The sequence below is a fragment of the Curtobacterium sp. NPDC088465 genome (assembly GCF_044753165.1).
Lineage (GTDB): Bacteria > Actinomycetota > Actinomycetes > Actinomycetales > Microbacteriaceae > Curtobacterium.
This window is the reverse complement of record NZ_JBIVMR010000003.1, coordinates 57,221-113,355: the sequence shown is the minus strand read 5'-3', so window position 1 is coordinate 113,355 and position 56,135 is coordinate 57,221. Positions and strand designations below refer to the sequence as shown.

Below are 56,135 nucleotides of genomic sequence, written 5' to 3'. Positions count from 1 at the left end.
GTGAGGGCGCGCGTGGTGGTGGGTTCGACCACCGGGGGCAGGGTGCTGGTCATCGTCGACTCGCTTCCGGTTGCTTCGGTGGCCGTCAGTCCAGGTCGCTCTCGCCGGAGCGCGAGAGTCGGTACTGGACGATCGTGATGATGCTCAGGACGACGAGGAGTGCCACCGAGACGGCGGACGCGTACCCGAACTGGAACCGGCCGAAGGCCAGGTTGTAGATGTAGTTCTGCACGACGTTCGTGGCGTTGGCGGGGCCGCCCTGGGTGGTGATCGCGACCGTGTCGAACACCTGGAACGAGCCGATGATCGTGATGATGAGCACCAGTGACAGGATCGGGCGCAGCAGCGGGACCGTGATCCGCCAGAACATCTTCCACTCGCTCGCACCGTCGATGCGGCCGGCCTCGTAGACGCTCTCCGGCAGCGCCTGCAGGCCCGCGAAGATGAGCAGTGCGGTGTAACCGACGTTCCGCCAGACGTTGATGAAGGCGATCGTGGGGATGCCCCAGACGTCGCTCTGCAGGAACGGGATGCGTCCGACACCGATCGCCGACAGGACCTCGTTGCCGATGCCGAGCTGCGTGTCGAGGATCCAGAGCCAGATGAGTGCCGCGACGACGTTCGACACCAGGTAGGGCGCGAGCACGATGCCCCGGACGAAGGTCGACTGCGTGAGCCGGTGCATCATGACGGCGATGAAGAGCGCCAGGACCGTCTGGAAGCCGATGTTCAGCACGACGTACTCGACGGTGACGAGCATCGAGTTCCAGAAGATCGAGTCCTGCACCAGGCGCTCGTAGTTCTGCAGGCCCGTGAACACCGGCGGGGTGAGCAGGTTGTACGTGGTGAAGCTGAGCCAGATGCCCCGGATCGTCGGCCAGAGCAGGAACACCGCGAACCCGACCGACGCGGGGGCGATGAACACGAGCGCGAGCCACAGGTCGTTCCGTCGTCGGCGGCGTGGTGTGGTGGTCCGGGCACGTGCCGTGTCGGCACTCCGCGCGGTCCGTGGTGGTGCCGTCACCAGGGGTGACGACAAGGGGCTCTCGGTTGCCATCGCGACTCCTTCGTCTGCGGTGGACTGACGTCGGCAGTCCGTGGCGGGGAATCTACACGTGGGGACTCGGCGTCACAAGGACTGATTTGTGGCGCGCTCCAAGGGGTTGTCACGTGTAGACCGCTGTGCAATGCTTGGCGGCGATCGCGACGGAGCGACCTGCTCGGCGACACGTCCCCCACCTCGGAAGGTCACTGATGATCAGCATCGGAATGGTCGGAGCCGGCCAGTTCGCGCCCCAGTTCGCCAAGCTCTTCAAGATCCACCCGGACGTCGACCGGGTGTTCGTCACCGACGTGGTCGAGGGCCGCGCCGAGGACCTCGTCGCCGCCCAGCACCTCGACGGCACGCTCGAGGACTTCGACGCCGTGCTCGCCTCGGACGTCGACGCCGTCGCGATCTTCACCCAGCGGTGGACGCACGGTCCGCTCGTCGTCCGCGCCCTCCGGGCCGGCAAGCACGTGTACTCCGCCGTGCCGATGGCGGTCACCGAGGACGAGATCGCCGCGATCATCGAAGCCGTCCGCGAGACGGGGCTCACCTACATGATGGGCGAGACGAGCCACTACAACCCGGCGACGGTCTTCGCGCGGAAGCAGGTGGCCGAGGGCGCCTTCGGCCGGGTGTTCTACGCCGAGGGCGACTACGTCCACGACATGGACCTCGGCTTCTACGCCGCCTACCAGTACAGCGGCGGCGAGCAGTGGAAGCGCACTGCGAGCTACCCGCCCATGCTCTACCCGACGCACTCGGTCGGTGGCGTCCTCGGCGCGATCCCCGGACACGCGGTCAGCGTCAGCTGCATCGGCGTCAAGGACGACCGCGACGACGGCGTCTTCGACAAGGAGGTCAGCCAGTTCGACAACGACTTCTCGAACGCGACCGCCCTGTTCGAGCTCGACAACGGCGGTGTCGTCCGGATCAACGAGATGCGACGGGTCGGCTACCCGTCGCACCTCCGCGAGTCCCGCTTCCGGTACTTCGGCACCGAGGCCAGCTTCGAGCAGCTCGCGACGGTCAGCGTGTGGCAGGACAAGGAGGCCGTGCACGACGTCAGCGACCAGATCGACACCCGCCCGACGATGGAGCTCGACGACCCGCGTCTCGCCGACGTCGACCCGGCCCTCCGGGACGCGTTCGTGTCCGGCTACGCCCCCGTGCACGACGTCGACCGCCTGCCCGCCGAGTTCGACGGGGTGCCGACCGGGCACGAGGGCAGCCACCACTTCCTGGTCGACGACTTCGTCCGCGCGGTCGTCGACGGGACGCTCCCCCCGGTGAACGCCTGGGTCGCCGCCCGGTACACGCTGCCCGGCATCGTCGCGCACCGGTCGGCCCTGCAGGGCGGCGTGCGGCTGCCCGTCCCCGACCACGGCGACGCACCCGAGCCCGCCACCAGCACCGTCTCGTCTAGGATCGCGAGCGAGTAGCCCGCCGCTCGGCGACGGACGGCGCCCGACCACGGTCGTCACCCGACGTCGGACGGCGCCCGACGACGACCGTCACCCGACGACGTCGAGGAGTCCGCGCGGGCATCCCGTGCGACCAGTGCGGCCCGGCCCCGTCCCGTGACGGCGCCGGGCCGCTCCCGTCGGCCCGAGCGGCCGACGGACCGACCGACGAAGGTGATCCCGTGACCGTGCCGACCAACCCGAGGGCGGTCACCCGTGCGGACGTCGCCCGGTACGCAGGGGTGAGCACGTCGGTGGTCAGCTACGTCGTGCACGACGGTCCGCGCCCGGTCGCCGCGGAGACGGCTGCGCGGGTCCGCGAGGCCATCCGGGTGCTCGGCTACCGCCCGAACGCGAGCGCCCAGGCACTCCGCACCGGCTCCTCGAAGATGCTCGGCCTGATCGTGCCCGAGCTCGACAACCCGTTCTGGTCGGAGCTCGCGGTGGCCGTCACGCACGCCGCGGCGGCCCGGGGGTACGACCTCCTCATCGCGAACAGCGACGGGGACGCCCAGCAGGAGCGGGAGCGGCTCCGCACGCTGTCCGCCCGGCAGGTCGACGGGATCATCGTGACGAGCATCATGACGCACCCCGACCTGTCGTCGACGACCGACCCCGGCATCCCGATGGTGCTGCTCAACACCTTCTTCGAGGTACCCGAGTACGCGAGCATCGGCGTCGACGCCCTGCGCGGCGCCCGCGAGGGCACGCAGCACCTCGTCGACCACGGCTACCGGGAGATCGGGCTCGTCATGGGGCACACCGGGTCGATGGAGCTCCGCGAGCAGGGGTGGATGCAGGCCCTGCGCGCGGCCGGGCTGCCGGACGGACCGATCGTGCGCTGCTCGTTCGACCGCGCCGGCGGGTACGAGGCGGGCCTCCGGATGTTCGGCGGCGGCACCGGACCGCGCGCCGTCTTCGTCAGCTCCGACCTGCAGGCCGTCGGACTCCTGCGCGCCCTGTACGAGCTCGGGCTCCGCTCCCCGGACGACGTCGCCGTGGTCTCGTTCGACGGCGTGGCGGAGGCCGACTACACGAACCCCCAGCTCACCGTCGTCCGGCAACCCGTCGAGGCGATGGCCGCGGCCGCGGTCGACCGGGTGCTCGCGCGGGAAGACCCCGACGACCACCACCTCGACCTGGTGCCGGCGGAACTCGTGCTCGGGGCGAGCTGCGGCTGCGACGTGCGACGCTGACGTTCTACGTCTTGTAGAGTGAGCGCTCGTGCGGCACGGTGCCGCACCTCAGCCCGACAGCCCGACAGGACCCTGCGCTCCGATGCCCGTCACCGCCCCGCCTCCGTCCCGCGGCTGGTTCGCCCAGCTCCTCCTCCGCCTGCACTTCACCGCCGGGCTCTTCGTCGGCCCGTTCGTCCTGGTGGCGGCGCTCTCCGGCGCCGTGTACGCCGTCGCACCGACCGTCGAGCAGGGCGTGTACCGGCAGGAGCTCACGGCGCCGTCGTCCGCGCCTGCGCTCCCCCTCGCCGACCAGGTCGCGGCCGCCGAGCGCTACGTGGCCGGCCACCACCCGGACGACACCGTCGCCGAGGTCCGCCCGGCCCCCACGCCCGGCACCACCACGCGCGTGATGTTCACCGAGGAGGGCCTGCTCGAGTCCCAGACCCGTGCGGTGTTCGTCGACCCGGGCGACGCCGCGGTGCGCGGGGACCTGCCGGTCTACGGCACGTCGGGGTCGCTCCCCTTCCGCACCTGGATCAGCACCGTGCACCGCAGCCTGTTCCTCGGCGACGTCGGGCGGCTCTACAGCGAGACCGCGGCGTCGTGGCTCGGCATCGTGTCGCTCGCCGGCATCGGCCTCTGGGCGTTCCGCATCCGGCGCGCACGGCGGAAGCGCGACCTCGTGCTGCCGGACAACCGTGCGACCGGGTACCGGAGGACGTTCTCCTGGCACGCCGCGACGGGCGCGTGGGTGCTCCTCGGCGCGCTCTTCCTGTCGGCCACCGGCATCACCTGGTCGCACTTCGCGGGCGACAACGTCAGCGCGCTCCGCTCGACGCTCAGCTGGCAGGCGCCGACGGTCGACACCGCACTCGACGGCTCGTCGGCGACGTCGGGCGGGGGGCACGCCGGGCACCACGGCGGTGGCTCGATGCCGATGGGCTCCCCGACGACGACGCCCGAGCAGTTCGACGAGGTGCTCGCGGTCGCCCGCGACTCCGGTGTCCGCGCGGCCGAGGTCCGGATCCGTCCGCCGGCGGCCGCCGACACGGCGTGGACCGTCGAGGAGATCAAGCTCAGCTGGCCGGTCGCGATGAACGCGGTCGCGGTGGACCCGGGCACGATGACGGCGGTGTCGCGGGTCACCTGGGCCGACTACCCGCTCATGGCGAAGGCCGCCAAGCTCGGCATCAACACGCACATGGGCGCGCTGTTCGGCCTGGCGAACCAGGTCGTGCTGCTGCTCGCGGCGCTCGGGATCGCGGCGATGGTCGTGTTCGGCTACCTCATGTGGTGGCAGCGGCGTCCCACCGGCGCGCGTGCGGGTCGCGCGCCCGCCGCGGGTGCGCTGGCCAGGGCTCAGTGGTGGGGCACCGCCGCGGTCGTCGTCGCCGCCGTCGGCCTCGCGCTGCTGCTGCCCGTCGTCGGGGTCACCCTGCTCGGGTTCCTGCTGGTCGACGCACTGGTCACGACGTTCCGTCGCCGCGCCCGGTGACGGACGGGAGGCCCGTGGCGGTGTCGCCACGGGCCTCCCGTCCGTCAGGTGGTCCGGATCAGGCGGAGGCGGGCTCCGAGATCGCGTCGCGGAGCGCGGACGCGGCGGCGGCCACGTCGTCGGCGCTGTAGATCGCGCTGCCGGCGACCGCGATGCGGGCGCCCGAGGCCTGCACGGCCTCGATCGTGTCGGTGGTGATGCCGCCGGCGACCGAGAACGGGACGCCCGAGGCCTCGCCGTCGCGCAGCAGCGTCTCGAAGGTGAAGCCCTCCTCGGCCTGCTCGTCGAGGCCGGCGTGCATCTCGACGAACTCGGCACCGAGCGCGACGACCTCCTTCGCGCGGGCGGCCTTGTCGGGCACGCCGATCAGGTCGACGACGATGCCCTTGCCGTGCGCCTTCGCGGCCTTCACGGCACCGGCGATGGTGGAGTCACCCGCGACGCCGAGCACGGTGACGAGGTCGGCACCGGCCGTGAAGGCGATGTCGGCCTCGAGCTCGCCGGCGTCCATCGTCTTGAGGTCGGCGAAGACGACCTTGTCCGGGTGCGCCTCCTTGATCGCGGTGATCGCGGAGAGGCCGGCGCTCTTGATCAGCGGCGTGCCGAGCTCGATGACGTCGACGTACGGCGCGGCCTTGCCGGCGAGGTCGAGGGCGGCCTCGGTGGTCAGGGTGTCCATGGCGAACTGGAGCTGCATGGTGGTGTCCTTCCGGTGGTGGTTCGTGGGGGTCTCGGTGGCGCGCTCGGGCCGCATGGGCGGCGTCACGGTCGCTTCACTCGAGGTTCGCGTGCCGCGGCCACAGGTCGTCGGCGGAGTGCCCGCTGCGCTGCCAGAGCGCGTGGAACAGGGCGTCCCCGAGGAGCGCGACGCCCTGCTCGAACAGGCCGCCCGCGTACTGCGCCGAGGCCGTGCCGGAGCGGTCCGTCTTCGTGGCGGCGGGCAGGACGAGCGTGGTGTCGGCGACCTCGGACAGCGGGGAGTCGTCCGTCGTGCTGACGGCGAGCACCTGCGCCCCGACTTCGGTCGCGGTCCGGGCTGCCTGCACGATGCCGCCGGTGGTGCCCGAGCCGCTCGCGACGAGCAGCAGGTCGCCCCGCCGGATCGCGGGCGTCGTGACCTCGCCGACGACGTGCACGTCGAGCCCGAGGTGCATGAGGCGCATGGCGGTCATCCGGAGCGCGAGTCCGGACCGTCCGGCGCCGTGCACGAAGACACGCTCGGCGTCGGCGAGCAGGTCGAGGGCACGCGCGAACGGTGCCTGGTCGGCGCGGCCGACGGTCGCGATCAGCTCCTGGAGCTCGTCGCCGATCACTCGGAGGGCGTCGGCGGTCGTCGTGGTGGCCATGACTCCGATGCTCCTCGCGCGGGGTCGATCGCGCCGCTGCCCGGGCAGGCGGTCCACCCACCCGATCGGGTGGGACCGTCCGTCCGGGTGGGACGAGTACGTTCGGTCCTCGTGGAGACGGAACCGGACGCACCAGCCAGCCGGATCGCGGCGTCGGAGCACGCCCGGACGGTGGCGGAGCAGGCCGACCGTCACGCGTTGACCCTCGAGTCGGTGCTCGCCGCCCTGCGCGCGAACCGCCTGTCCGACGCCGCCGCCCGTGCCGAGGCCGTCGAGATCGCCTCGGCCGCACTCGTCGAGCTCCGGACCGTGACCGACCGGCAGCGGAGCACCCTGCTCGAACCCGTCACCGGGGCGTTCTCACGGCTGCGGGCCGACCTCCGCCCGCTGGTCCGGTTCGGTGACCTCGACGTGCAGTTCGTCGAGCCGCCGACGACCGGCAGGGCCCTGCCCGGGGACGTCGCGCACAGCGCACGAGCGATCGTCCGCACGGCCGTGCTCGCCCTGGTCGACGGCGGGGTCGCCCGACGCGTCCGGATCCAGTGGGACTGCGACGGGCGCAACCTGCTCATGCAACTCCGGGACGACGGTGCCGGCACCCTCGACACGCACGACGATGCCGTCCGCCCGATCGCCGAGCGGGTCGTCGCCCTCGACGGCACGATGCACGTCGACTCCACGCCGGGCTGGGGCTCGACCCTGGACATCTCGCTCCCCCTCGACCCGGCGCCGGGCGCGGCCGACCTGCCGGAGGACACCGACCTGACCGAGCGGGAGCGCGACGTGCTGCGGCTCGTGGTGACCGGCGTCGGGAACCGGGAGATCGCCGAGGGGCTCGGGATCAGTCCGAACACGGTCAAGTACCACGTGGCGAACCTGCTCCGGAAGCACGGTGCCCGCACCCGCGCGGAGCTCGCCGCGCTCGGCGCCCGCCCCTGAGCCCGGCCGTTCCGCGGTTCGCCTCCGTGTCGGCGGGATCGTGGTTCGACGGCGGGATCGTGGTTCGACGTGCGCGCGCACAACCGGGAGCACGTCGCGCCACGTCGTTCCACGGCGCGACGTGCTCCCCGTTGTGCGGCGTGCGGCGTGCGGCGTGCAGCGTGCGGCGTGCAGCGTGCAGCGCGAGGCGGCACGCTAGGCTGCCCCGATGACAGCGGGGGCGACGGTCGGCACGGACGAACGGTCGGGGTGGACGCGACCGGGCTGGGTCGCGCTCTACTGGGCGACCGTGGGGCTCGGCGTCCTCGGCGGGGCCTGCTCGTGGCTGTGGCTGTTCCTGGCATCGGAGGAGGCCACCCGCGGCGCGACCCCCGACCGATCGGGAGCGAACCCCGGCATCCCCCTCGGACTCGTCGGACTCGTCGTCGGCCACGTGGTGGGGTTCCTCCTGCTGCTGATGGTGGCGCGCCTCGCTCGCCACGGCGGGGCGTCGGCGGCTGGGTTCGCGGTCCTCGGGCTCGTGATCGGTTCCGGGGTCGGGCTCGCGTGCTCGCTCGCGCTCACCGGCGGTGCGCTCGTCGTGCCGTGGCCGGACGCCCCGTACACCCCCTGACGACCGCGCACTGGCTCGACGTCGGGGTCGTGGTTCGACACGCCCGCGCACAACGGGGAGCACGTCGCGCCACGTCGTTCCACGGCGCGAGGTGCTTCCCGTTGTGCAGCGGGCAGGGGGCAGCGGGCGCAGCGGGGGCAGCGGGCACCGCGCGCGTTCGGCTCGGGCGTCCGCGCGTCAGGCGTCCGGCGCGAGCACCTGGAACATGACGTGGTCGCGCCACTCGCCGGCGATCCGGATGTACTTCGGCGCGAACCCGTACCGCTCGAAGCCGTTCCGCTCGAGCGCCCGCTGCGAGCCGGTGTTCTCCGGGAGGGTCTCTGCCTGGACCCGGTGCAGCCCGAGCTCCCGGAACGCGTGGTCCACCGCGAGCCCGACCGCACGGGTCGCGTGCCCCTGCCGCGTTCGGTCGGCACGGATCCAGTACCCGAGCGCACACGACTGCAGGGCGCCACGGGTCACACCGCTCAGGGTGATCCGTCCGAGCAACTCGTCGTCATCTCCCACGATCACGAAGGGCACCGAGCCGTTCTGCGCGGCGGCGAGCAGGACACCGATGGTCGCGCGCTGCCCGGCCTCGGTGAAGTAGCTGTCCGGCCGCGTCGGCTCGAACGGTCGCAGGTGATCGGCGCTCGCGCGGACGATCGCGGCGAGCTCGGCTGCATCGGACAGCTCGATCAGTCGGAGGCGGGTCCCGGTGCTCATGTGCGGAGGGTGTGGGATTCGAACCCACGAGACATTGCTGCCCACCTGTTTTCAAGACAGGCTCCATCGGCCGCTCGGACAACCCTCCGTGACGCGACCACGTGGCGAGACGTGATCGCGTCCCGGGCAGTCTAGCGAACCTGCCGTCCGTCAGCGCGGCAGCGCGTCGAGTGCCGCGGCGAGCCCGTCGTCGGTGACCCCGCCGGTCAGCTCGTTGCCCGCGTCGACGACGTCGTCCGGGGCCTGCCCCATGACGACTCCGCGTCCCGAGGTCGACGCCCAGCGCAGCATGTCGATGTCGTTCCGCCCGTCACCCGCCGCCATGACGCGGGAGCGTGGGATGTCGAGCCACTCGCGGACGCGCTCCATCGCGGTGGCCTTCGTCACGCCCTCGGGAGCGATGTCGAGCCAGGACGTCCAGCCGACCGAGTACGACACCTTCTGCAGCCCCATGCGCTCGACGACCTGCAGGAAGTCCTCGGTGTCGTGTCCCGGCGAGATGACGACGACGCGGGTGGCCTCGGTCCCGAGCAGCTGCTCGAACGGCACGTGCTCGCCGGCGACGGTCATCGTGTCGTCGGGGAAGTTGCCGGAGAGCAGGAAGTGGCCGGTCTCGTCCTCGACGCCGAACGCCGCGTTCGCGAGGGCACCGTGGATGACCTGCAGGACCTCGGTCGGGTCGAAACGCTCGACGTGGACCCGGCGGTAGGACCCGTCGTCCTGGCGGGCGAGGGTCAGCGCGCCGTTGGCGCACACGACGTACTTCGACCGGAGCCCCAGGCGTTCGAGCAGCGGGATCGTCATGCCCTCGCTGCGTCCGGTGGAGAGCATGACCTCGTGCCCGGCGGCCTCGGCGTCGCGGACGGCGTCGATCACCGTGTCCGTGATGACACCGTCCTCGCGCATCGTCGTGCCGTCCACGTCGAGCGCGACGAGCCAGCGCTTCGTCCGCGGAGACGCGGCAGCACCACCGACAGCAGCGCCGGCAGCACCAGCGACAGCGCCGCCGGCAGCGACCGAGCCCGAGCCGGACGCACCGGCGCCGGAGCCGCCGCCCTGCGCCGACCCGTCGACGAACCGCTCGTGGGCGCTCATCGGGGCTCGATGACCTCGACGCCGCCCAGGTACGGCCGCAGCACCTCGGGCACGACCACCGACCCGTCGGCCTGCTGGTGGGTCTCGAGGATCGCGACGATCCAGCGGGTGGTCGCGAGCGTGCCGTTCAGCGTGGCGACCGGCGCCGTCTTCCCGGTCGACGTCCGGTACCGGGTGTCGAGGCGACGGGCCTGGAACGTCGTGCAGTTCGAGGTCGACGTGAGCTCGCGGAAGGTGCCCTGCGTCGGGACCCACGCCTCGATGTCGTACTTGCGTGCGGCGCTCGTGCCGAGGTCACCGCCGGCGACGTCGATCACGCGGTAGTGCAGGCCGAGGTCCTGCATCATCGACTCCTGCATCGCGACCAGGCGCTGGTGCTCCGCCTCGGCCTGCTCCGGGAGCACGTACGAGAACATCTCGAGCTTGTTGAACTGGTGCACGCGGAGGATGCCGCGGTTGTCCTTGCCCGCCGACCCGGCCTCGCGCCGGTAGCAGGTCGACCAGCCGGCGTAGCGGATCGGGTCGCCCGACTCCGGGAACGACAGGATCTCGTCGGCGTGGAACCCGGCGAGGGCGACCTCGCTCGTGCCGGTCAGGTAGAGGTCGTCGGCCTCGAGCCGGTAGACCTCGGCCGCATGCTCGCCGAGGAACCCGGTGCCCGCCATCGTCTCCGGACGCACGAGCGTCGGCGTGATGAGCGGCTCGAAGCCGTGCTCCACGGCGCGGTCGAGCCCGAGGTGCATGAGGGCGATCTCGAGCCGGGCGCCCAGGCCGCGGAGGAAGTAGAAGCGCGACCCGGAGACCTTGACGCCGCGCGGGATGTCGATGATGCCGAGGTGCTCGCCGAGGTCGGCGTGGTCCTTCGGCTCGAAGGCGAACTCGGGCTTCGAGCCGACCGTGCGGAGCGTGACGAAGTCGTCCTCGCCGCCCTTCGGCACGTCCGGCAGCACCACGTTCGGGATCGAGCGGACGACACGGTCGAACGCCTCCTCCGCCGAGGTGACCTCGGCCTGGGCCTCCTTCACGCGTGCGGCGAGCGCCTGCGCCTGCTGCACGAGCGCGGGCTTCTCGTCCTTCGGGGCCTTCGCGACGGTCTTGCCGAACGCGTTCTGCTCGGCGCGCAGCGCCTCGAACGACGTGATCGCAGCGCGACGGGCGGTGTCGGCGGACACCGCGTCGTCGACGACGGAGACGGAGGCGCCGCGCGCCTCCTGCGAGGCCTTGATGAGGTCAGGGTTGTCGCGCAGGAGCTGCAGATCGATCACCGGATCATCCTAGAGGGAGCGTGTGACCGCCGGACGGGAGGCCCGTGGCGGCCCCGCCACGGGCCTCCCGTCCGTCAGTCGGTCACGGCACCCGACGGGACGTCACGCAGGGCGGCGACCATCCCGCGCAGCAGGCGGAAGGCCGCTGCGCGGCCCGCCTCGTCGAGGTCCCGGGTCATCCGGAGCTCGACCTGCCGGACCGCCGCACTCGCCGCCTCGCGCTGTCGCCGTCCGGCTGCGGTGAGCGTGGTGGGGAGCACCTTGCCCGTGGTCGGGGTGGCCGGCCGGGTGACGATGCCGTCGCGCTCGAGCTGCTGCAGGAGCGTGTTCATCGACTGCCGGGTGACGAAGGTGCCGCGCGCGAGGTCGGAGTTCGACATGCCGGGGCGCTGGGCGAGCAGTTCGAGGCACGAGTAGTGCGTGACCGTCATGCCGAGGGGACGGAGGGCGTCCTCCATGGCGGCGCGCAGGGCACTGGCGGCCTCCTTCAGGATGTAGCCGACCGAGCTGTCGAGGTCGATCCGCGCTTGACGCATGTCAGGAGTCTGACACATACTGCTCGTGTCAGGCATCTGACACAGACGAAGGAGCACACCATGCCCGCCACCGGGATCGACTTCACCTCGCTGCAGGTCCGCGACCTCGACGCCTCGCAGGCGTTCTACGAGCGGTACCTCGGACTCGTCCGCTCCCCCGCCGGCCCGCCGCACGCCGTGGTCTTCCAGACCGAGCCGATCGCGTTCGCGCTCCGCGACCTCGTACCCGGGACGGACCTGTCCGCCGGGCAGCCCGCGCTCGGCGTCGCACTGTGGTTCCACGCGACCGACGTCCAGGCGATCCACGACGCGCTCGTCGCCGACGGGCACACGATCGTGACCCCGCCGTTCGACGGCCCGTTCGGTCGGACGTTCACCTTCGCGGACCCGGACGGCTACCCGGTCACGCTGCACGACCGGCGCTGAGCCAGACGGGCGGGCCACCGACTCGGGCGGTCGCCGATCATCGATGCGCGCGGTCGTGCGCCGGTACGGCCGGTCGGGTTGCCGACCCGGGCGGTCGCGCGCCGACCCGGCCGGTCGCTCGCAGGCGTCCGTCGGTAACGTCGGCAGCATGTCGACACCATCGGAGACCGCGCCCGCGGGCCAGGACGCCCTCCCCACCGAGCAGAAGACGGCCGCGGTCGTCTACAACCCGGTGAAGGTGGACCTCGAGACCCTGCAGCGCACCGTCGCGGAGCACGAGCAGGAAGCCGGCTGGGCCGAGACCCTCTGGTTCGAGACCTCGGAGGAGGACCCGGGCGGCGGCATGGCGAAGGCCGCGCTCGACGCCGGAGCCGACGTCGTCGCAGCGGCCGGCGGTGACGGTACCGTCCGTGCCGTGGCCGAGATCGTGCACGGGTCCGACGCCGTGCTCGCCCTGCTGCCGAGCGGCACCGGCAACCTGCTCGCCCGGAACATCCCGGCGCCGATCGACGACCTCGGTGCGAGCGTCCGGACGATCTTCCGCGGCGAGGACCGCCCGATCGACTTCGGTGAGCTCGAGGTCGAGCGCGAGGGCGGTGAGCGCGAGCAGTTCGGCTTCGTCGTCATGGCCGGGCTCGGGCTCGACGCCCGGATGCTCGCCAACACGAACGACGACCTGAAGAAGAAGGTCGGCTGGCTCGCCTACGTCGACTCGCTCTTCCGGTCGCTCCGCGACGCCGACGCCTTCGAGTTCCGGTACCGGCTCGACGGCGAGGGCAACCAGTCCGTGCGCGCGCACTCGCTCATCGTCGGGAACTGCGGGATGCTGCAGGCCGGCGCGACGCTCCTGCCGGACGCCGAGATCGACGACGGCGTGTTCGACATCGTCGTGATGCGGCCCCGCGGGTTCTTCGGGTGGGTCCGGATCGGCGCCCGGGTGTTCTGGGAGAACGCGATCCTGCGCTCGTTCCGCCGCTCGAAGATCGGGCAGACCCAGGTCGGCAAGCGCATCGCCACCGCGGCCCGCGACGAACGACCGCTGCGCTACATCCGCGGTCAGGAGTTCGTGGCGCGGCTCGAGCGTCCCGACGAGTTCGAGATCGACGGCGACCCGGTCGGCGAGGTCGTGGCGTTCAAGGCGCGCATCGACACCGGTGGGCTGCGGGTGCGCGTCGCCGGACCGCAGGACCAGACCCGCAACACGCGCCGGGTCGAGAACGCCCACAGCTGACGCGGGCACCCTTCCGGCAGGAGTGCGCCTGCTGGGACGGAGAGCGGCCCGCACAACCGGAGGCACGTCGAACCACCGAAGAGCGTGGTGCGACGTGCCTCCGGTTGTTCGGCGGCACGTCGCGCCACTGCCGGACCAGCCGCTCCGCCGGGTCTCCGCCAGGCTCGGGCTCGGGCTCAGCCGGCCTCGGGCTCAGCCTCGGGCTCGCCGGAGACGATCGCGCGGAGCCAGTCCCGTGCCTCGACGAACGCCTCGTCCGAGTAGCGCGCGGAGACCTCCGGGCGGAAGCCGTCGGCGCGCGGGTACGACCCGAGGAACGTCACGCGGGGACTGAACCGCCGCAGACCGAGCAGGGCGTCGGCCACCCGCTCGTCGTGCACGTGTCCGTCGAGGTCGATCACGAACCGGTAGCGCCCGAGCTCGTCGCCGATCGGCCGCGAGGACAGCAGCCCCATGTTGATGCCCCGCGTCGCGAACTGCTCGAGCATGTCGACCAGGGCGCCGGGGTGCTCGCTCGGCAGCTCGACGATGACGCTCGTCTTGTCCGCTCCCGTGCGCTCCGGGATCGCGAGCGTGCGTGACACGAGCACGAAGCGGGTGACCGCCGAGGCGTTGTCGCCGATGGACGACGCGAGCACCGCCAGGTCGTGGTGGTCGGTGATCCCCGGCGGGGCCACGGCGGCGTCCGCGACGGGGTGCTCGTCGAGCAGCGCGGTCGCGGCGGCGACGTTCGACGACGCCGGGATGTGGCCGTGGCCGCGCAGGTTGGTCTCGAGCCAGCGGTGCGTCTGCGCGTACGCGACCGGGTGCGCGTTCACGGTCCGCACGTCCGACAGGGCGGTGCCGTGCCGGGCCACGAGCACGAAGTCGACGGGCACGAGGTACTCGCCCACGATCCGCACGCCGGGGATCCGCGCCAGGGCGTCCTGCGTGGCGCTGACGCCGCCGTCGACGCTGTTCTCGATCGCGATCACCGCTCCGACCGACCGTCCCGTCACGACGTCGTCGAGCGCCTCGCCGACGTTGTTCACGCTGCGCCAGGGCTTGCCGGCGGCGGCCTCGACGAGCTTGAGTGCCGCCTCGGTGAACGTGCCGGCGGGTCCGAGGTAGGAGTACGTGTCGGACGGCGTGGCACGGTCGGTCATGCGCCAGATCCTACTGGTGTACCAGTCACCCGCGACGCGAGCAGACCGACCAGACCGACCGAACCGACCAGACCGACCGAACCGACCAGGCCGACCGAACCGACAAGGCCGACCAGGGCGCCGGCCCGGACGTCAGGACCGGACGAGCATCGTGTCCGAGTCCCCGTTCCGCCCGACCGTCCGGAACCCGGCCCGCTCGTACGCGATCCGCGCCCCGGTGTTGCCGTCCTCGACGCTCAGGCTGACACCCGGCCAGCCCGCGGCCCGGCCGGCGTCGAGCAACCGCGCGAGCAGCGCCGTGCCGATCCCCCGACCCCGCCCGCGCGCCTCGACGGCCATCGTGAGTTCCGGGACGTCCTCGGCCACGAACCCGTACCCGGGGTCGTCCGCCGGCAGGAACCGCGCCCACGCCACCCCGACCGGTCCCTCGCCGTCCACCGCCACGACGCCGTGGTCGCGGGCGGGGTCGAAACCGACGAAGTAGTGCGCGAACTCGGGGCGGTCGAGGTCGGCGTCCACGAAGGACGGGGCCTTCCAGTTCATCGCCGCGAGCGTCGCGTGCCGGAGCAGCCCGGTGTCGTCCGCAGTCGCGTCCCGGAAGAGCACGCCCGCCGGTGCCGCAGGCGACGCACCCGTCAGACGCTCCTCGCACAGCACCTCGCCGTCGGACCGCGGGTAGGTCAGCGCCGCGAACCGCCCCTCGGGGTCGAGCCGCCCGAGCAGCGCCCGCGTGATGCCGTCGAGCTGCCGGACCTGCTCGTCGCTCAGCGCGTCGATGACGAAGCGTCGGGCGGTCCGGACGTGGTCGGGCGCCGCCGCGACGATGGCCGCGAACCCGTCGTCGGTCAGTCGGACGTCGGTGGCTCGGCGGTCGTCGACCGAGGGGCACCGGGTGACGAGCCCGCGCTTCTCGAGCCGCGACACCACGTGCGACAGTCGCGGCAGGGACGCGTTCGTCGCCGCGGCGAGCGCCGACATCCGGAGCGTGCGCGACTCGGTCTCCGACAGCATCGCGACGACCATGTAGTCGAAGTGGGTCAGATCGGCGTCCCGCTGGAGCTGCTGGTCGAGCGCGGCCGGGAGGAGTTCCATGACGGCGACCAGCTTCATCCACGCGCGGAGCTGGTCGCGCGTGAGCCAGGGCGTCTCGTCCGTCATGCACTCATGCTAGCCATTGGTTGTCGATGCAACCAGTGGTCGCGGGGATCGTCGGGCACGGACGACGCCCACCACGAGTGCGACCACGACGACCGCGAGCAGCAGCCCCTCGACGACGAGCAACCGCGTGGTGTAGTCGAACGGCAGCACGGTCGGGTTCTTCTGTCCGTGCTGCTTCGCGGCGATCTCCGGGAGCACCACCAGGGCGAGCACGCTCCCGAGCACCACCGCGGTCTGCACGACGACGAGCACCCCGGCGCCGAGCGTCCTGCCGGTCCGACGGAGCAGGAGTCCCGCTCCGACCACGAACGGCGACAGCACGACGTCGTGCAGCACGACCGCGCCGAGCAGCCACGTCGCCAGGCCCCAGATGCGGTTCGGTCGGACGGTCGTGACGAGCACGTACGCACCGAACGCCATCACGAGCACGCCCACGACGACGAGCACGATCCTCGCGGCCCTCATCGGATCACCTCGATCTTCCCGATCCACTTCGTCTGCAGCACGCCGGGTCGTCCCGGCGCGATGACCCGGGCGGGGAACCCGTGGTCCAGGTCGAGCGTCTTCCCGTTCACCTCGAGCGCGAGGAGCGTCGTCGGGTCGGACGCGTACTCCGGGCCCATCTCGGTGACCCGGTACCCGCCGCTCTTCTCGAGGCTCGTGATCCGCAGCGCCGACGCCGGGTCGGCCTGCACGGAGGCGAGCAGGTCCCGCATCCGGACACCCCGCCACGACGCCACCTGGCTCCACCCCTCGACGCACGAGATCGGCAGGTCCGCGGTGGCGGTGCCGAGCGCGACGAGCTCGGCACGCGAGAACGTCCGTGTGACGTCCGGACCGACCACGGTCAGCGTCCAGTCCGCCGCGGTCGCCGTCGCCAGGACCCCGGCGGCGCGAGCGGTGCGGTTGACCGGCAGGTCGTCCGGTCCGATGTACCGCTGACGGGCACCGAACACGTTGAGCGGTTCGAGCAGCCGGTTCGACTGTCCCGCGGTGAGCGCGACGACGCCGACGGTCGCCGCCGTCACTCCCGCCACGAACCCGCGGCGTGCGATCCGCTGACGGGGTCCGGGGAGCGCGTCGTCGTGCTCCGGCCGGGAGGCGCGACCCGCCTCCGCCCCGCCGGCGCCGTCCCCGAGACTCGGCTCCGCGGACGTGTTCGCGGTCCCGAGACCGCGAACCTGTCCGCCAGGGCGAGTCTCGGCAGCGCCCGCCGGCGCAGCCGGCGCAGCCGGCGCAGCCGCGCCGTCCACCCACCGCAGCAGGCGGCCGGTCAGGCCACGGGGGTACGCGCCGGCCGTCTGCTCGGCCGCGGGGCGTCCACCCACGGCGGGGCGGGCCTCCCGGCCGTCCGGCAGCAGCTCGCTGCCCACCGTCGGGTCCGCGACGAACCGACCCTCGGCGTCGTAGGCGTCCCGCGCCCGCCAGTAGCGCACGATCACGGGCAGCTTCGACGCGATGTGCACGACGAGCGAACCGATGATCAGGTACGACATGGCGTAGTGGACCTGGCGGAACGGGAACGGCCACGGGTACCACTGGTACGTGTTCAGCAGGCCGGTGCCGACCTGCACGATCGACGCCGACACGAGCACCGCGATCGACAGCCGCTCGAGCAGGTGCAGGACCCCGCGCACCGGCGGGACCTGGGCCAGCGCGGGCATGACGACGTTCAGCTTGGCGAGCAGCAGCGGGATGATCGCGATGCCCGCGGTGATGTGCAGGCCCTGCGTGAACTGGTAGAGCTGCGTCGGCCGGGTCGGGAAGCGCATCCACGGCAGGGGGTCCTGCAGCAGGTGGCTGTAGACGCCGGTCCCGAAGCAGACGACGAACGCGATGCCGAGCAGGCGACCCCAGACGACGGCCGAGCGGGCGTTGCGGTTCGGGGACGCCATGGTCGCGCGTGCATCCAGCAGGACCCGGCGCACGATCGGTAGCCTCGGGGAACCATGAGCAGACGACCGCGCGCCGCCTCCGTCCCGACGACCGCGGTCGTGTCGACCGTCCTGTCCGTCGTCGGCGTGCTGGCGCTGGCGGGTGTCATCGCCTTCGGCATCACGCATCTGGGGTTCCTCCGTGCCGGTCATCGTGCACCATTCGTTGCCTGGACGCTCATCGCTTGGGCGGTCTTCGCGGGAGCAGTGGTCGCCGTGCGGTTCGTGCCCCGCGAGTGGACGACCCGGATCGTCCTCGGTGGGGCGGTCGTGGTCGGCATCGCGGCGCTCGTCGGCCCGCCGAACACCAGTACCGACTCTGCCCGGTACGCCTGGGACGGCATCGTGCAACACGCCGGCATTTCACCGTACGCCCACACGCCGCAGTCGAACGCGCTGGCCGACCTGCGCCCGGACTGGCTGTTCCCGGACAAGATCGACGGCACCTGCAAGCCGCTCGAGCCGCGGATGCGCGGGCTCGGCGACGGGGCCGACGGGCACTGCGTCGCCATCAACCGGCCGGACGTGACCACGATCTACCCGCCGATGGCGCAGCTGTGGTTCGCCGGTGTGCGCGCGTTCGTGCCCGCGACCGCGCAGTACATGCCGTTCCAGGTCGCGGGACTCCTCGTCTCCCTCGGCGTCACGATCGGTCTGGTCGCGGTGCTCCGACGCGTCGGCCGCCCGACCTGGTGGGCCGCACTGTGGGCCTGGTCGCCGCTCGTCGCGTCCGAGGCGGTCACGAACTCGCACGTCGACGTCGTCGGTGCCGCCCTCGCCACGGCGGGCGTCGTACTCGTCGCCTTCGGTCGGCCGATCTGGGGCGGGATCGCCCTCGGTGCGGCGACGGCCACCAAGCTCATCCCGGCGATCGTCTACCCGCCCCTGCTCGGCCGGTGGCGGTACTGGTGGGCGGTCCCCGTCGGCATCGCCACGTTCGCGCTGCTCTACGTGCCCTACGTGCTCACGACCGGCGTGAAGGTCCTCGGGTACCTGCCCGGCTACCTGTCCGAGGAGGGCTACGAGGACGGCTCCCGGTTCGCCCTGGTCTCGTCCGTGATCAAGGGCGATGCGGCGACGATCGTCGTCGGGCTCGTGGTGCTCCTGGCCGCCGTGGTGTCCTGGCGCCTCGCGGACCCCGCACGGCCGTGGTCCGCCGAGGTGTTCATGATCGGTGTGACCTTCCTCGCCGTGACCCCGCGGTACCCCTGGTACGCGCTGCTCCTCATCCCCTTCGTGGTCCTCTCGGGTCGGTGGGAGTGGATGGCCCTGAACCTCGCCATCGCCCTGCGCGGGGTCTGGCCCTCGGCGCCCGCGTTCCGGTGGTGGCTCCTCGCCGCGGTGCTCGTGATCGTGGTCGTCACGCTCGTCCGCACCCGGCGCGAGGACTGGGTGCGCTGGGGACGACGACTCGACCCCCGTGGGTGGCGGTCCGTGGACCCCCGCACCCGCGACCGCATCGACGCGGGGTAGCATCACGGGGATGACGGCGCGGATCCTGCCCTCGACCGGCCTGCTGCGCCGGGTGCGCAGCGAGTCGCCGGCCATCCCTCCTCGACCCGTCGACGACCCCGGGCTCGTCGACCGGTTCGCCCGGCGCGCCGTCGACCTGCGGGTCTCGCTCACCGAGCGCTGCAACCTCCGATGCACGTACTGCATGCCGGCGGAGGGGCTGCCCGTGATCCAGTCGGACGCACTCATGACGGCGGCGGAGATCGACCGTCTGGTCGGCCTCGCCGCCGGCACCCTCGGCGTGCGCAAGGTCCGCTTCACCGGTGGTGAGCCGCTCCTGCGCGCCGACCTCGTCGACATCGTCCGTCGGTGCTCGGCCCACGACGTCGAACTGTCGATCACCACGAACGCGATCGGCCTGGCGAACCGCGCGCAGGCCCTGGCGGACGCCGGACTGCGCCGCGTCAACGTCTCGCTCGACACCGTCGACCCGGACGTCTTCGCCGAGGTCACCCGGCGCCCGTTCCTCGACCGCGTGCTCGAGGGCATCGCCGCCGCGGCGGACGCGGGCCTCGGGGTCAAGGTCAACGCCGTGCTGCTCCGCGGGGTGAACGACCACCTCGCCGTCGACCTGCTCGCCTGGTGCCTCGAGCGCGGGCACGAGCTGCGCTTCATCGAGCAGATGCCGCTCGACCCCGGGCACGCCTGGGACGGCGCCACCATGGTCACGGCGGAGGAGACTCGCGCCCTGCTCGGCGAGCACTACCGGCTCGAGCCCGACGAGGCGCCGCGTGACGGCGCCCCCGCCGAGCGGTACCGCGTGTCGACGCTCGACGGCGAAGCGCTCGGCACCGTCGGTGTGATCGCGAGCATCACCGAGTCGTTCTGCGCCGACTGCACCCGCACGCGCCTGACCGCCGAGGGACACGTGCGCTCCTGCCTGTTCTCGGACGACGAGGTCGACCTGCTCGGCCCCCTGCGCGCCGGCGCCGACGACGACGTCCTGCTCGACACCTGGCGACGCGCGATGTGGGCGAAGCCGCGGGACCACGGCGACGACGCGGACGGGATCGTGCACCCGTCCCGCGGCATGAGTGCGATCGGAGGCTGACCGGTGACGACGATGCGGTTCTTCGCCGCGGCCCGCGCGGCCGTCGGCCAGGACGAGACCACGGTGGCCGCGACGACGCTCGATGCGGCACTGCGAGGTGTCACGGCGGCAGATCCGGACCGGTGGACGGCGTTGCAGGAGCGGTGCTCGTACCTCGTCGACGGGGTCACGACGCGCGACCGCTCGACGTCGCTCGACGGCGTCGCGACCGTCGACGTGATGCCCCCGTTCGCCGGCGGCTAGGCCACCGTCACGCGGGCGCGGCGACGCTGACCTCGTCCGGGTCGACAGCGACCCGCACGGCCACGCCCGGCTCCAGACCGAGGGCCGCGGCCGACGCGACGGTCACGTCGGCCACCAGGTCACCCGCGTGCACCCGCACCAGCCCGTCACGCGGCTCCACCGCGGTCACCGTCCGTGCCAGCCCCGGCCCGTCACGGCGCACGCGCGCCGCGGTCGGGTGCAGGGCCGCGACCGCGGGTCGGCCGGGAGGCACGGTGTGCGTCGCGGACGCCAGCTCACCGCCGCCGTCGAGCGCGATCCCGGTCGGCGTGGCCGTCCCGGGGACGAGCACCAGTCCGGAGAAGGACGCCGAGAACGGCGTGCGCGGTTGCCGGAGGACGGCCTCGGTGCGCCCCTCCTCGACGACGCGGCCGTCCTGCAGCACGACGACGCGGTCGGCGAGCGTGACGGCCTCGAGCGGGTCGTGCGTGACGAGGAGGGTCGGGCGGCCGCGCAGGGCGGCGCGCAGCGCCGCGCGGACCTCGGTGCGGGCGTCGACGTCGAGCGCCGTGGTCGGCTCGTCGAGCAGCAGCAGCGCGGGCTCCGTCGCGAGGGCACGGGCGACCGCGACACGCTGCGCCTGCCCGCCGGACAGCGTGGTCGGTGACCGGTCGGCGAGTGCGGACGCACCGACGGCGGCGAGGGCCGTGGCGGCGCGGTGCCGTGCCTCCCGGCGGCCGGCCCCGGTGGCACGCGGGCCGAAGGCGACGTTGCCGGCGACCGTGCGGTGGGCGAAGAGGTCCGGGCGTTGTGCGACCAGGCCGACCCGGCGGCGGTGCGTCGGCACGGACGTCAGGTCGCGGCCCGCGAGCACGACACTGCCGTCGCGCGTGCGGAGGAGGCCGGCGAGGGCCTCGACGACGGTCGACTTGCCGGCGCCGTTCGGCCCGACCAGCGCGACGCACTCGTCGGGGCCGATCGTCAGGCGCACGTCGACGTCCCGCTCGGGTACGAGCACGTGCGCGACGAGCCCCGCTCCACCGCCCGTCACGTCGTCACCGGGCGGGTGCGCACCGTCGTCGTCCCGATCACGACGAGGGCGACCACGACGAGGACGAGCGCGAGCGCGACGGCGGTGTCCGGGTCGATCTCGCGCTGCAGGTAGACCTCGAGCGGGAGCGTCCGGGTGACCCCCTGCAGGCTGCCGGCGAAGGTGAGGGTGGCGCCGAACTCGCCGAGCGCCCGCGCCCCGCAGAGCACCAGGCCGGAGGTGATGCCCGGGAGCACGCACGGCGTCGTGACGGTGAGGAACGTCCGGGTCGGTCCGGCGCCGAGCGTGGCGGCGACCCGTTCGGCGCGACCGCCGCCGGTGCGGAGCGAGCCCTCGATCGACGACACCAGGAACGGCATCGACACGAAGACCTGCGCCGTCACGACCGCCGTCGTGGTGAAGGCGATCCGGAGCCCGTGCTCGTCGAGGAACGCGCCGAGCACGCCGAGCCGCCCGAAGGCCGCGAGCAGGGCGAGACCGCCGACCACGGGCGGGAGCACGAGCGGCAGGAGGACGAGCGCACGGAGGACCCCGACCCAGCGGGAGGTCGAGCGGGCGAACAGCACCGCCAGCGGGTAGCCGAGGACGAACGCGACCCCGGTGGCGGCGGCCGCGGTGCCGAGGCTCAGCCCGAGCGCGGTGGTCGACGCGGGTGCCGTGACCAGGGCGACGAACGACGACCAGTCGACCCGACCGACCATCGCGGCCACGGGCACGACGACGAACAGTCCGCCGAGGACCGCGGGGACCGGGAGCCACCACGGCACGGGGGTCCGCTGGTGGCGCTGGGGCGGCCTGCTCGTCATCGTCCTGGTCGTCCGGTGCATCGCGGTCGTCGTCAGGGTGCGCCGAAGCCGGCGTCCGTGAGTACCTTGCGTCCGGCGTCGGAGCGGACGAACGCGGCGAACGACGCGGCGGTCACCGGGTTCGCGGACTCCTTGAGGACACCGATCGGGTACGTGTTCACGGCCTCCGACGACTCCGCGAACTTGACGCCCTCGACCTTCCCCCCGGAGCCCTCGACGTCGGTGACGTAGACGAGCCCGGCGTCGGCCTGCCCGGACTCGACCTTCCCGAGGACGTCGGTGACCGACTGCTCCTCGCTCACCGGTCGGAGCTCGACGCCCGCGGCCCGCTCGACCTCCGCCGTCGCCGCACCGCACGGCACGGGGGCGGCGCAGGTGACGACCTGCAGGTCGGACGCAGTGAGGTCGCGGAGGTCCGCGACCTGCTCGGGGTTGCCGGGTGCGACGGCGATCTCGAGGGTGTTCGTCGCGAAGTCGCGGGGCCACCCCGTCGCCAGGTCGGTCGTCGCGAGCTTCGCCATGGTCGCCTCGTCGGCGGAGGCGAACACGTCGGCGGGGGCGCCGTTGCGGATCTGCGAGACGAGGTCGCTCGAACCGGCGAACGAGAACCTGACCGTGGTCCCCGGGTGCCGCCGCTCGTACTGCTCCCCGAGCTCCGTGAAGGTTCGCTGGAGCGAGGCGGCCGCGAAGACCGTGATCGACCCGGTCGGGCCCGTGCTGCCCGTGGCGGTGCCGCTCGCCGAGGTGCCCGTCGCGCTGCTCCCCGTCGCGCCGCCGGTGACGGGCCGGGCCGTGCACGCGGCGAGGCTCGTCCCGACGACGACGAGCGCGATCGCGGCAGAGGTTCGCAGGAGCGTCTTCACGGGGAGATCCTAGCCGCATCTGCGGTCAGGAGGTGATCGGGTGGCCCTCCTGGCCCCACGCGGTGATCCCGCCGTCGAGGACGGTGACGGGCGACGCCCCCGCCGGACGGTCCGCGATGGCCTGTCGTGCCCAGGCGGTGGCGCGCTTCCCGGACGCGCACACGACGACCAGTTCGTCGACCGCCCCGGAGCCGCCGAGGTCGTCCGGGGTCCGCGAGCCCGGGATCACCCCGGTCGCGCGCTCCGCCTCGGTCCGGACGTCGACGAGGACGATCCGGTCGCCCGCGACGGCCGCACCGTCGTCACCGAGTCGTCGTGCCAGCTCGGCGGGGGCGATCCGCGGCGGCTCCGCGACCGCCGACGCCGCGGGACGGACCGATCCCGGGCCGCGACGCACGACGCTCTCGGTCCAGCGCCACCGACGGGCGTCCACCGTGAGCACCCGGCCGAGCAGCGGGTCGCCGAGCCCGGCGACCAGGGCGGTGACCTGCGCCGCCATCACCGCGCCCACCGCGCCGCACAGGGCGGGCAGCACGCCGTCCGCGGCGCAGGAGCCCTCGTCCGGCAGCGCCTCGGGGTGGAGGTCGTGGAAGTCGACCGGGTCGGCGGCGGCATCGTGGAAGACCGAGACCTGTCCGTCGTAGCCGAGCGCGGTGCCCCAGACGAAGGGCACGCCCGCCGCGGCGCACGCGTCGGAGACGGCACGGGTGACCTCGACGCTGTCCGCCGCGTCGACCACCACGTCGTGGTCGGCGACGTGCTCGGGGCGGAAGCGCTCGGTCAGGGCGACGACCTCGACGACGGCGTCGACGCCGCGCACCCGGTCGGCTGCGCACGCCGCCTTCGAGCGCCCCACGTCGGCGGCGGCGAACAGCGTCTGCCGCGCCAGGTTCGACGTGTCCACCGTGTCGTGGTCGACGATCGTGATCCGGCCGAGCCCGGAGCCGGCCAGGTACGTCAGGACGGGTGCGCCGAGCCCGCCCGCTCCGACGACGAGGACCCGGGCGCCGGCGAGCGCGTCGAGCGCCGCCTGCCCGGCACCGTCGAGCGCGGCCGTGCGCGAGGTGCTCCGCCGCCGGGCGGCGAGCGCTGCGGGGTCGGGCGTGGCCGGGTCGGGCGTGGCTGGGTCGGACACGGCGGGGTCGGGCGTGGCGGGGTCGGGCGTGGTCACCGTGCGCGCTCCGGCTGCTCCGGCACCTCGACGGTGACCATCGTGGCCTTGACGGACGCGACCGCGACGGAACCGACCTCGAGCCCGAGGTCGCGGACGGCCTCGGCGGTCATCAGGGACACCACGCGGTTCGGGCCGGCCTGCAGCTCCACCTGGGCGACCACCCCCTCGACGACCAGGTCGGTGACGATGCCGACGAAGCGGTTCCGCGCCGAGCTGCGGACACCGGACGGGTCGTCGAGCCCGGCGTCACGACCGCGGACGTACGCGGCGAGGTCCCGCCCCTCGACCACCGTGCGGCCGGACGGGTCCTCGGAACGGGGCAGCGTGCCGGCGTCGACCAGGCGCCGGACGGTGTCGTCGCTGACGCCCAGGTACCGCGCGGCGTCTCGGATGCGGAGTGTCGTCATGGTGTCCGTGACCCTACGGCATGGCGAACTCTCACGGAGGGGACAGCGGTACGGGGCACGCGCCCAGCCGTGCGCGCTACCGTCGCGGGCGTGACTGCACCACAGACCGGCACCATCCACGTCCCCGCCTCCGCCGGGGTCGCGCCGGTCCGTACCCGCCTGCGGTCCGCGTCCACGGCCCTGCGTGTCGCAGCAGTCCGGACCCCCGAACTCACCGTGGGTGCGCTCGGCGTCGTCACGGGCGCGCTCTTCGCCTGGGTCCCCTCGCTCTGGTACGACGAGGCCGCGACGGTCACCAGCGCCACGCGCAGCTGGCCGCAGCTCTGGGCCGAACTCCACAACGTGGACGCCGTGCACGGCCTGTACTACGCACTCATCCACGCCTGGTTCTGGCTCGTGGGGTACACGCCGTTCACCCTCCGCTTCCCGAGCGCACTCGCCATCGGCGTCACCGCCGGGCTCGTCGTCGCACTCGGACGCCGCCTGGGTGGTCGTCGGCTCGGCATCGTCGCCGGTCTCGTGTTCCTCGCGATCCCCCGCGTGCAGTGGGCCGGGTCCGAGGGCCGCCCCTACGCGACCGTCACGACCCTGGCCGTCGCACTGACGCTCGTCGGCATCACGGCCGTTCGACGCACCCGGTCCGGGGCGACGCGGGCGTCGAGCATCCGCTGGTGGGTCGCCTACGGGCTGCTCGCGCTCCTGGCCGTCTGCTTCAACGTGTACCTCGCGCTCGCCGTGGTCGCACACGCGGCGGCCCTGGCCTGGACGTGGCTGGCCGAGCGCCGGTCGCGCACGTGGACCCGGCGGTCGGACGCCGGTGACCCCTTCGTGGGCCGTGTCGTCCTCGTCCGCTGGGTCGTCGCCGCCGCAGCTGCCGCGCTCCTCGCGTCGCCGCTCGTGCTCGAGGTCACGGAGCAGTCCAAGCAGGTCGCGTGGATCTCGGGCATCACGCAGCGCACCCCGCGCCAGGTGTTCGCCACCTCGTGGTTCGGCGGGATCGACTCGTACGCCGCGGTCGCGTGGACGCTCCTCGTCATCGGTGTCGTCGTGTCCCTGGTCGCCGCACACCGCCGCGTCCCCACCGTCCGCGCGCTCCTCCGGGCACAGGCGGTCCGGATCGCCCTGCCGCTGGCACTGCTGCCGACCGGGGCACTGCTCGCCGCGACGGCACTCGGCAAGCACCTCTACTCCCCCAAGTACGCATCGCTGAGCATGCCGTTCGTCGCGCTCCTCATCGCGCTCGCGATCACCGCCCTGCGGCGGAAGGCCCTGATCGCCGCGCTGCTCGCGGTCTTCCTCGTCATCAGCGTCCCGAGCGCGATCGACGTCAAGACGCCCCGGTCGAAGCAGGAGTCGACCTGGGCGAACGCCGCGTCGATCATCGCCGCCGAGCGTGGGGCGAACACCGGTGCCAACGAGGGCGTGGTCTTCGGCAGCGTCTACGGGCACCCGACGTCCACCGCGGAGATCATCCGCGTCTCGTACCCCTGGGCGTTCACCGGGATGACCGACCTGGGCATCCGGAAGAACGGCGCCGAGACGGGCGTGCTCTGGAACGAGAACGGCGACCTGGCGTCGACGATCCCGGCACGCCTCGGTGACATCGACACCGTGTGGTTCGTCGGCGGCACCCCGAAGGCCCGCAACATCCAGCCGGAGACGACCGAGGTGCTCGCCGAGCACGGCTTCCACGTCGAGCAGAAGTGGCGGACCGGTCGGGTCGTCATCACGGAGTTCGTCCGCGACTGAGCCCCGACGGCACCGTAGGTCCGGTGGTCAGTCGGCACCGCGGGTCCGGTGGTCAGTGCACGACGCGGGCACCGTGCACCGGGCCGGTCGCCCGGAGCGCGACGAGCCCGGAGGCGCTGAGCTCGACCTGCACCTCGAGCGCAGCATCGCGGTCGGCGACCAGGAACGCGACCGTCGGGCCGCTCCCCGAGACGATGCCCGCGAGCGCGCCGGCCTTCTCCCCCACCTCGATCGTCGCCGCGAGCCCCGGCTGCAGCCGCATCGCGGGTGCCTGCAGGTCGTTGTGCAGGCAGTCCGCGAGCAGGTCCGCGTCGCCGGCACGGAGCGCCTGGAGCACGTTCGCCTCGACGACGGGGGTCGTGGGAGCCGGGCGGATGTCGGCCCGGTAGCGCTCCCGGTGCTCGTCGAGCGCCCGGTAGACAGCAGGGGTGGAGAGACCGTCCTCGCTGAGCGCGAGGACCCAGTGGAACTCCCCCTTGGCGAGCGCCGGGCTCAGCTCGTCACCGCGACCCGTCCCCACGGCGGTGCCGCCGGCGAAGGCGAACGGGACGTCCGCGCCGAGTCGGGCCGCGAGCCGCAGCAGCTCGTCCCGCCCGAGGGCGGTGCCCCAGAGGGTGTCGCACGCGAGCAGGGTCGCCGCGGCGTCGGCCGATCCCCCGCCCATCCCGCCGGCGACGGGGACCTGCTTGTCGATGGTGAGCCGGACGCCGCCCCGGTGCCCGGCGGCCTCGGCCACGAGACGCGCGGCGCGGATCGCCAGGTTCGAGTCGTCGGTCGGGACCGCACTGGTGTCGATCGGTCCCGTGAAGCGCACGGAGAAGTCGTCGGCCGCTTCCGCGGTGACGTCCTCGTACAGCGACACCGCCTGGTACGCGGTCGCCACGTCGTGGTAGCCGTCGTCCTGCAGCGCGCCGACGGACAGGAACACGTTGATCTTGCCGGGAGCGCGCACCCGCACGCGGGTCGGTGCGGCCAGCGAGGTCATGCGTCCAACCTATCCTCCCCGCGCCGGGCCGCGGACTACGCCGAGGTCCCCGCCGCCGCGAACCCGCGAGCCAGGTCGGCCAGGATGTCGTCCACGTGCTCCAGACCGATCGACAGGCGGATCATGCCCTCCCCGACGCCGGCGGCCGCGCGTTGCTGCGGGGTCATCTGCACGTGGGTCGTCGACGCGGGGTGCACGACGAGCGACCGGACGTCGCCCAGGTTCGACACGTGGTCGAAGAGCTCGAGCGCGGCGACGAACCGGCGACCGGCAGCGACCCCACCGGCGAGGTCGAACGCCAGCACGGCCGACGGCCCCTTCGGCACGTAGCGCTGCTGCAGGTGGTGCCACGGCGACGAGGGCAGCCCGGCGTAGTGCACGTGCTCGACCTGCGCGTGTCCGTCCAACCACGAGGCGACCGCGGCCGCGTTCGCCACGTGCCGGTCCATGCGCAGCGACAGCGTCTGGATGCCCTGCAGGACGAGGAAGGCGTTGAACGGGGCGATCGCGGGGCCGAGGTCGGCGGACAGCTTCGACCGGGTGCGCTGGATGAACGCGCGGCGGCCGAACTTCTCGGCGAAGGCCGTCCCGGCGAACCCGGACTGCTCGACCGTCGTGAGCTGCGGGTACTTCTCCGCCTGCGCCGCCCAGTCGAAGTTCCCGCCGTCGACGATGATCCCGGCGACGGCGCTGCCGTGGCCGGCGAGGTACTTCGTCGCCGAGTGCACGACGATGTCCGCGCCGTGCTCGATCGGTCGCACGAGGTACGGCGTCGCGATGGTGTTGTCGACGATGAGCGGCACCCCCGCGTCGTGCGCGACACCGGCGACCCCCGCGAAGTCGAGCACGTCGCCGCGCGGGTTCGGGATGCTCTCGCCGAAGAACGCCCGCGTCTCCGGACGGACCGCGGCGCGCCACTCGTCGAGGTCCGTCGGGTCCTGCACGAAGGTGAACGAGATGCCGAGGTCGCTCAGCGTCGAGTGGAAGAGCGTGTAGGTCGCACCGTAGAGCGACGCCGACGAGACGACGTGGGCGCCCGCCCGCGCGACGCCGAGCACCGCCAGCGAGGTCGCCGCCTGACCGGACGCCAGCGCCAGTGCTCCGACCCCGCCCTCGAGGTCCGCGACGCGTCGCTCCAGGGCCGCCGCAGACGGGTTGTTGACGCGGGTGTAGGTGTGTCCAGGTGCGTCGAGCATGAAGCGCGCCGCCGCGTCCTCGCCCGAGGGGTACACGAAGGCCGCGCTCTGCGCGATCGGGGGCACGTTCGCCCCGAAGCCCGGGTCGGCCGTGAAGCCGGCCCGGATCTGCCGCGTCTCGAACGCCCAGTCGTCCTCGGCCGCCATCAGGCGACCGGCTCGGCGGGGACGGCGGCGCGGACGAGCGGGATGACCTGCTCGCCGAAGCGCTCCATCTCCTCGGCCTGCGGCGAGAACTGCAGCAGGAGCGTGTCGACCCCGGCGTCCTCGAACTCGCGGATCCGGTCGGCGACCTGCTGCGGCGTACCGACGAACCCGGGGCGCAGACCGCGGTTCGACACCGAGTAGTCCTCGAGCGACGGGACGTGCTCGAGCTGCGACTTCGAGATGAAGTCCTGGTACGACTCGTACGCCTTCCCGTGGCGGACGTCGGTGATGCGGGCCAGCTCGGCCTGCGCCTCCTCCTCGGTCTCGCGGACGATCACGTACGCGGCCATGCCGAACGCCTCGAACGGCGCGGCGCCGGCGTCCTCGCGGCGACGCTTCATCTCGTCGATCTTCGTGCGGAGCTCGTCGACGGTGCCGCCGTGCGTCAGGTACGCGTCGGCGAAGCGGGTGATCGAGCTCTTGCCCGCCTCGCTCTCGCCGCCGGCGTAGATGCGCGGGGTGACCCGCGGCTTCGGCTCGAGGTGCGTGTTCTGCACCTCGTAGTACTCGCCCGTGAACGAGAACGGCGTCTCGGCCCAGAGGCCCTTGAGGATCGCGACGAACTCCTCGGTCCGCGCGTACCGGTCGTCGTGCTCGGAGAAGATGCCACCGTACTGGCGGGCTTCCTCCGCCCACCAGGCGCTCACGACGTTGAACGTGAAGCGACCACAGGAGATCTCGTCGATGGTCGCGGCCTGCTTCGCCGTCACCGCCGGCAGGTGGTAGCCCGGACGCATCGCGGCCATGATCTCGAGCCGCTCGGTCGTCGCGGCCAGCGCGGCCGCGAGCGCCCACGCCTCGAGGCTCGGCGCGGCCGTCCCCTTGATGTCATTCAGGTTGAGCTCCGGCACGAGCGTCAGGTCGAAGCCGATCCGCTCGGCACGCTGCGCCAGCCGCTTCACGTAGTCGAAGGTGACGGGCATGTCCTCGTCCTCGACGTTGCGCAGCCAGCCGCCGAAGAGCGGGGTCCAGTATCCGAATCGCACGAGTGGTTCCTCAGGTGTGTCGTGACGGCCGGGAGGCGCGGGGCGGGCCCGCCACGAGCCTCCAGGCCGGTGGGTGGTGTCGTCTCAGGCCGTGGTCGCCGACGCGGCGTACGCCTGCTCGAGGAGCGCGCCGGTGAAGCGCGCGATCGCGCGCGGACCGGAGACCGGCGCGACCGCCTCGACGGCGGGGTTGTAGTTCGTGTTCGTGTTTACGTCGTAGACGACCGTCCGGCCGTCCGTGGTCTCCATGAACTCGACACCCGCGACCTGGATGCGCTGGTCGGCGAGGAACGTCCGGAGCTGCTGCACGAGCGGGTGGTGGGCCGTGACCTCGTCACGGATGCTGAAGGCGGCCGGTGCGCCCGGTGCCCCTGTGCCGGTCGTCTCGGCGCCGGGCACGTCGCAGACGGCGCCGGCGATGGCCTGGGGCACCTCGCACGCGTCGGCCGGGCAGAGCTCGAAGCTGCCGGCGCTCGTGTCGACACCGACCGCGTAGACGAACTCGCCGCCGACGAACTCGGCTCGGGTGATGAACGGCTCGCGGGCGGTCAGGAGCTCCTGGAGCAGCGTGATGCCGTCGACGGGGGCCTCGAACTCGGGGCTGTCGACGTACGCGTCGAACTCGGCGAGGGTGTCGAAACGGCGGACGCCGAGGCCCTTGCCGCCCTGGTTGTGCTTCGTGATGAACGGGACGTCCTGCCCGTCCGTGAAGGTCCGCGCGGCGTCCTTGAGGGCGGCCGACCCGAAGACCGCGGTCGTGCGGGGCACGTCGAAGCCGGCGTCCCGGAGGAGCCCGTGCTGGGCGACCTTCGACACCTCGAGCTCGAGCACGTGGCTGCCGTTCACGACCGTCGCACCGGAGCGCTCGAGCCAGCCGAGCAGCGCGCGGGCGTACTCCTTGCTGTGCTCGTTGCCGCGGGTGTGGCTCGACGCGGACATCCGCGACCAGTAGACGCCCGGAGCCGGCTCGGCGGTCAGGTCGATGCTGCCCAGGGCACCGCCGTCGGTGAGCAGGAGTTCCTCGACCGGCACCCCTTCTGCCGCGAAGGCAGCGGCGAACGGCGGGAACCACTCGGGGTTCTCGTGGATGACGTACACGCGCGGAGTTGTCACCGGGCCACCCTAGGCACGCTCCCCCTGGGGGTGCCAGGTGTGTGACGCGCCGTTGCGAACGCGGGACGAGCATGTGGAACATCAGTACGGTGCCCCGGTGCGACTCATCTTCATCGACGAATCCGCGAGGGACGACGCCTTCTACTTCTTCGGAGGTCTCGTCGCTGACGCCAGCGCCGTGCAGTCGATCGAGCAAGGGTTCGACGGGATCGGCCGCCTGCTCGCTGCGAACGTGGCCGGCTTCGACGCGGCCACCGAGTTCCACGCGGTCGAGATGTTCCACGGTCGAGGGCGGTGGAAACGGGTACCCCTCGGGTGGAGGGTCAAGGCGTGCACACTCGCGGCCAAGGTCCTGTCTCGATCCACGGCATCCTTCGTCTTCCGGGGTGTCGACCTGTACGCTCACCGACGCCGGTACGGCTCGCGCGCGTTCCCCGCGCATCTCCTCACGCTCGCTCATCTACTCGAGTGTGTGCACGAACGGCTCGGATGGTTGGACCGGAACGATCAGCTCGGTCTCGTGCTGGCCGACGAACACCACTCTGCTGCAGGCGCGCGTCGGAGTCTCCGCAGCTTCAAGGTCGAGAGCGTTCCCGGGTACACGCGGAAACCGCTCACCCGGATAGCGGACACGATCTACTTCGGCCCCTCCCACGAGAGCAGGATGCTGCAGGCCGCTGATCTCGCCACCTTCTTCTTGAACCGGTCCCGCACGATCGAGGAGAAGGACCCACGCGCCGCCGATGCCGTTGCGAAGATCGTTGCTCTGGTGAAGGAGATCACCATCGTCGAGTACGTCTGGTCCCCCTGAGCGCGACGGCGCCGTCAGGGCGGGACAAGACACAACGCCCCGCGTCAGCGGGGCGTTGGCTGGGTGCGGGAGGCCGAAGCGTCCTGCCTGACCGAGGGTACCAGCGGCGAGTAGGGACCACAACGTTCCGGACCGCCGACGCGCCTGACGCCGGTGGAGGGAACCGACCGGAGGAGGATCGTCCCGTACGGCTGACACCGAGCAGTTCGAGCTCCTGCGCGGGGTCACCTCGTGCCGGAGCGCCGGGTGTGCGAGGGTGGAACGCATGTCCTACCCCGCGTACGAGGAGACCGTCCGTCCCGGCCGTGTGATGACCGTCGTGGGATGGGCCGTGATCGCGACCGCCGTCGGGATCGCGACGCTCGTGCTCGCGGTGCCGGCGGGGTGGCAGGACCAGCCGCCGACGGCGTCGGACGTCGGCGTGCTGGTGGTCACCCTCGCCGTCACGGTGGCGCTCGGCATCGGGATGATGACCATGCGGATGACGGTGCGGGTCGACGAGGTGCTCGAGGTCCGTGTCCGCCCCTGGTGGTACCGGCGGCGCGTCGCCCCCGAGCAGATCACGTCAGCCGAGGTCGTGCACATGACGGGCGGCAACTCCGGCGGGCTCGGCATCCGGCTCGTCCCCGGCGGCACGGCGGTGCTGCTCGACGGCGGACCCGGCGTGCAGGTCGCGATCCTCGGGGCGCGGTCGCTGCGGTTCCGGTGCAACGACCCCGAAGCCGTCGTCGAGGCCCTGCGGGCACGGGGTGCGTCGGCGGACTGAGGATCAGCGCGCGACGCGGTCGGCGCCGAACTGCTGCGTGCCGACGACCCCGAGGAGCTCGAGCTTCTGCGCGTCCTCGCTCCCCGCAGGCGCGGTGAACAACAGGAGCGCCTGCGCCTGGTCGTCGGTGTGGAGCACCTGGCAGTCGACGGTGATCCGGCCGAGCTCGGGCTGCACGATGGTCTTGTCGTCCGACCAGCGGGTCGCGACCTCGTGGCGTTCCCAGAGCTCCCGGAACTGCGGGCTGCGGCGCTGCAGTTCGGCGACGAGCTCCGTCGCCCGACGGTCGCTCGGCCCCGCGAGCCCGACGGCCGCGCGGAGCGACGCGACCACCACCCGACCGAGTCGTTCGTGCTGTTCGGGCGCGTACTTCGCCTGCTCCGTCCCCGAGACGAACCAGCGCCACGCCTGGTAGCGCTCGTTGCCGGGCAGGTCGACGGATCCGCCGAGCAGTGCCCGAGCGAGCCGGTTCTCGACGAGCGTCTCGCCGAGGTGGCTCACGACGATCGCCGGGGTGTCCTCGAGCCGGTCGAGCACGCGCAGGATCGCGGGGTCCACGTGGTCCGCGCGGTGCATCCGGACCGGCGCCGTGTGCCCGGCGAGGTGGAACAGGTGGTCGCGTTCGTCGAGGCTGCACCGGAGGGCCCGGGCGATCGCCGCGACCATCTGCTCCGACGGCTGCGGGCCCCGCTGCTGCTCGAGCCGCGTGTAGTAGTCGACGCTCATCCCGGCGAGTGCGGCGACCTCCTCGCGACGGAGTCCGGGGGTCCGCCGACGGGGACCGCTGCCGAGGCCGACGTCCTCGGGGCGCAGCAGCTCGCGGCGGCGGCGCAGGAAGTCGGCGAGCGCGGGGCGGTCCATGCCCCCCATCGTGCCGTCTCGGCCGGAGCGGAGCCAGGGACCGCCGGTCCCCCGATGCCCGCGCCCTGGAGGAGCCCCGCGCGCAGGAGCATCGTGGTCGGCATGGACACCACGAACAGCACCGTCTTCATCTCCGGCGCGACCTCGGGCCTCGGGCTCGCCCTCGCGCAGCGCCTGCAGGCCGCCGGCAGCACCGTCGTCATCGGCGGCCGCCGCCAGGAGCGCCTGGACGCCCTCGCCGCCGAGCACGGCTTCGGTACCGTCGCGATCGACGTCGCCGACGCGGACTCCATCGCGAGCGCGGCAGCGGACGTGACGACCCGCTGGCCGGAGCTCGACACCGTCGTCACGATGTCGGGCATCATGCGCAACGAGGACCTGCGCGACCCCGGACACATCGACGACGCACTCGCGACCGTCCAGACCAACCTGGTCGGGACGATCCGGCTCATCGACGCCTTCCTGCCGCACCTGCTCTCCCGGCCGGCGGCGACGCTGATCACGGTGTCGTCCGGTCTGGCCTTCGTCCCGCTGACCGCGACCCCGACCTACAGCGCCACGAAGGCCGCGGTGCACTCGTACACGCAGGCGCTCCGGCAGCAGCTCGTCGGCAGCTCGGTGGCGGTGCTGGAGCTCGCCCCGCCGGCCGTGCAGACGGACCTGATGGGTGGCGCCGACTTCGGCGGGATGCCCCTCGACGCCTTCACGGACGAGGTGATGGGTCTGCTCGACTCCGGTGCCGCGCCGGAGATCCTCGTGCAGGACGTCCAGCCGCTGCGCTGGGCCGAGCGCGACGGGACGCACCAGCAGATCCTCGAGGCGATGGCCGGCCGCGGTCACTGAGCCACGCACCACGGGCGGATCAGCCCCGGGCGAGGAGGCGTGTGCACGTCGACCGTCAGGCCGGGGTCGGGGCCGGGGCGGGCACCGGTGCCGGCGCCGGCCGGAGCACGCTGCTCCGTCAGTCGACCTCGCCGGCGGCGCGCCGACGCCGGATCCGCGCGTCGAGACCCCGGTTCAACGCCCAGAGCCCCAGCACGATGGCGGTGACGAGGAGCGACTCGGCCAGCGTCCTGTCCAGCGGCCCACGGAGCACCCAGAAGGCACCCCCGGCCAGGACGGCGACCATCGCCAGGGTGCCGATGGAGCTCCTCGCAGCCCGCGGCTCGGCCCCGGTGGACGCCCCGTCCTCGTCCTCGTCCGCGAGCTGGTTGAACCAGAGTCCCCACGCCGCCAGGCCTGCTCCGAACAGGGCGGCTGCCCAGGCAGCATCGTCGCCGGCGTCACGGACGAGGGCGACGACGGCGACGACCACGACGAGTGCACCGCCCGCGAGGAAGAAGAGCGTGATCGCCAGGGCGAGACGGGAGGTCGGAGCGTGCACGCGGTCAGCCTAGGGCTCCGTCGCCGACACGACGACCACCGGGCCGGAGCAGTGACACGACCGCCTGCCGTCAGGCGGCGGCGAGGACCGTCCGTCCGAGGCGCACGAAGTCGTCCGGCGACAGCGCCTCACCCCGAGCGGTCGGGTCGAGACCGGCCGCGGTCAGCAGCTCCGACGCACGGGCGCTGGAACCCAGGACCCCGGACAGGCTCTGCCGGAGCATCTTCCGGCGCTGCTGGAACGCCCCGTCGACGAGCTCGAAGACCTGCGCCCGCAGCGTCTCGTCCCCCGGGCGCTCACGACGGTCGAAGCCGACGAGCACGCTGTCGACGTTCGGCACCGGCCAGAAGACCTGGCGGCTGATCTGCCCGGCGGTCGACCACGACCCGTACCAGGCGGCCTTGACGCTCGGCGCCCCGTAGACCTTGCTGCCCGGCCCGGCGGCGATGCGGTGGCCGACCTCGGCCTGCACCATGACGAGCACCCGCTCGATGGTCGGGAAGGTCGCGAGCAGGTGCAGCAGCACGGGGACGGAGACGTTGTACGGCAGGTTCGCCACGACGTGCGTCGGGGCCTCGGGCAGTTCGTCCGCGGTCACCGCGAGCGCGTCCTGGTGCACGACCCGCAGGCGCGCGTCCGGCTGCATCGCCGCAACGGTCGCGGGCAGCTGGGCTGCGAGCCGACCGTCGATCTCCACCGCGGTGACGGACGCGCCGGTCTCGGTCAGCCCGAGGGTCAGGGAGCCCAGCCCCGGTCCGATCTCGAGCACGCGGGAGTCCGGCGTGACCCGGCCGGCCGAGACGATGCGGCGCACGGTGTTGGCGTCGTGCACGAAGTTCTGGCCGAGCTTCTTCGTCGGGGTGACGTCGAGCTTGGCGGCGAGGTCCCGGATCTCCGCCGGGCCGAGCAGTGCGCCCACGACTACTGGTCCACCGTGACGGGCTCGGCGTCCCACGCACCGTAGACGAGCTCGGTCGTCGAGGCGATCTGCGCCGCGAGCATCGACGGGTCGGTACCGAGGGTCTCGGCCATCGACCGGAGCGTGAGCGGGATCAGGTACGGCGCGTTCGGCCGGCCGCGGTACGGCGTCGGCGTGAGGAACGGGGCGTCCGTCTCGATCATGACCAGGTGCCGCGGCGCGACCTGCAGGGCGTCTCGGAGCGACTGGGCGTTCTTGAACGTGACGGTGCCGGCGAAGGACATGTACCAGCCGCGCTCGGCGCAGAGCCGGGCGAGGTCGGGACCACCGGAGAAGCAGTGGAAGACGGTCTTCTCGGGAGCGCCGACGCGGTCGAGCACCTCGACCACGGCCTCGTGCGCGTCACGGTCGTGGATCGTCAGCGCGAGGTCGTGCTCCTTCGCGATGCGGATGTGCTCCTCGAACGAGCGGACCTGTGCCGCGCGGCCGTCCTCGCCGGTGCGGAAGAAGTCGAGACCGGTCTCGCCGATCGCCCGGACGCGGGGCAGCGCCGCGAGCCGCTCGATGCCGGCGAGGTGCTCGTCGAGCAGCCCCTGCTCGTCGAGCACGGGCGCCTCGTTCGGGTGCAGCGCGACGGCGGCGAGCACGCGGGGCTCCCGCGCGGCGATCTGCGCCGACCACTCCGACGTCGCCAGGTCGGTGCCGACCTGCACGACGCCGCGGACCCCGACGCTCGACGCACGGTCGAGGTGCTCGCGGTAGTCGAGCGGACCGTCGCCGCCCTCGCCGACGCCGTCGGCGATCTCCATGTGCGTGTGGTTGTCGTACACCGGCACCACGAGCGCCTGCGGCAGCGGTGGGTAGCTCAGGTCGCGCTTCGAGCCGCCGGACGCCCCCTCGCCACGCGCCCGGACGTGCGAGCCGTCCGCCGCGTCGGTCACGCTGCGCCCTGCTCGGGCTGCTGCTCGATGCGCGGGAACAGGCCGGACCCGAGCGGCACGACGGTTGCGGCGCCCTGCCACTCGTACGCGCGGTCGACACGCTGCTCGGTCACCGATCCGCCGACACCGATCGACGCCCAGAGCTTCTCCGTCGCCTTCGGCATCACCGGGGACACGAGGACGTTCACGGTGCCGAGGCCGCGGAGGGCCGTCGCCAGGACGGTGCCGAGACGCTCGCGCGCCGACTCGTCCTTCGCCAGCGCCCAGGGCTCCTGCTCGGTGATGTACCCGTTCAGCGCGTCGACGAGCTCCCACACGGCGGCGATCGCCTCGTGCGGCGCGAAGGCCTCGACCGCGGCGTCGGCACGCTCGGTGACGGACACCGCGAGCGCGTCGATCGCCTCGTCCGACGGGGTCAGCTCGCCGCGCGACGGCACGGCGCCGTCGAAGTACTTCTGCAGCATCGCGACGAGACGCGAGGCCAGGTTGCCGAAGCCGTTCGCGAGGTCGGCCGAGTACCGGGCGGAGATGTCCTCCCAGCTGAAGTTGCCGTCCTGCCCGAAGGTGATGGCGCGGAGGAAGTAGTAGCGGAAGGCATCCGAGCCGAAGGTGTCGGTGATCTCCGACGGCGCGATGCCGGTGAGCTTCGACTTCGACATCTTCTCGCCGCCGACGAGCAGCCAGCCGTGACCGAACACGCGCTCCGGCACGGGAAGGCCCGCCGCCATGAGCATGGCGGGCCAGATCACCGCGTGGAAGCGGGCGATGTCCTTGCCCACGACGTGCACGCTCGGCCAGAGGCGCTGGAACGCCTCGTCGTCGTCCGACCCGTAGCCGAGGGCGGTGACGTAGTTGAGCAGGGCGTCGAACCACACGTAGAGCACGTGGTCGTGGTCCCAGGGGATCTGGATGCCCCAGTCGAAGCTCGAGCGCGAGATCGACAGGTCGCGCAGGCCCTGCTTCACGAAGGAGACGATCTCGTTGCGGACGCTCTCGGGCTGGATGAACCGCGGGTTCGACTCGTACAGGTCGAGCAGGCGCTGCTCGAAGTCGCTCATCCGGAAGAAGTAGTTGCGCTCGGCGAGGACCTCGACGGGGATCGAGTGGATCGCGCAGACCTGCTGGCCCTCGTACGGACCGGTGCCGGGCACGAGGTCGCTCGGCTGCTTGTACTCCTCGCACCCGACGCAGTAGAAGCCCTCGAACTCGCCGGCGTAGATGTAGCCGTCGTCGTACAGCTTCTGCAGGAACGCGGTCACGCCGCGCTCGTGCCGTTCGTCGGTCGTGCGGATGAAGTCGTCGTTCGCCACGTCGACCGTGTCGAGCAGCGGCTTCCACGCGTCGGTGACGAGCCGGTCGGCCCACTCCTTCGGGGACACGTCGTTCGCGCTGGCGGTCCGGAGGATCTTCTGGCCGTGCTCGTCGGTCCCCGTGAGCAGCCAGGCGTCGTCGCCCCGCTGCCGGTGCCACCGTGCCATGAAGTCCGCGGCGACCTCGGTGTAGGCGTGACCGATGTGGGGCACGTCGTTCACGTAGAAGATCGGCGTGGTGATGCTGAACGAGGACCCGTCGGACATGCGGACCATCCTACGGGCGGGCCGGAGCCGCGTGACGCGCCCCGCGCGCCGCCTGTGGAGAACCGGACGGGAGGCGCGTGGCGGGCACGCCCCGCGCCTCCAGACCGACGATGGTCGGCCCTACCGCGCGGCCAGCGCCCCCTCGTACAGGTCGCGCTTCGACAGGCCGGTCGCGTCCGCGACCGCCGCGGCGGCCTCCTTCATGCGCGACCCGGCAGCGACCCGCTCGAGCACGAGCCGCACACCGTCCTCGATGCTCGTCACGTCGAGCGCGCCGGTCGAGCCCTCGACGACCACGCAGATCTCGCCGCGCACCCCGTCGGCGGCCCAGGCGGCGAGCGCGGTGAGCGAGTCGCGGCGGACCTCCTCGTGCAGCTTCGTGAGCTCGCGGCACACGACCGCGCGGCGGTCGTCCCCGAAGCCCGCGGCCATGTCGGCGAGCGTGTCGGCGAGCCGGTGCGGTGACTCGAAGAACACCATCGTCCGCTGCTCACCGGCCAGGGACGCGAAGAGACGACGACGCTCCCCCGCCCTGCGGGTCGGGAAGCCCTCGAAGCTGAAGCGGTCGGTCGGCAGGCCCGACACGGCGAGCGCCATGAGCACCGCGGACGGGCCGGGCAGGGCGGTGACGGTCACCCCGGCGGCCGCCGCGGCCTCCACGAGGGGGAAGCCGGGGTCGCTGATCGCGGGCATGCCCGCGTCGGTGAGGACCACCACGTCCTCGTCGCGGGCGAGCTCGACCACCTCGGCGGCCTTCGCGCGCTCGTTGTGCTCGTGGAGGGCGATCAGGCGCGGGCGGTTCTCGATGCCGAGCGCACGCATCAGGTGGATCGCGGTCCGGGTGTCCTCGGCGGCCACCACGCTCGCGTTCGAGAGGGTCTCGACGAGACGACGAGACGCGTCGCCGAGGTTGCCGATGGGCGTTGCTGCGAGGACGATCACCTCCCCATTCTGGTGCCAGGTCCGCCGTGGCGGCGATCCGTAGGATGCAGGCGATGACCAGCGAGCTGACCGACGACCGCACCGCCCTCGTCGACGGACCGGCCGGCTCCCGCCTCGACGACTGGTGGGGTCGGGTCCTCTCGACGTCGCGGCGGGTCGCCGTGTGGCGCTGGACGGGTCCGATCGCGGTGACGCTGCTGGCGGCCGTGCTCCGTCTGGTGGGACTCGGACACCCGCACTCGCTCGTGTTCGACGAGACGTACTACGTCAAGGACGGCTGGTCGATCGTGCACCTCGGCTACGAGGGCACCTGGCCGGCGAACTCCTCCGACGACGGCGCCCCGACGACCGACCAGCGCTTCGCGGACGGCGAGACCGACCTGTACTCGAGGGCGGCGGAGTTCATCGCGCACCCGCCGCTCGGGAAGTACCTGATCGGCCTCGGGATGCTGCTGTTCGGCGCCGACAGCTCGTTCGGGTGGCGGTTCACGGTCGCCGTGCTCGGCACCGCCACCGTGTTCCTGACCGCGGTCATCGCCCGCTCGCTGTTCCGCTCGACCGCGATCGGGACGCTCGCCGGCTTCCTGCTCGCGATCGACGGCCAGGCGATCGTGCTGTCGCGCGTGACGCTGCTCGACGGCATCCTGACCTTCTTCGTCGTGCTCGGCGCGGGTGCGCTGCTGCTCGACCGGCGGTGGACGCAGCGGCGGCTCGACGACTGGGTCCGACGCCGGGCGGACGGCGGCGGCGACACGCTCTGGGGGCCGGTGCTGGTCTGGCGGCCGTGGCTCGTCGCGATGGGCGTCGCCCTCGGTCTGGCGTCCGCGACGAAGTGGTCCGGCCTGTACTTCCTGGCGTTCTTCGCCCTGTACTCCGTGCTGAGCGACATGGTGATGCGCCGCCGAGCGGGCGTGACGTTCTGGTCCTCGAGCGCCTTCCTGCAGCAGGCGCCGGTGACGTTCCTGCTCACCGTGCCGGTCGCTGCCGTGACCTACCTGGCGTCGTGGACGGGGTGGTTCCGGACCTCCGGTGGGTGGGACCGGAACTGGATCGCCTCCGGCGGCGAGCGGTGGACGGGACTGCTCGCGTGGGTGCCGGACCCGTTCCAGAACTGGTGGCACTACCAGTCGGAGATCTACGGCTTCAACATCGGCCTGCACACCCCGCACTCGTACCAGGCGAACCCGCTGCTGTGGCTCGTCATGCAGCGCCCCACGTCGATGTACTACGTCGGGACGAACCGCGGCCAGGACGGCTGCTGGGCGGACCGCTGCGGCGAGGCGATCACCGGCATCGCGAACCCGTTCGTCTGGTACGCCTCGGTGATCGCGGCGGTCGCGCTGCTCGTGCTCCTCGTGCTGCGGCGCCGGTGGGAGTACGGCTTCGTGCTCATCGGTGTCGCGGGCGGGTACCTGCCCTGGCTGCTGTACACCGACCGCACGGTGTTCCAGTTCTACACGGTGGCGTTCGAGCCGTTCCTCGTCATCGCCCTGGCTGCGGCGATCGGACTCGTCGCCGGCTCTCGGACCGACCCGCGGCCGCGGCGGACCCGGGCGTTGGTCTGGGTCGGCGTGTACCTCGGTGTCGTCGTGCTCGCGTCGGCGTACTGGTACCCGATGTGGACCGGCTTGCAGATGCCGTGGGACTTCGTCCGGTCGCACTACTGGTTGCCGAGCTGGCTGTAGCGGTGCTGCCGAGCTGGCTGGAGCGGTGCTGCCGAGCTGGCTGGAGCGGTCCGGCCCTGGGGACGCGACCGCGCGGGACGCCGGTGGCGGCCGACCCGCTGTCGGCACGGAGGCGCGGTGCCCGACGGCCACGAGCCTCCCGCCCGGCGCATACCGCGTCAGGCGACCGTCAGGGCTGGCCGTGCAGGGCGCGCTCGATGGCAGCGCGGTCGAGCGGGGCACCGACCATGGGGTCGGTGGTGCCGCCGGGCAGCACGCCCTCGAGCACGACCTCGGCGTAGCGGCGCCAGGCGTCGGGGTCGTGGGCGCGTGTGGCGTCCGCGACGGCGCCGACCATCGTCGTGAGCATCGGCAGGTCGGCGTAGCTGAACCCGGCCCGCACCACCCCGGACGCCGCCGCTCGCTCGATGATGGTCGCGACCTGGCGCTCGAGCCGGTCCCGCTCGTGCACGATCGACGGCCGCGCCTTCCCCGCGCGGACGATGGCGTCCGCCAGGGCACGGTCGCGCGCGCGGAACTCGAACACGCCCGTCAGGTAGACGCGGAGGGCCTCGCGCGGATCGGTCTCCTGCGCGGCTCGGGCGGCGGCGGCGTTCATCGCCTCGAACTTGGTGGCGAGCAACGCCTCGATCAGGGCGTCCTTGTCGGCGAACCGGCGGTAGACGGTGCCGACGCCGACCCCGGCCTCGTGCGCGATGTCGTTCAACGTGACCGACAGGCCCCGCTCGGCGAAGCACCGGCGCGCGGTCTGCAGGATCAGCTCGCGGTTGCGCGCGGCGTCGGCGCGCAGGGGGCGCTCGAGGTCGTGCGCGGTGTCGGTGGTGCTCACGACGTCGACGGTAGTTGACGATTCTGGGAACAAACGGATGCGGTGGCTCCGTTTCGGTCTACACTCGACACAAGCGGATGCACCACATCCGGTTCCACCTCCTCGCGAAGCGCTCGACGGCGCGTGCTCCGCCACCTCCACCCTTCTCCGAAGGAGGCTGCCGTGACGGCAGAACAGACCGTGCCGACCCCGACCGGGTCGGCACCGACGACGACCGGCCGTGCTGCCGGCACCACGACCGGCTCCGACTCCGGCTCCGACAGGCCGAACCACCGCTGGATCGCACTGGCGGTCATCGCCCTCGCCCAGCTCATGGTCGTGCTCGACGCGACCATCGTGAACATCGCCCTCCCCTCGGCGCAGGCCGATCTCGGCTTCGGCACCGACCAGCGGCAGTGGATCGTCACCGCGTACTCGCTCGCGTTCGGCTCCCTGCTCCTGCTCGGCGGTCGCCTCGGTGACCTGTTCGGCCGGAAGACCACCTTCATCGTCGGCCTGGTCGGGTTCGCCCTGGCCTCGGTGCTCGGTGGTCTCGCCGACTCGTTCGGCCTGCTCGTCGCCGCCCGCGCAATGCAGGGCGTCTTCGGTGCCCTGCTCGCCCCCTCGGCGCTCGGCATGCTCACCACGACCTTCCGCGATCCGAAGGAACGCGGCCGGGCGTTCGGCATCTTCGGGTCCATCGCCGGCTCGGGTGCGGCGATCGGCCTGCTGCTCGGCGGCGTGCTCACCGAGTACGCGTCCTGGCGCTGGTGCCTCTACGTGAACGTCGTGTTCGCGGTCCTCGGGGTCATCGGTGCGCTCGTGTTCATGGCGAAGCCGCCGAAGGTCGAGCGTCCGCGCATCGACGTGGCCGGTGTGCTGACGATCACCGCGGGCCTGGTCGGCATCGTCTACGGCTTCTCGAACGCCGAGTCGAACGGTTGGGACGCCCCGCTCACCATCGTCATGCTCGCCGCGGGCGTCCTGCTCGTCGCCGCGTTCGTGGTCATCGAGACCCGCGTCGCGCACCCGCTCCTGCCGCTGCGCGTCGTCCTCGACCGCGACCGCGGCGGTGCCTTCATCGCGATCGGCCTCGTGGCGATCGGCATGTTCGGCATCTTCCTGTTCCTGACGTACTACCTCGAGCAGACCCTCGGCTTCAGTTCGCTGCAGACCGGTCTGGCGTTCCTGCCGATGCCGCTGTCGATCATGGTGTCGGCGACGCAGATCGGCGGGCGGCTGCTCCCCCGCGTCGGCCCGAAGGTCCTGATCTTCGCGGGCGGACTCGTCGCGGCGACCGGGCTCCTGCTGCTGCTCCGCACCGACGTCGACAGCACCTACGCGGGCACCGTCCTGCCGGCGCTGATCGTCATCGGTCTCGGCATGGGCACGATCTTCTCGTCCGCGATGAACACCGCGACGACCGGTGTCGCACGGGCGGACGCCGGCGTGGCCTCGGCGACGGTCAACACGATGCAGCAGATCGGCGGCTCGATCGGCACCGCCCTGCTCTCGACGATCTTCGCCGACGTCGTGAAGGACAGCCTGTCGGGCCTCTCGGCAGCACCGACGAAGCTGCAGCAGGCCCAGGCGGTGATCGACGGGTACCACGTCGCCTTCGGCATCTCGGCCGGGGTGCTCGTGCTCGTCGCCCTCGCCGGCGGCCTGCTCATCAACCGGCAGTCGGTGCGACTCGCGAAGCTCGAGCGCGCGGCGTCCGCGACCACGGGCAGCATCCCGGCAGCGGCGCACTAGCCGCCCCGCTCCCGCGACCCGAGCCGCTCCGCGCCCGGTCCGCCCCCGGTCCGCCCTGCCCTGCTCTGCCCCCGCTCTGCGACATCCCACGCGTCGATCGACGCGTGGGATGTCGCGTCCTCGGGGCTGGCCGAAGGAACGACCGACCCCGGCCGTTCCGGTGCGCACGGATTCGGCACACCCCGTGGTCGGGACGGCGGCGTTGCGCACTGTGTCGGTCCTCCTGCGGCACATCAGTGGCCCCGGTTACCCTGAGCGCCATGGCCCCCGTCCTGACCTCGCCGCTCGTGTCGACGCAGTGGCTCGCCGACCACATCGGTGCCGACGATCTCGTCGTCCTCGATGCCTCGGTGCACGCCACCGGGGTCGGCACGGCGATGCACTGGCAGGCCGCCCGCGACGCGTACGAGCAGCACGGGCACGTACCGGGCGCCCGGTACGCCGACCTGGTCGACGACTTCTCGACGCCCGACGCGGACGTGCCCTTCACCCGCCCGACGGCGGAGCGTTTCGAGTCCGCCGCGAGTGGACTGGGCGTGACCAACGGCTCGACCGTGGTGGTCTACGACGACAGCGTCGGTGAGTGGGCGGCACGGCTCTGGTGGATCTTCCGCGCGTTCGGCTTCGACGACGTCGCGGTGCTCGACGGTGGGTTCACCAAGTGGCGGGACGAGGGACGGCCCGTCCGCGTCGGACCGCTCCGTGGCAGCACCCGGTCGCCGTCCGCCGAGCCGTTCCTGGCCGGCGAGGAACGCCCCGTGTGGGCCGACCACGACCGTGTCCTGCGCGCCGTCCGCGGCGAGGAGCCCGCGGCGGTCGTCCTGGCGGCTCCCCCGTCGGCGCTGGGATCCGACCACCCCGGCGTGGTCCCCGGCAGCACGGCGATCACCACGGACGACGTGGTCGACCCCGACACCAACACCCTCCGCCGCGGCCCGGCACTCGCCGAGGTGTTCGCGCCGGTGCTCGACGCCGACGAGATCGTGACGTACTGCGGCGTCGGCAGCGCGGCCTGCGTCGACGCGCTCGCCCTGACGGTGCTCGGGCACGACCAGGTGAAGGTCTACGACGGCTCGCTCGCCGAGTGGTGGCGCCTCGAGCCGGAGCTGCTCGCGTCCTGACGCCACAACGTCGGCCACGCCGACCGCGCTGGCCGGGCCGACCGGGCTGGCCGGGCGTCCGGGCCGTCCCCGCGGCACTAGCGTTGGCGCATGAGCACCAGACGCGCGGTCGTCCTCGGCGGTACCGGCGGGATCGGGTCGGCGGTGGTCCGAGACCTCCTCGACGTCTCCGGCCGCGGTGGCGACGACTGGCAGATCGACGTCGTGGCACGACACGGCGGTCCCGCAGCCGATGCGCTGACGGCGGCCGGCGCCTCCTTCGTGGCCGGTGACCGCCGCGACACGAGCGTGCTCCGCGAACTCCTGCGTCCCGGCGCCGACCTGCTCGTCGACACCGTGGGCGCGACCCGCGACGACGCCCTGCAGCTGCGACCGTTCCTCGACGACGTCGGCTCGACGGTGTTCGTGTCCTCGAAGGCGGTCTACGTCGACGACCGAGGGCGGCACGCGAACTCGGTCGGACGGCCGGTGTTCGGCGGCGCGGTCACGGAGCTCCAGCCGACCGTCGTCGCGGGCGACGGCGACCCGACCTCGCGCGAGGGCTACGGCGCCGCGAAGGTCGCCGCCGAACAGGTCCTGCTCGACCACGGCGCTCCCGTCACCGTGCTGCGCCCCTCGAAGGTGTACGGCGTCGGGATCGGCCGCCCCCGGGAGTGGTTCGTGGTGCGTCGCGCGCTCGACGGCCGGGAGCGGATCCTGCTCGCGGACCACGGACGGGGCGTCGACCACACGACGGCGGCGAGTGGGATCGCGTCACTCGTGCGCCTCGTCGCCGACGCTCCGGACCGCCGGATCCTCAACGTGGCCGACGAGACCGCGCCCGACGTGCTGGAGATCGTGCGGACCGTGGCCGGACTCGTCGACCACCGCTTCGACGAGGTCCTGCTCGACGAGGACGCCCCCGCCTTCGTCGGGACGACCCCGTGGAGCTCGCCGTCGCCGTTCGTCCTCGACACGACGGCGGCACGGGCGCTCGGCTGGCAGCCCCCGCGGTACGCCGAGGCGGTGCGGCCCGAGGTGGACTGGCTGCTCGAGACCGCGCACGCCGTGCCGGCCGGCGGCGACGTCCCCTGGGCGGAGGACCCGTTCTGGGAGCGGATGTTCGACTACGGCCCGGAGGACGCCGCCCTCGTGCTGCTCTCGCTCGGCAGGGGCTGAGCCGGTGCCCCGCTCGGAGGTCCTGTTCGTCGGCGGGCGTTCGGGCGTCGGCAAGTCGACGGCGGCCGAGGCGCTCCACGACCTGCTGGTGGCTGCCGACGTCCCGCACGCGGTCATCGAGGGCGACCTCCTGGACCTCGCGCACCCGGCTCCGCACGTGGCGCACCCCGCCGTCCGGCTCGCCGAGCGGAACCTGCGCGCGATGTGGGCGGCGTACCGCGAGCTCGGGCACCACCGGCTCGTCTTCACGAACACCGTGTCCGTGCTCGAGCACGAGCGGCTCGCCGCCGCGATGGGCGACGACCCGCTCGTCACCGCGGTCCTGCTCCGCGCCTCCGACGCCACCACCGCCGGTCGTCTGGCCCGGCGGGCGGGCGGCACGGTCCCGCATGCGCAGCTCGCCCACAGCACGGCGACTGCCGGGAGGCTCGACTCGGCCGTCGCGGACACGGTCGCCCGGGTGGACACCGACGACAGGTCCCCGCTCGAGATCGCGCGACGGCTCGCGTCGCTCACGGGCTGGCTGCCCGGCTGACCGCCGGCCCGGGCATGGTGTCCCGGACTCCACGGCCTGCGCCTGTGGACGAGCACGACCTGTCCACCGGTCACCGGATCGTCAGCACCGTCCAGCGCCCGCGGGGCAGGCTGGACGCATGAACGACAACCGGCTCGGGACCGCCGTCAGCCCGTACCTCCGTCTGCACGCCGACAACCCGGTGGACTGGCGCGAGTGGGGACCCGACGCGTTCGCCGAGGCACGGGAGCGCGACGTCCCGGTGCTCGTCTCGGTCGGGTACGCCACGTGCCACTGGTGTCACGTGATGGCGCGCGAGAGCTTCTCCGACCCCGAGATCGGCGAGCTGCTCCGTCGCGACTTCGTCGCCGTCAAGGTCGACCGAGAAGAGCGGCCCGACGTGGACGCCAGCCTCATGGCTTCCGCGAGCGCCTTCACGCAGCAGCTCGGGTGGCCACTGACCGCGTTCGCGACGCCCGAGGGGCGGGTGTTCTTCGCGGGGACCTACTACCCGCCGACCCCGGTCGGCCAGGTCGGGTCGTTCCGCCAGGTCCTCACGGCGGTGCTCGATGCATGGACCCAGCGGCGGCACGAGGTGGACGCGAACGCGAGCGCGATCGCCGCGGCGATCGCGCAGGGGGCGCAGGCCGACGCCACCGCCCGGGGTGGCGAGCGGTCCGACGCAGACACGCCGCGCCTCCCGTCCGTCGACGCGATCCGCTCCGTGACCGCGCAGCTCGTCTCGGCGGAGGACACCACGTACGGCGGCTTCGGCGGTGCGCCGAAGTTCCCGAGCGCGCCGCTCCTCGAGTTCCTCTCCGACGTCGCGGCCGACGGTGACGCCGCCGCACGCGGGTTGCTCGAGCGGAGCCTCCGGGCGATCCGGACGACCGAGCTGACGGACGCCGACGGCGGCGTGTTCCGGTACGCGACCAAGCGCGACTGGAGCGTGCCGCACTACGAACGGATGCTCTACGACAACGCGGGGCTGCTCGCGATCGCCGGGGCGGAGCAGGCACGGGGCATCGCCGACTTCCTGCGCGACACGCTGCGACGGCCCGACGGCGCCTTCGTCGCGGCGCAGGACAGCGAGTCGACCATCGACGGGCGACGCGTCGAGGGCGACTGGTACCGGCTGCCACTCGACGAGCGCGGGCGGTTCGACGCACCGCCCCTCGACGACCAGGTGCTGACGGGGTGGAACGGCCTCGCGATCCGCGGGCTCGCGCGTGCTGCGGCCCGGAGCGGTGACGACGAGTGCACCGCCCTCGCGCAGGGTGCCGCCGACGCGGTCCTGGCCGCCCACGTGCGCGACGGACACGTGGTGGTCCGGTCGAGCACCGCCCACGGCACGTCCGCGGCGCCTCCCACGATCGAGGACGTCGGACTGCTCGCCGAGGGGCTGCTCGAACTCGCGCTGCTCAGCGGCGAGGTCCGGTACGCCGAGACGGCACGCGCGCTCGTCGACGACGGCCTCGCCGGTCGCTTCGAGGCTGATCCGGTCCTGCGGGCAGCCGGAACGACGATGGGTGAGCAGCCGCAGACGGCACTGCGGTCCGGCACCGTCGCACTGGCGGCGACCGCGGCGACACTGGCCGCACTCACCGGTGACCGGGCACTCCGGGACGCCGCGACGCGGCTCGCCGCCGACCGTGCACGCACCGGTACCGAGCGGCCGCTCGGCCACGCCGACGCCCTCGGGGTCGCGCTCGCCCTGCAGCGTCCCTCGCGTGAGGTCGTCGTCGTGTCCGGCCGCGACGACCCGATGCGGTGGACCGGCCTCGCCGCCCGCCGGCCGGGCACCGTGGTCGCGACCGTGACCCCGGACCAGGCACGGGCGTGGGCCGCCGCCGGGTTCTCGCTGTTCGCCGGGCGGGACAGCGCAGCACCAGCCGCCTACGTCTGCCACGACCACGTCTGTGCGTTGCCGGCCCGGAGCGACGCCGCGCTCGCCGAGCAGCTCCGCTGACGACAGCCGCCGCACGGACCGCTATCCTGGAATGCTCATGTCTGCCACGCCCGTCATCACGTACCCGCCCGAACTGCCGGTGTCGCAGCGGCGGGACGACATCGCCGCCGCGATCCGTGACCACCAGGTCGTCATCGTCGCCGGCGCCACGGGCTCGGGCAAGACGACGCAGCTGCCGAAGATCTGCCTGGAGCTCGGCCGCGAGTCGATCGGGCACACCCAGCCCCGCCGGATCGCCGCCCGCACCATCGCCGAGCGCGTGTCCGAGGAGCTCGGCAGCGAGCTGGGCGACCTGGTCGGCTACCAGGTGCGGTTCACCGACAAGGTGAGCGGGAACACCCGGATCAAGCTCATGACCGACGGGATCCTCCTCAACGAGATCCACTTCGACCGTGACCTGGAGCGCTACGACACGATCATCATCGACGAGGCCCACGAGCGCTCGCTGACGATCGACTTCCTGCTCGGGTACCTGAAGCGGCTGCTCCCCCGGCGCCCCGACCTCAAGGTCATCATCACGAGTGCGACGATCGACCCGGAGTCGTTCTCGCAGCACTTCGGCGGCGCACCGATCATCGAGGTGTCCGGCCGGACGTACCCGGTCGAGATCCGCTACCGGCCGCTCGTCGCTGACGACGCCGCGGACGGTGACACCGGTGCGGACGAGGGCGACGACACCGACCCACGGACCGACGACAGCGGTGGCCGCGGTGGGAGCGCGGACGACCGCGACGTGCTCCAGGGCATCACCGACGCGCTCGACGAACTCGCGCGCGAGGACCCGGGCGACGTCCTCGTGTTCCTGTCGGGCGAGAACGAGATCCGTGACGCGCAGGAGGCGATCGAGGGCAAGCGCTACCCGGGCACCGAGGTCCTGCCGCTCTACGGCCGACTCTCCGCCGCCGACCAGCACCGCGTGTTCGAGCGCCGGACCACCCCGGGTGTCCGTCGCCGCGTCGTCCTCGCCACGAACGTGGCGGAGACCTCCCTGACGGTGCCGGGCATCAAGTACGTGATCGACACCGGCACCGCCCGCATCTCCCGGTACTCCCCGCGGGCGAAGGTGCAGCGGCTGCCGATCGAGGCGATCAGCCAGGCGAGCGCGAACCAGCGCTCCGGACGCGCGGGTCGCACCAGCGCGGGCATCGCGGTCCGGCTCTACTCCGAAGACGACTTCACGCGCCGTCCGGAGTTCACCGACCCCGAGATCCTCCGCACGAACCTCGCGGCGGTCATCCTGCAGATGATCTCCCTCGGCTTCGGCGACATCGAACGCTTCCCGTTCCTGCAGCCGCCGGACTCCCGGGGCGTCAAGGACGGCCTCGACCTGCTGCGGGAGCTCCGCGCGGTCGACCGCGACGGCCGGATCACCAAGTCGGGCCGACAGCTCACCCGGTTGCCGATCGACCCGCGGCTCGGCCGGATGGTGCTCGAGGCCGGTCGCCAGGGCGTCGGGCGCGAGGTCATCGCGATCGTCAGCGCCCTGAGCATCCAGGACCCACGTGAACGACCGCTCGAGAAGCGTGCCCACGCCGACCAGCTGCACGCCCGGTTCGCCGATCCGACGAGCGACTTCCTCACCCTGCTCAACCTCTGGAACCACATCGAGGACAAGCAGGAGGAGCTGTCGTCGAGCGCGTTCCGCCGCCTGTGCAAGGCCGAGTTCCTGAACTACTTGCGCATCCGCGAGTGGCAGGACCTGTACCGGCAGCTGTCCCGCGCCGCGAAGCAGGTCGACGTGCGGGTGGGCCAGTCGCGCTCCGAGGACGGCGACGCGGTGCACCGTTCGCTGCTCGCCGGGCTCCTCAGCCAGATCGGGCTGCGGGACAAGGAGAAGCGCGACTACCTCGGCGCGCGCAACGTCCGGTTCGTGGTGTTCCCGGGCAGCGTCCTGGCGAAGAAGCAGCCCGACGCCGTGATGGCCGCCGAGCTCGTCGAGACGAGTCGGCTGTTCGCCCGGACCGTCGGCCGGATCGACCCCGCGTGGGTGGAGCCGCTCGCCGGTGACCTGCTCAAGCGCACCTACGGCGAGCCGCACTGGGAGAAGAAGCAGGGCGCGGTCGTGGCGTACGAGCGCGTGACGCTGTTCGGCGTCCCGATCGTGCAGCGTCGCCGCGTGCAGTACGGGCGCGTCGACCCCGGGCACTCGCGCGAGCTGTTCATCCGCCACGCTCTCGTCGAGGGCGAGTGGGACGCGCAGCAGGCCTTCGACCGCGCGAACCGGAAGCTCCGTCGCGAACTCGAGCAGCTCGAGGAGCGCACCCGCCGTCGCGACATCCTGTTCGACGACGAGCGTGTGTACGAGTTCTACGACGCACGGATCCCTGCGGACGTCGCCACCACGCGCGACTTCGAGGGGTGGTGGCGGACGACCCGTCGCGAGCAGCCGGACCTGCTCACGATGCGGCGGCAGGACCTGCTCGACGAGGACGCCGCCGAGGCCGCCCAGGACGAGCAGGAGTACCCGACGCAGTGGCGTTCCGGTGACCAGCGCCTGGCGATCAAGTACCGCTTCGAGCCGGGCGCGCAGGACGACGGCGTCAGCGTGCAGGTGCCGCTCGCGCTGCTCCCCCGCATGCGCGAGGAGGGCTTCGACTGGCAGGTCCGTGGCCTGCGGAAGGAACTCGTCACCGCACTCATCAAGTCGCTGCCGAAGCAGATCCGGAAGAACGTCGTCCCCGCTGCCGACTGGGCCGAGAAGATCGTCGCCGAACTGCCCGACGACGCTCCGACCGAGCCGACGGAGTCCTTCCGCGCGACCCTCGCTGCGGCGATCCAGCGGATGACGTACGTGCCGGTGACCGAGGCCGACTTCGACCTGTCCCGGGTGCCGGCGCACCTGCTGCCCACCTGGGCGGTCGTCGACGAGCGCGGCCGTCGGGTCGAGTCCGGGAAGGACCTCGCGGCCCTCCAGACGAAGCTGAAGGATCGGACGCAGCAGAGCGTCGCCTCCGCGACGGCGAGGGCAGCGGCCCGGCCGGGAGGCGCGGCGCGCGTCGCCGGGGCCTCCTCCGGCACGCAGGTGGAACGCTCCGGCCTCACCGCCTGGCCGTCCGACGACCTGCCGCAGGTCCTCGACACGAAGCAGGCCGGTGGCGTGATCCGTGCCTACCCGTCGCTGGTCGAGGAGGGCGACGGTCCGAAGGCGACGGTCGGTGTCCGCCTCCTGGCGACCCCCGGTGACCGCGCTGTGAACATGCCCGCCGGCGTCCGTCGGCTCGTCATGCACGCCGTGCCCTCGCCGGTGTCGTACGTGCAGTCGCACCTCACGGCGCAGGAGAAGCTCGCGCTGGCCGCGAGCCCGTACGCGTCGACCGCAGCGCTGTTCGACGACGTGCTGGCCGCCGTCGTGGACGCGGGCATCCGACGCACCCACCCCGACGGTCTGGTCTTCACGAAGGCCGACTTCGAGGCGGTCCGCGATGCCGTGTCCTCCACCGTCGTCGACACGATGTTCACCGCCGTGTCCGAGGTCGCCGCCGTGCTCACCGCGCAGCGGGCGGCCGACAAGGCGATGAAGCAGGCGAACTCGATGGCGCTCCTGCCGGCGCTGACCGACATGCGCCAGCAGGTGGAGCGCCTGGTCTTCCCGGGCTTCGTCGCCGTCGCCGGGCTCGACCGGCTCCGGCGGATCCGGGTGTACCTGCGGGGTGTCGAGGCCCGCGTGCAGAAGCTCCTGCAGAACCCCGGACGTGACGCCACGTGGATGCGTGAGGTCACGGTCGCCACCGACCGCTACACCGACGCCGGTGGCGTGTTCCCGCCGTCGGTCGGGGCCCACGCCGAGCTCGTGCACGCACGGTGGATGCTCGAGGAGTTCCGCCTGAGCCTGTTCGCCCAGGAGCTCGGCACCGCCGAGACGGTCTCGCTGCAGCGGATCACGAAGACCCTGGCCGCCGCCCGCTGACGGGGCTCAGCCGAGGTCGGCGGCTCCGGTGGCCGGATCCTCGACGGAGGGCCCCTCGACGGCCAGCCCCTCGACCACGGTGACGTTCGGCAGCGCCGCCAGGGTCCGCCCGGGCAGGAACACCTTCGCCCCGCGGAGCCCGGCGCCCACGACGACCTCCGGAGCACCGAGCACGCGGGCGTCGACGTACACCGGCCAGTCCGCTGGCAGCCCGATCGGGGTGATCCCGCCGTACTCCATGCCGGTCAGCTCGACCGCCTGGTCCATCGGCGCGAAGCTCGCCTTGCGGACGTCCAGCAGCTTCTTCACGACCCGGTTCACGTCGAGCTTCGTCGACGCGAGCACCACGCACGCCGCGTGGCGGACCTCGTCGCCGCGCTTCCCCACGACGACGATGCAGTTCGCGCCGCCCTCGAGCGGGTAGCCGTACGCCTCGGAGAACGCTGCGGTGTCGGCGAGGGCCGGGTCGATCGGCGCCGCCTGGATCGTCGACAGCAGGTCGCTCGGCAGTGCGACGAGCGCCTGGGCGACGGGGATCGCGAGGAACCCGGTGGCGACGAGGGCAGGGGAACGATCGAGCGTCGGCATGCCCCGAGCCTAGGGAGCAGCCGACGGACGGGCGATCAGGCGGTCAGGCGCGCTCGTCGATCGACCGGGCTCCCGGCACGGGCGGCGCCGGGTCGTCCGAAGCCTCCGGGTCGTCCGCCCGTGCCCACTTCACCGTCCACCGGACCAGCGGCTGCACGCGGTCCCACGCCGCGGTGATGTCGTCGAGGGAGCTCTCCAGCGGCAGGTGCACGAGCGCCGCGTAGTGCTGCATCCGGAGCAGGTCGATCCGCGGGTGGTCCACGTCGTACCCGCGCGGGGCGGTCTTCAGCGGCGGACCCGCCAGCTCGTACCCGGCGTCGGACAGCTCGTCGAGCTCCCGTTGCAGCGCGGCCGCCGCCTGCGGGTGCTCGTCGATGGTCGTGCGCGCCGCCCGCAGCTGTGCGCGCGACGGTTCGTAGAGTCCACCGCCGACCTGCAACCCGTCCGCTCCGGCGCTCAGGTACATGCCGCCCGCGGTGAGACCGGTGTCCTCGCGGTAGGGCCGCGCGTCCGGCGTGAAGCGCAGGTCGCGGTGCTGCCGCAGCACCCGTCCGGCACCGTAACGGTGCTCGGCCTCGTGCAGGAGCGCCTCCATCGGCTCCTGCACGTGCCGTTCCCAGTCGTCGCGGTGCTCCTCGAACCACGACTTCTCGTTGTGCGCGGCGAGCCCGCGGAAGAACGTCGCGAGCGCTGGTGAGAACGGCGTCGAGGGCATGCACCACTGAACCGCCGTCCGGTGCACGCGCGTCGGGAGTCCGGGGGACGAGACTGGCCGGGTGGACCGACTCCGACCGATCGACCTCGACCAGTGGCCCCGCGCCGAGCACTTCGCGCACTACCGGCGGGAGCCCTGTGCGTGGGAGATGACCGTGGAGGTCGACGTCACCGCCTTCGTCGACGCCGCCCGGGCCGCCGGCGCGAAGACGTACCCGTCGCAGATCTGGGTGCTCGCGACGGTCGTGAACCGGCACGACGAGTTCCGGATGCAGCTCACCGAGGAGGGCCGGCCCGCGGTGTGGGACGTGGTGCACCCGACCTTCACCGTCTTCCACCCCGACACCGAGACCTTCTCGGTGCTCGTCACCGAGTACGACCCCGACGCACGGGCGTTCCACGACGCCGTGGTCGCCACGACCGAGCGGTACCGCGACGACCACCGCATGTTCCCGCAGGGCACCGGTCGCACCGACCTCTTCGACGTCTCGACGCTCCCCCGCACGTCGTTCACCGGCTTCGCGCTGCACCTGACGGGCGCCGAGGACCACCTGGCGCCCGTGATCACGCTCGGGCGCTACCGGCAGGTGGAGGGACGCACCCGCATGCCGATGGCGCTCCGGATCAACCACGCGGCGGTGGACGGCTTCCACGCCTCGCGCTTCGTCACCGAGGTCGAGGAGCTCTTCGCCAACCCGTCCTGGCTCGGCTGACCAGCACCGCGATCCGATCGTCCCCGTCCCCCGGACGCACACCCGACGAGCACCGACCGGGAGCACCGTGGCCGGCATGCACGACGACGAACTCACCGCCCTCGCGGTCGCCCGCGCCCTCGACAACGTCCACGACGATGGCAAGCCCTTCGCCTGCCTGATCGTCCGCGACGGCGAGGTCGTGGTCGAGGCCGTCAACCACGTCGCCCAGACCGGCGACCCGACCGCGCACGCCGAGATCCGCGCGATCCGCGCCGCCGCCGAGCAGGGCATCACCGACCTCACCGGCCACGAGGTGTTCGTCACCGCGTACCCGTGCCCGATGTGCCTCGGCGCGCTGTACTACGCCCAGCCGGACCGCGTGGTCTTCGCCGCGACGCGGGAGCAGGAGGGCGAGCACTACGAGGACGGCAACCGCCTGATGACGCTCGGCACCTTCTACGACGAGTACGCGAAGCCCGTCACGGAGCGCGCCCTTCCGAGCGAGCAGGGCCGGGTCGACGACCCGACGGCCCCGTTCCGCGAGTGGACCGCCCGCCACCCGTCCTGACCGGACGCCCGCCCGCCACGGATGGGACCGTACGACGGGTCGTCACCACGCGACGCGCGTGACCCGGTGACGGACGGGAGGCCCGTGGCGACGCCGCCACGGGCCTCCCGTCCGGTGCGGATCGCGACCCGGCTGCCGTGGCCGGGCCTTCAGGGAGCCGGCGTCAGCCGGTAGAGCACCTGCGGGCGGCCTCGACGGCCGTACCGGTGCGCCAGGTCGATGGCGCCCGTCGCGACGAGGTGGTCGAGGTACCGGCGGGCGGTGGCCCGCGAGGTGCCCGTCGCTGCCGCGACCTCGTCGACCGAGCGGGCGACCACGGGGTCGAGCGCCGTCACGACCCGACCGAGCGTGGTGGCGCTGACGCCCTTCGGGAGGGCGTCCTCGGGCGCTCGCGTCGTCGTGCGGTCGGGTCCGACCACGCGCACCGATCCGGTGGCGAGCAGCCGGTCGACGTCGCCCTGCCCCATCGGGACGTCGCGCTGCGCGTCCTCACGGGACCGACGTTCGGCCGCGTAGGCGCGGAGCCGGTCCTGCAGGGCCTCGCGGTCGAACGGCTTCAGCAGGTACCCGACCGGGTGCGCGGCGAGCGCCTGCCGGACGGTGACCTGGTCGCGGGACGAGCTGACGACCAGCACGTCGGTGCCGTCGACGCCGGCGACGTGCATGCGGTGCAGGACCTCGATGCCGCTGATGTCGGGCAGGCGCATGTCGAGCAGCACGAGGTCGACCCCGCGCTCCACGGATGCCAGCGCGGCGCCGCCGGACGCGACCGCCCCGACGACGGCGAACCCCTCGGTCGCGGCCACCCACCGGGTGTGGAGTGCGCGAGCGCCGGCGTCGTCGTCGACCACGAGCACGCGGAGCGCCGCCGTCACGATCCCGCCGCCATCTCGACGTCGAGCCGGGCACCGCCGAGCGCTGCCGACCGTCCGACGACCACGGATCCGCCGCGGTCGGTGGCGGTGCGTCGGACGAGTGCCAGGCCGATGCCGCGCCCGAGGCCGCTCTCGTCGGTCTTCGACGACCACCCGCGGGTCAGCACGCGGTGCGCGTCGGCCGGGTCGATGCCCGGTCCGTCGTCCTCGACCCTCACCGTCACACGCCCGTCATGCGAGCCGATGGTGCAGCTGACGGTGGCCGCCCCGGCCTCGGCGGCGTTCCGGCACAGGTTGGCGACGACCAGCAGCACCGCGTCGTCGAGCACGACGTCGTCGGCGATGCGCAGGTCGAGCGTGGTCCCGGCCACGGCGAGCTCCGAGCGCACCGCCGCGACCGACGCCGTCGCCACCGCACCGCGGCGCGGCGACCCGGCACCGCCGCCGCTGGTCAACCCGGGTGCCACGGCGTCGATGTAGGCCATCGCGTCCTCGTCGTCCCCCTGTTCGACCAGTCCGCGCACCACGTGCAGACGGGTGCCGAACTCGTGTGCCTGCTCGCGCAGCGCCTCGGTCGTCCACCGGACCTGCCGGCTCTCCGCGTCGACCGCGTCGGCTCGGCGGAGCCGTCGGGCGATCACGAGTGAGAGGAGCACGCTCGCGAGCGTCGCCGCGACGAGC

General features: G+C 72.7%; 55 protein-coding genes and 1 tRNA gene (2 of these 56 running past the window's edge). 23 read left to right on the top strand and 33 right to left on the bottom strand.

The window, feature by feature from the left end; genetic code table 11:
* Positions 1-53, bottom strand: partial view of a carbohydrate ABC transporter permease gene (locus ACIP6W_RS12335; protein WP_400429836.1) — the 5' end (the start) only. It extends 901 nt beyond the left edge of the window; only the first 53 of its 954 coding nucleotides appear in the window; the start codon lies at positions 51-53; its stop codon lies beyond the left edge, outside the window.
* Between the two features lie 32 nt (positions 54-85).
* Positions 86-1,057 carry a carbohydrate ABC transporter permease gene (locus ACIP6W_RS12330; protein WP_081985026.1) on the bottom strand — a complete coding sequence of 324 codons (972 nt, stop codon included), beginning with the start codon at positions 1,055-1,057 and terminating at the stop codon, positions 86-88.
* Between the two features lie 194 nt (positions 1,058-1,251).
* Here ACIP6W_RS12330 and ACIP6W_RS12325 point away from each other — a divergent pair, with 194 nt between their 5' ends.
* The 3 genes from ACIP6W_RS12325 (at position 1,252) to ACIP6W_RS12315 (ending at position 5,181) form a co-directional block, all read left to right on the top strand.
* Positions 1,252-2,487, top strand: coding sequence for a Gfo/Idh/MocA family protein (locus ACIP6W_RS12325; protein WP_144411460.1), 1,236 nt, complete (start codon positions 1,252-1,254; stop codon positions 2,485-2,487).
* A gap of 203 nt (positions 2,488-2,690) precedes the next feature.
* Positions 2,691-3,704 carry a LacI family DNA-binding transcriptional regulator gene (locus tag ACIP6W_RS12320; protein ID WP_066655849.1) on the top strand — a complete coding sequence of 338 codons (1,014 nt, stop codon included), beginning with the start codon at positions 2,691-2,693 and terminating at the stop codon, positions 3,702-3,704.
* Between the two features lie 82 nt (positions 3,705-3,786).
* The gene (locus ACIP6W_RS12315; protein WP_400429833.1) at positions 3,787-5,181 is read left to right on the top strand and encodes a PepSY-associated TM helix domain-containing protein; all 1,395 of its coding nucleotides are present in this window, start codon (positions 3,787-3,789) and stop codon (positions 5,179-5,181) included.
* A 58-nt stretch (positions 5,182-5,239) separates the two neighbouring features.
* Here the strand turns inward: ACIP6W_RS12315 and hxlA are convergent, their stop codons facing one another.
* Positions 5,240-5,878, bottom strand: a complete 639-nt coding sequence (gene hxlA, locus ACIP6W_RS12310; protein WP_066658574.1) for a 3-hexulose-6-phosphate synthase — start codon at positions 5,876-5,878, stop codon at positions 5,240-5,242.
* Positions 5,879-5,954: 76 nt separating this feature from the next.
* Positions 5,955-6,527, bottom strand: a complete 573-nt coding sequence (gene hxlB, locus ACIP6W_RS12305) for a 6-phospho-3-hexuloisomerase (RefSeq protein WP_400429831.1) — start codon at positions 6,525-6,527, stop codon at positions 5,955-5,957.
* A 111-nt stretch (positions 6,528-6,638) separates the two neighbouring features.
* Here hxlB and ACIP6W_RS12300 point away from each other — a divergent pair, with 111 nt between their 5' ends.
* Both ACIP6W_RS12300 and ACIP6W_RS12295 read left to right on the top strand, forming a co-directional pair.
* Positions 6,639-7,466: a LuxR C-terminal-related transcriptional regulator gene (locus tag ACIP6W_RS12300; RefSeq protein ID WP_066655856.1), complete on the top strand. Its 828-nt coding sequence runs from the start codon at positions 6,639-6,641 to the stop codon at positions 7,464-7,466.
* 208 nt (positions 7,467-7,674) lie between these two features.
* The gene (locus ACIP6W_RS12295; protein WP_251154485.1) at positions 7,675-8,079 is read left to right on the top strand and encodes a hypothetical protein; all 405 of its coding nucleotides are present in this window, start codon (positions 7,675-7,677) and stop codon (positions 8,077-8,079) included.
* 177 nt (positions 8,080-8,256) lie between these two features.
* On the opposite strand, the gene ACIP6W_RS12290 is transcribed toward ACIP6W_RS12295, so the two are convergent.
* From ACIP6W_RS12290 to ACIP6W_RS12270, 5 genes are all read right to left on the bottom strand, one after another.
* Positions 8,257-8,784, bottom strand: a complete 528-nt coding sequence (locus ACIP6W_RS12290; RefSeq protein ID WP_066655866.1) for a GNAT family N-acetyltransferase — start codon at positions 8,782-8,784, stop codon at positions 8,257-8,259.
* Positions 8,785-8,787: 3 nt separating this feature from the next.
* Positions 8,788-8,872, bottom strand: a tRNA-Ser gene (locus ACIP6W_RS12285).
* A gap of 62 nt (positions 8,873-8,934) precedes the next feature.
* Positions 8,935-9,879, bottom strand: a complete 945-nt coding sequence (locus ACIP6W_RS12280; protein WP_400429829.1) for an HAD family hydrolase — start codon at positions 9,877-9,879, stop codon at positions 8,935-8,937.
* The gene (gene serS, locus ACIP6W_RS12275) at positions 9,876-11,144 is read right to left on the bottom strand and encodes a serine--tRNA ligase (RefSeq protein ID WP_400429827.1); all 1,269 of its coding nucleotides are present in this window, start codon (positions 11,142-11,144) and stop codon (positions 9,876-9,878) included. Before serS ends, ACIP6W_RS12280 begins: the two co-directional genes overlap by 4 nt.
* Positions 11,145-11,218: 74 nt before the next feature.
* Positions 11,219-11,680, bottom strand: a complete 462-nt coding sequence (locus ACIP6W_RS12270) for a MarR family winged helix-turn-helix transcriptional regulator (protein ID WP_251160385.1) — start codon at positions 11,678-11,680, stop codon at positions 11,219-11,221.
* A gap of 60 nt (positions 11,681-11,740) precedes the next feature.
* On the opposite strand from ACIP6W_RS12270, the gene ACIP6W_RS12265 reads away from it, so the two are divergent.
* Together ACIP6W_RS12265 and ACIP6W_RS12260 are read left to right on the top strand one after the other, a co-directional pair.
* Positions 11,741-12,106, top strand: a complete 366-nt coding sequence (locus ACIP6W_RS12265; protein WP_066655875.1) for a VOC family protein — start codon at positions 11,741-11,743, stop codon at positions 12,104-12,106.
* Between the two features lie 148 nt (positions 12,107-12,254).
* Positions 12,255-13,337, top strand: a complete 1,083-nt coding sequence (locus ACIP6W_RS12260; protein WP_066658581.1) for a diacylglycerol kinase family protein — start codon at positions 12,255-12,257, stop codon at positions 13,335-13,337.
* Between the two features lie 176 nt (positions 13,338-13,513).
* Here the strand turns inward: ACIP6W_RS12260 and pheA are convergent, their stop codons facing one another.
* The 4 genes from pheA to ACIP6W_RS12240 form a co-directional block, all read right to left on the bottom strand.
* Complete coding sequence (gene pheA / locus ACIP6W_RS12255; protein WP_251160387.1) at positions 13,514-14,482, bottom strand: prephenate dehydratase; 969 nt, start codon at positions 14,480-14,482, stop codon at positions 13,514-13,516.
* A 132-nt stretch (positions 14,483-14,614) separates the two neighbouring features.
* Positions 14,615-15,640 (bottom strand): bifunctional helix-turn-helix transcriptional regulator/GNAT family N-acetyltransferase, encoded by a 1,026-nt coding sequence (locus ACIP6W_RS12250; protein ID WP_307810456.1) that lies wholly within the window; start codon positions 15,638-15,640, stop codon positions 14,615-14,617.
* A 9-nt stretch (positions 15,641-15,649) separates the two neighbouring features.
* Complete coding sequence (locus ACIP6W_RS12245; protein ID WP_144411360.1) at positions 15,650-16,105, bottom strand: hypothetical protein; 456 nt, start codon at positions 16,103-16,105, stop codon at positions 15,650-15,652.
* Positions 16,102-17,568, bottom strand: a complete 1,467-nt coding sequence (locus ACIP6W_RS12240; RefSeq protein ID WP_311206550.1) for a molybdopterin-dependent oxidoreductase — start codon at positions 17,566-17,568, stop codon at positions 16,102-16,104. Before ACIP6W_RS12240 ends, ACIP6W_RS12245 begins: the two co-directional genes overlap by 4 nt.
* 21 nt (positions 17,569-17,589) lie before the next feature.
* Here ACIP6W_RS12240 and ACIP6W_RS12235 point away from each other — a divergent pair, with 21 nt between their 5' ends.
* The 3 genes from ACIP6W_RS12235 to ACIP6W_RS12225 are packed head-to-tail and all read left to right on the top strand — an operon-like array spanning position 17,590 to position 20,380.
* Entirely contained in the window at positions 17,590-19,047 is a 1,458-nt protein-coding gene (locus tag ACIP6W_RS12235) for a glycosyltransferase family 87 protein (protein WP_271826677.1), read from the top strand.
* A 10-nt stretch (positions 19,048-19,057) separates the two neighbouring features.
* A complete protein-coding gene (moaA, locus tag ACIP6W_RS12230) occupies positions 19,058-20,137 on the top strand; it encodes a GTP 3',8-cyclase MoaA (protein ID WP_400429824.1) in 1,080 nt (359 codons plus the stop codon).
* A gap of 12 nt (positions 20,138-20,149) precedes the next feature.
* Complete coding sequence (locus ACIP6W_RS12225) at positions 20,150-20,380, top strand: MoaD/ThiS family protein (RefSeq protein WP_245172441.1); 231 nt, start codon at positions 20,150-20,152, stop codon at positions 20,378-20,380.
* Between the two features lie 7 nt (positions 20,381-20,387).
* Here ACIP6W_RS12225 and ACIP6W_RS12220 read toward each other — a convergent pair whose 3' ends face one another.
* From ACIP6W_RS12220 to ACIP6W_RS12200, 5 genes are read right to left on the bottom strand one after another with little or no spacing between them, the layout of a single operon-like run.
* Positions 20,388-21,410 carry an ABC transporter ATP-binding protein gene (locus tag ACIP6W_RS12220; protein WP_311206548.1) on the bottom strand — a complete coding sequence of 341 codons (1,023 nt, stop codon included), beginning with the start codon at positions 21,408-21,410 and terminating at the stop codon, positions 20,388-20,390.
* Positions 21,407-22,216: an ABC transporter permease gene (locus tag ACIP6W_RS12215; protein ID WP_271826676.1), complete on the bottom strand. Its 810-nt coding sequence runs from the start codon at positions 22,214-22,216 to the stop codon at positions 21,407-21,409. The genes ACIP6W_RS12220 and ACIP6W_RS12215 overlap by 4 nt, the downstream gene beginning before the upstream one ends.
* A gap of 32 nt (positions 22,217-22,248) precedes the next feature.
* Positions 22,249-23,079, bottom strand: coding sequence for a molybdate ABC transporter substrate-binding protein (gene modA, locus ACIP6W_RS12210; protein ID WP_400429821.1), 831 nt, complete (start codon positions 23,077-23,079; stop codon positions 22,249-22,251).
* A 25-nt stretch (positions 23,080-23,104) separates the two neighbouring features.
* Positions 23,105-24,250: a ThiF family adenylyltransferase gene (locus ACIP6W_RS12205; RefSeq protein WP_400429819.1), complete on the bottom strand. Its 1,146-nt coding sequence runs from the start codon at positions 24,248-24,250 to the stop codon at positions 23,105-23,107.
* Positions 24,247-24,660, bottom strand: coding sequence for a molybdopterin-binding protein (locus ACIP6W_RS12200; RefSeq protein WP_066655894.1), 414 nt, complete (start codon positions 24,658-24,660; stop codon positions 24,247-24,249). The genes ACIP6W_RS12205 and ACIP6W_RS12200 overlap by 4 nt, the downstream gene beginning before the upstream one ends.
* Positions 24,661-24,750: 90 nt before the next feature.
* On the opposite strand from ACIP6W_RS12200, the gene ACIP6W_RS12195 reads away from it, so the two are divergent.
* Positions 24,751-26,409, top strand: a complete 1,659-nt coding sequence (locus tag ACIP6W_RS12195; protein WP_400429818.1) for a hypothetical protein — start codon at positions 24,751-24,753, stop codon at positions 26,407-26,409.
* Between the two features lie 52 nt (positions 26,410-26,461).
* Here the strand turns inward: ACIP6W_RS12195 and ACIP6W_RS12190 are convergent, their stop codons facing one another.
* From ACIP6W_RS12190 to ACIP6W_RS12175, 4 genes are all read right to left on the bottom strand, one after another.
* Complete coding sequence (locus ACIP6W_RS12190) at positions 26,462-27,394, bottom strand: 4-(cytidine 5'-diphospho)-2-C-methyl-D-erythritol kinase (RefSeq protein ID WP_066655898.1); 933 nt, start codon at positions 27,392-27,394, stop codon at positions 26,462-26,464.
* A gap of 35 nt (positions 27,395-27,429) precedes the next feature.
* Positions 27,430-28,737, bottom strand: a complete 1,308-nt coding sequence (locus ACIP6W_RS12185) for an O-acetylhomoserine aminocarboxypropyltransferase/cysteine synthase family protein (protein ID WP_251154472.1) — start codon at positions 28,735-28,737, stop codon at positions 27,430-27,432.
* Positions 28,737-29,783 (bottom strand): LLM class flavin-dependent oxidoreductase, encoded by a 1,047-nt coding sequence (locus ACIP6W_RS12180; RefSeq protein ID WP_066655903.1) that lies wholly within the window; start codon positions 29,781-29,783, stop codon positions 28,737-28,739. The genes ACIP6W_RS12185 and ACIP6W_RS12180 overlap by 1 nt, the downstream gene beginning before the upstream one ends.
* An 84-nt stretch (positions 29,784-29,867) precedes the next feature.
* On the bottom strand, positions 29,868-30,896 hold the full coding sequence (locus ACIP6W_RS12175) for a RimK family alpha-L-glutamate ligase (protein ID WP_400429815.1): 1,029 nt from the start codon (positions 30,894-30,896) through the stop codon (positions 29,868-29,870).
* Between the two features lie 97 nt (positions 30,897-30,993).
* On the opposite strand from ACIP6W_RS12175, the gene ACIP6W_RS12170 reads away from it, so the two are divergent.
* The gene (locus ACIP6W_RS12170) at positions 30,994-31,707 is read left to right on the top strand and encodes a DUF3800 domain-containing protein (protein ID WP_400429812.1); all 714 of its coding nucleotides are present in this window, start codon (positions 30,994-30,996) and stop codon (positions 31,705-31,707) included.
* A gap of 265 nt (positions 31,708-31,972) precedes the next feature.
* Complete coding sequence (locus ACIP6W_RS12165; protein ID WP_400429809.1) at positions 31,973-32,473, top strand: hypothetical protein; 501 nt, start codon at positions 31,973-31,975, stop codon at positions 32,471-32,473.
* A gap of 3 nt (positions 32,474-32,476) precedes the next feature.
* On the opposite strand, the gene ACIP6W_RS12160 is transcribed toward ACIP6W_RS12165, so the two are convergent.
* A complete protein-coding gene (locus tag ACIP6W_RS12160) occupies positions 32,477-33,334 on the bottom strand; it encodes a helix-turn-helix transcriptional regulator (protein ID WP_209685564.1) in 858 nt (285 codons plus the stop codon).
* A gap of 102 nt (positions 33,335-33,436) precedes the next feature.
* Between ACIP6W_RS12160 and ACIP6W_RS12155 the strand changes: the two genes are divergently transcribed.
* Positions 33,437-34,177 (top strand): SDR family oxidoreductase, encoded by a 741-nt coding sequence (locus ACIP6W_RS12155; protein WP_400429806.1) that lies wholly within the window; start codon positions 33,437-33,439, stop codon positions 34,175-34,177.
* Positions 34,178-34,295: 118 nt separating this feature from the next.
* Here ACIP6W_RS12155 and ACIP6W_RS12150 read toward each other — a convergent pair whose 3' ends face one another.
* The 5 genes from ACIP6W_RS12150 to rsmI all read right to left on the bottom strand — a co-directional run bounded on the left by ACIP6W_RS12150 (position 34,296) and on the right by rsmI (position 39,097).
* Positions 34,296-34,718 (bottom strand): hypothetical protein, encoded by a 423-nt coding sequence (locus ACIP6W_RS12150; RefSeq protein ID WP_066655914.1) that lies wholly within the window; start codon positions 34,716-34,718, stop codon positions 34,296-34,298.
* 70 nt (positions 34,719-34,788) lie between these two features.
* Complete coding sequence (gene rsmA / locus ACIP6W_RS12145; RefSeq protein ID WP_066655916.1) at positions 34,789-35,637, bottom strand: 16S rRNA (adenine(1518)-N(6)/adenine(1519)-N(6))-dimethyltransferase RsmA; 849 nt, start codon at positions 35,635-35,637, stop codon at positions 34,789-34,791.
* Between the two features lie 2 nt (positions 35,638-35,639).
* The gene (locus ACIP6W_RS12140; protein WP_066655919.1) at positions 35,640-36,578 is read right to left on the bottom strand and encodes a TatD family hydrolase; all 939 of its coding nucleotides are present in this window, start codon (positions 36,576-36,578) and stop codon (positions 35,640-35,642) included.
* The gene (gene metG / locus ACIP6W_RS12135; protein WP_400429803.1) at positions 36,575-38,155 is read right to left on the bottom strand and encodes a methionine--tRNA ligase; all 1,581 of its coding nucleotides are present in this window, start codon (positions 38,153-38,155) and stop codon (positions 36,575-36,577) included. The genes ACIP6W_RS12140 and metG overlap by 4 nt, the downstream gene beginning before the upstream one ends.
* 120 nt (positions 38,156-38,275) lie before the next feature.
* Positions 38,276-39,097: a 16S rRNA (cytidine(1402)-2'-O)-methyltransferase gene (rsmI, locus tag ACIP6W_RS12130; protein WP_400429800.1), complete on the bottom strand. Its 822-nt coding sequence runs from the start codon at positions 39,095-39,097 to the stop codon at positions 38,276-38,278.
* A gap of 53 nt (positions 39,098-39,150) precedes the next feature.
* Between rsmI and ACIP6W_RS12125 the strand changes: the two genes are divergently transcribed.
* Positions 39,151-40,782, top strand: coding sequence for a dolichyl-phosphate-mannose--protein mannosyltransferase (locus ACIP6W_RS12125; protein ID WP_400429797.1), 1,632 nt, complete (start codon positions 39,151-39,153; stop codon positions 40,780-40,782).
* A 169-nt stretch (positions 40,783-40,951) separates the two neighbouring features.
* On the opposite strand, the gene ACIP6W_RS12120 is transcribed toward ACIP6W_RS12125, so the two are convergent.
* A complete protein-coding gene (locus tag ACIP6W_RS12120) occupies positions 40,952-41,611 on the bottom strand; it encodes a TetR/AcrR family transcriptional regulator (RefSeq protein WP_271826667.1) in 660 nt (219 codons plus the stop codon).
* Positions 41,612-41,773: 162 nt separating this feature from the next.
* Between ACIP6W_RS12120 and ACIP6W_RS12115 the strand changes: the two genes are divergently transcribed.
* The 6 genes from ACIP6W_RS12115 (at position 41,774) to hrpA (ending at position 52,014) form a co-directional block, all read left to right on the top strand.
* Positions 41,774-43,345 carry an MFS transporter gene (locus ACIP6W_RS12115; protein WP_400429794.1) on the top strand — a complete coding sequence of 524 codons (1,572 nt, stop codon included), beginning with the start codon at positions 41,774-41,776 and terminating at the stop codon, positions 43,343-43,345.
* Between the two features lie 260 nt (positions 43,346-43,605).
* Positions 43,606-44,466 carry a rhodanese-like domain-containing protein gene (locus ACIP6W_RS12110; protein ID WP_311206536.1) on the top strand — a complete coding sequence of 287 codons (861 nt, stop codon included), beginning with the start codon at positions 43,606-43,608 and terminating at the stop codon, positions 44,464-44,466.
* A gap of 90 nt (positions 44,467-44,556) precedes the next feature.
* Positions 44,557-45,624, top strand: coding sequence for an NAD(P)-dependent oxidoreductase (locus ACIP6W_RS12105; RefSeq protein ID WP_066655929.1), 1,068 nt, complete (start codon positions 44,557-44,559; stop codon positions 45,622-45,624).
* A gap of 4 nt (positions 45,625-45,628) precedes the next feature.
* Complete coding sequence (locus tag ACIP6W_RS12100; protein ID WP_251160403.1) at positions 45,629-46,159, top strand: AAA family ATPase; 531 nt, start codon at positions 45,629-45,631, stop codon at positions 46,157-46,159.
* Between the two features lie 118 nt (positions 46,160-46,277).
* On the top strand, positions 46,278-48,107 hold the full coding sequence (locus ACIP6W_RS12095) for a thioredoxin domain-containing protein (RefSeq protein WP_400429790.1): 1,830 nt from the start codon (positions 46,278-46,280) through the stop codon (positions 48,105-48,107).
* A 37-nt stretch (positions 48,108-48,144) separates the two neighbouring features.
* Positions 48,145-52,014, top strand: coding sequence for an ATP-dependent RNA helicase HrpA (gene hrpA, locus ACIP6W_RS12090; RefSeq protein WP_400429787.1), 3,870 nt, complete (start codon positions 48,145-48,147; stop codon positions 52,012-52,014).
* Between the two features lie 6 nt (positions 52,015-52,020).
* Here the strand turns inward: hrpA and ACIP6W_RS12085 are convergent, their stop codons facing one another.
* Positions 52,021-52,602 carry a YbaK/EbsC family protein gene (locus ACIP6W_RS12085; RefSeq protein WP_066655935.1) on the bottom strand — a complete coding sequence of 194 codons (582 nt, stop codon included), beginning with the start codon at positions 52,600-52,602 and terminating at the stop codon, positions 52,021-52,023.
* A 43-nt stretch (positions 52,603-52,645) separates the two neighbouring features.
* Complete coding sequence (locus ACIP6W_RS12080; protein ID WP_400429782.1) at positions 52,646-53,317, bottom strand: DUF2461 domain-containing protein; 672 nt, start codon at positions 53,315-53,317, stop codon at positions 52,646-52,648.
* 61 nt (positions 53,318-53,378) lie between these two features.
* On the opposite strand from ACIP6W_RS12080, the gene ACIP6W_RS12075 reads away from it, so the two are divergent.
* The gene (locus tag ACIP6W_RS12075; RefSeq protein ID WP_400429779.1) at positions 53,379-54,029 is read left to right on the top strand and encodes a CatA-like O-acetyltransferase; all 651 of its coding nucleotides are present in this window, start codon (positions 53,379-53,381) and stop codon (positions 54,027-54,029) included.
* Positions 54,030-54,105: 76 nt separating this feature from the next.
* On the top strand, positions 54,106-54,579 hold the full coding sequence (locus tag ACIP6W_RS12070) for a nucleoside deaminase (protein WP_400429776.1): 474 nt from the start codon (positions 54,106-54,108) through the stop codon (positions 54,577-54,579).
* Positions 54,580-54,728: 149 nt separating this feature from the next.
* Here ACIP6W_RS12070 and ACIP6W_RS12065 read toward each other — a convergent pair whose 3' ends face one another.
* On the bottom strand, positions 54,729-55,454 hold the full coding sequence (locus ACIP6W_RS12065; protein WP_400429773.1) for a response regulator: 726 nt from the start codon (positions 55,452-55,454) through the stop codon (positions 54,729-54,731).
* Positions 55,451-56,135, bottom strand: the 3' portion of a protein-coding gene (locus ACIP6W_RS12060) for an ATP-binding protein (RefSeq protein ID WP_400429770.1). Its footprint extends 593 nt past the window's final position; the window shows 685 of its 1,278 coding nt (coding positions 594-1,278); its start codon lies beyond the right edge, outside the window; the stop codon is at positions 55,451-55,453. Before ACIP6W_RS12060 ends, ACIP6W_RS12065 begins: the two co-directional genes overlap by 4 nt.

Coding starts and splice junctions, on each gene's coding strand:
- ACIP6W_RS12095 (WP_400429790.1), top strand. CDS start 46,278: ATGAACGACAACCGGCTCGGGACCGCCGTCAGCCCGTACCTCCGTCTG.
- ACIP6W_RS12215 (WP_271826676.1), bottom strand. CDS start 22,216: ATGACGAGCAGGCCGCCCCAGCGCCACCAGCGGACCCCCGTGCCGTGG.
- moaA (WP_400429824.1), top strand. CDS start 19,058: ATGACGGCGCGGATCCTGCCCTCGACCGGCCTGCTGCGCCGGGTGCGC.
- ACIP6W_RS12165 (WP_400429809.1), top strand. CDS start 31,973: ATGTCCTACCCCGCGTACGAGGAGACCGTCCGTCCCGGCCGTGTGATG.
- ACIP6W_RS12290 (WP_066655866.1), bottom strand. CDS start 8,784: ATGAGCACCGGGACCCGCCTCCGACTGATCGAGCTGTCCGATGCAGCC.
- pheA (WP_251160387.1), bottom strand. CDS start 14,482: ATGACCGACCGTGCCACGCCGTCCGACACGTACTCCTACCTCGGACCC.
- ACIP6W_RS12265 (WP_066655875.1), top strand. CDS start 11,741: ATGCCCGCCACCGGGATCGACTTCACCTCGCTGCAGGTCCGCGACCTC.
- ACIP6W_RS12080 (WP_400429782.1), bottom strand. CDS start 53,317: ATGCCCTCGACGCCGTTCTCACCAGCGCTCGCGACGTTCTTCCGCGGG.
- hrpA (WP_400429787.1), top strand. CDS start 48,145: ATGTCTGCCACGCCCGTCATCACGTACCCGCCCGAACTGCCGGTGTCG.
- ACIP6W_RS12235 (WP_271826677.1), top strand. CDS start 17,590: ATGAGCAGACGACCGCGCGCCGCCTCCGTCCCGACGACCGCGGTCGTG.
- ACIP6W_RS12160 (WP_209685564.1), bottom strand. CDS start 33,334: ATGGACCGCCCCGCGCTCGCCGACTTCCTGCGCCGCCGCCGCGAGCTG.
- hxlB (WP_400429831.1), bottom strand. CDS start 6,527: ATGGCCACCACGACGACCGCCGACGCCCTCCGAGTGATCGGCGACGAG.
- ACIP6W_RS12110 (WP_311206536.1), top strand. CDS start 43,606: ATGGCCCCCGTCCTGACCTCGCCGCTCGTGTCGACGCAGTGGCTCGCC.
- ACIP6W_RS12250 (WP_307810456.1), bottom strand. CDS start 15,640: ATGACGGACGAGACGCCCTGGCTCACGCGCGACCAGCTCCGCGCGTGG.
- ACIP6W_RS12125 (WP_400429797.1), top strand. CDS start 39,151: ATGACCAGCGAGCTGACCGACGACCGCACCGCCCTCGTCGACGGACCG.
- ACIP6W_RS12225 (WP_245172441.1), top strand. CDS start 20,150: ATGCGGTTCTTCGCCGCGGCCCGCGCGGCCGTCGGCCAGGACGAGACC.
- ACIP6W_RS12185 (WP_251154472.1), bottom strand. CDS start 28,737: ATGGCGGCCGAGGACGACTGGGCGTTCGAGACGCGGCAGATCCGGGCC.
- metG (WP_400429803.1), bottom strand. CDS start 38,155: ATGTCCGACGGGTCCTCGTTCAGCATCACCACGCCGATCTTCTACGTG.
- ACIP6W_RS12295 (WP_251154485.1), top strand. CDS start 7,675: ATGACAGCGGGGGCGACGGTCGGCACGGACGAACGGTCGGGGTGGACG.
- ACIP6W_RS12085 (WP_066655935.1), bottom strand. CDS start 52,602: ATGCCGACGCTCGATCGTTCCCCTGCCCTCGTCGCCACCGGGTTCCTC.
- ACIP6W_RS12330 (WP_081985026.1), bottom strand. CDS start 1,057: ATGGCAACCGAGAGCCCCTTGTCGTCACCCCTGGTGACGGCACCACCA.
- ACIP6W_RS12245 (WP_144411360.1), bottom strand. CDS start 16,105: ATGAGGGCCGCGAGGATCGTGCTCGTCGTCGTGGGCGTGCTCGTGATG.
- ACIP6W_RS12070 (WP_400429776.1), top strand. CDS start 54,106: ATGCACGACGACGAACTCACCGCCCTCGCGGTCGCCCGCGCCCTCGAC.
- ACIP6W_RS12105 (WP_066655929.1), top strand. CDS start 44,557: ATGAGCACCAGACGCGCGGTCGTCCTCGGCGGTACCGGCGGGATCGGG.
- ACIP6W_RS12315 (WP_400429833.1), top strand. CDS start 3,787: ATGCCCGTCACCGCCCCGCCTCCGTCCCGCGGCTGGTTCGCCCAGCTC.
- ACIP6W_RS12200 (WP_066655894.1), bottom strand. CDS start 24,660: ATGACGACACTCCGCATCCGAGACGCCGCGCGGTACCTGGGCGTCAGC.
- ACIP6W_RS12155 (WP_400429806.1), top strand. CDS start 33,437: ATGGACACCACGAACAGCACCGTCTTCATCTCCGGCGCGACCTCGGGC.
- ACIP6W_RS12190 (WP_066655898.1), bottom strand. CDS start 27,394: ATGACCTCGCTGGCCGCACCGACCCGCGTGCGGGTGCGCGCTCCCGGC.
- hxlA (WP_066658574.1), bottom strand. CDS start 5,878: ATGCAGCTCCAGTTCGCCATGGACACCCTGACCACCGAGGCCGCCCTC.
- ACIP6W_RS12260 (WP_066658581.1), top strand. CDS start 12,255: ATGTCGACACCATCGGAGACCGCGCCCGCGGGCCAGGACGCCCTCCCC.
- ACIP6W_RS12280 (WP_400429829.1), bottom strand. CDS start 9,879: ATGAGCGCCCACGAGCGGTTCGTCGACGGGTCGGCGCAGGGCGGCGGC.
- ACIP6W_RS12270 (WP_251160385.1), bottom strand. CDS start 11,680: ATGCGTCAAGCGCGGATCGACCTCGACAGCTCGGTCGGCTACATCCTG.